Annotated in this window: 55 protein-coding genes and 4 pseudogenes (1 of these 59 cut by a window edge); 35 read left to right on the top strand and 24 right to left on the bottom strand. The window is 58.8% G+C overall.

Translation table 11 applies throughout. From position 1 onward, the window contains the following. The 3 genes from nirB to QPL96_RS14660 all read left to right on the top strand — a co-directional run. Positions 1-1,361, top strand: the 3' portion of a protein-coding gene (gene nirB, locus QPL96_RS14670) for a nitrite reductase large subunit NirB (RefSeq protein ID WP_303288056.1). It extends 1,147 nt beyond the left edge of the window; 1,361 of the gene's 2,508 nt are visible here — the last part of the coding sequence; its start codon lies beyond the left edge, outside the window; its stop codon occupies positions 1,359-1,361. Positions 1,362-1,407: 46 nt separating this feature from the next. After that, complete coding sequence (gene nirD, locus QPL96_RS14665; protein ID WP_303288055.1) at positions 1,408-1,776, top strand: nitrite reductase small subunit NirD; 369 nt, start codon at positions 1,408-1,410, stop codon at positions 1,774-1,776. A gap of 122 nt (positions 1,777-1,898) precedes the next feature. After that, complete coding sequence (locus QPL96_RS14660; RefSeq protein ID WP_303288054.1) at positions 1,899-3,299, top strand: wax ester/triacylglycerol synthase family O-acyltransferase; 1,401 nt, start codon at positions 1,899-1,901, stop codon at positions 3,297-3,299. A gap of 10 nt (positions 3,300-3,309) precedes the next feature. On the opposite strand, the gene QPL96_RS14655 is transcribed toward QPL96_RS14660, so the two are convergent. The 3 genes from QPL96_RS14655 to QPL96_RS14645 form a co-directional block, all read right to left on the bottom strand. Next, the gene (locus QPL96_RS14655; protein WP_088558487.1) at positions 3,310-3,717 is read right to left on the bottom strand and encodes a TM2 domain-containing protein; all 408 of its coding nucleotides are present in this window, start codon (positions 3,715-3,717) and stop codon (positions 3,310-3,312) included. A 469-nt stretch (positions 3,718-4,186) separates the two neighbouring features. Next, complete coding sequence (locus tag QPL96_RS14650; RefSeq protein ID WP_303288053.1) at positions 4,187-4,972, bottom strand: class II glutamine amidotransferase; 786 nt, start codon at positions 4,970-4,972, stop codon at positions 4,187-4,189. Positions 4,973-5,019: 47 nt separating this feature from the next. After that, positions 5,020-6,126, bottom strand: a complete 1,107-nt coding sequence (locus tag QPL96_RS14645; protein ID WP_303288052.1) for a sensor domain-containing diguanylate cyclase — start codon at positions 6,124-6,126, stop codon at positions 5,020-5,022. Between the two features lie 270 nt (positions 6,127-6,396). On the opposite strand from QPL96_RS14645, the gene QPL96_RS14640 reads away from it, so the two are divergent. Then, positions 6,397-6,855 carry a nodulation efficiency, NfeD-like protein gene (locus tag QPL96_RS14640; RefSeq protein ID WP_303288051.1) on the top strand — a complete coding sequence of 153 codons (459 nt, stop codon included), beginning with the start codon at positions 6,397-6,399 and terminating at the stop codon, positions 6,853-6,855. Positions 6,856-6,857: 2 nt separating this feature from the next. Continuing rightward, a complete protein-coding gene (locus tag QPL96_RS14635) occupies positions 6,858-7,892 on the top strand; it encodes an SPFH domain-containing protein (protein WP_303288050.1) in 1,035 nt (344 codons plus the stop codon). A gap of 17 nt (positions 7,893-7,909) precedes the next feature. Here the strand turns inward: QPL96_RS14635 and yfbR are convergent, their stop codons facing one another. Continuing rightward, complete coding sequence (gene yfbR / locus QPL96_RS14630; protein WP_303288049.1) at positions 7,910-8,503, bottom strand: 5'-deoxynucleotidase; 594 nt, start codon at positions 8,501-8,503, stop codon at positions 7,910-7,912. A 141-nt stretch (positions 8,504-8,644) separates the two neighbouring features. On the opposite strand from yfbR, the gene QPL96_RS14625 reads away from it, so the two are divergent. After that, a complete protein-coding gene (locus QPL96_RS14625) occupies positions 8,645-9,436 on the top strand; it encodes an ABC transporter substrate-binding protein (protein ID WP_303288048.1) in 792 nt (263 codons plus the stop codon). A gap of 2 nt (positions 9,437-9,438) precedes the next feature. Here QPL96_RS14625 and QPL96_RS14620 read toward each other — a convergent pair whose 3' ends face one another. Then, positions 9,439-12,270: a DUF748 domain-containing protein gene (locus QPL96_RS14620; protein WP_303288096.1), complete on the bottom strand. Its 2,832-nt coding sequence runs from the start codon at positions 12,268-12,270 to the stop codon at positions 9,439-9,441. A gap of 203 nt (positions 12,271-12,473) precedes the next feature. Between QPL96_RS14620 and pdxH the strand changes: the two genes are divergently transcribed. From pdxH to QPL96_RS14600, 4 genes are all read left to right on the top strand, one after another. Beyond that, positions 12,474-13,109 carry a pyridoxamine 5'-phosphate oxidase gene (pdxH, locus tag QPL96_RS14615; protein WP_303288047.1) on the top strand — a complete coding sequence of 212 codons (636 nt, stop codon included), beginning with the start codon at positions 12,474-12,476 and terminating at the stop codon, positions 13,107-13,109. Continuing rightward, positions 13,078-13,833, top strand: coding sequence for a 4'-phosphopantetheinyl transferase superfamily protein (locus QPL96_RS14610; RefSeq protein WP_303288046.1), 756 nt, complete (start codon positions 13,078-13,080; stop codon positions 13,831-13,833). The genes pdxH and QPL96_RS14610 overlap by 32 nt, the downstream gene beginning before the upstream one ends. A gap of 39 nt (positions 13,834-13,872) precedes the next feature. Then, positions 13,873-14,454, top strand: a complete 582-nt coding sequence (locus tag QPL96_RS14605) for a DNA-3-methyladenine glycosylase I (RefSeq protein WP_303288045.1) — start codon at positions 13,873-13,875, stop codon at positions 14,452-14,454. Between the two features lie 94 nt (positions 14,455-14,548). After that, positions 14,549-15,001: a DUF3429 domain-containing protein gene (locus QPL96_RS14600; RefSeq protein WP_303288044.1), complete on the top strand. Its 453-nt coding sequence runs from the start codon at positions 14,549-14,551 to the stop codon at positions 14,999-15,001. Between the two features lie 13 nt (positions 15,002-15,014). Here QPL96_RS14600 and QPL96_RS14595 read toward each other — a convergent pair whose 3' ends face one another. The 8 genes from QPL96_RS14595 to QPL96_RS14560 all read right to left on the bottom strand — a co-directional run bounded on the left by QPL96_RS14595 (position 15,015) and on the right by QPL96_RS14560 (position 24,417). Continuing rightward, entirely contained in the window at positions 15,015-16,457 is a 1,443-nt protein-coding gene (locus tag QPL96_RS14595) for an aspartate kinase (RefSeq protein ID WP_303288043.1), read from the bottom strand. Positions 16,458-16,508: 51 nt separating this feature from the next. Next, the gene (gene ectB / locus QPL96_RS14590) at positions 16,509-17,777 is read right to left on the bottom strand and encodes a diaminobutyrate--2-oxoglutarate transaminase (RefSeq protein WP_303288042.1); all 1,269 of its coding nucleotides are present in this window, start codon (positions 17,775-17,777) and stop codon (positions 16,509-16,511) included. 207 nt (positions 17,778-17,984) lie between these two features. Next, positions 17,985-18,500 (bottom strand): diaminobutyrate acetyltransferase, encoded by a 516-nt coding sequence (ectA, locus tag QPL96_RS14585; protein WP_303288041.1) that lies wholly within the window; start codon positions 18,498-18,500, stop codon positions 17,985-17,987. Positions 18,501-18,844: 344 nt separating this feature from the next. After that, positions 18,845-20,248 (bottom strand): sodium:solute symporter, encoded by a 1,404-nt coding sequence (locus QPL96_RS14580; RefSeq protein WP_303288040.1) that lies wholly within the window; start codon positions 20,246-20,248, stop codon positions 18,845-18,847. A 300-nt stretch (positions 20,249-20,548) separates the two neighbouring features. Beyond that, the gene (locus tag QPL96_RS14575) at positions 20,549-21,520 is read right to left on the bottom strand and encodes a radical SAM protein (RefSeq protein ID WP_303288039.1); all 972 of its coding nucleotides are present in this window, start codon (positions 21,518-21,520) and stop codon (positions 20,549-20,551) included. After that, positions 21,507-23,696 (bottom strand): FAD-dependent oxidoreductase, encoded by a 2,190-nt coding sequence (locus QPL96_RS14570; RefSeq protein WP_303288038.1) that lies wholly within the window; start codon positions 23,694-23,696, stop codon positions 21,507-21,509. Before QPL96_RS14570 ends, QPL96_RS14575 begins: the two co-directional genes overlap by 14 nt. A gap of 218 nt (positions 23,697-23,914) precedes the next feature. Next, positions 23,915-24,169 (bottom strand): Txe/YoeB family addiction module toxin, encoded by a 255-nt coding sequence (locus tag QPL96_RS14565; protein WP_303288037.1) that lies wholly within the window; start codon positions 24,167-24,169, stop codon positions 23,915-23,917. Then, on the bottom strand, positions 24,166-24,417 hold the full coding sequence (locus QPL96_RS14560) for a type II toxin-antitoxin system Phd/YefM family antitoxin (RefSeq protein ID WP_012137510.1): 252 nt from the start codon (positions 24,415-24,417) through the stop codon (positions 24,166-24,168). The genes QPL96_RS14565 and QPL96_RS14560 overlap by 4 nt, the downstream gene beginning before the upstream one ends. Positions 24,418-24,807: 390 nt before the next feature. Here QPL96_RS14560 and QPL96_RS14555 point away from each other — a divergent pair, with 390 nt between their 5' ends. From QPL96_RS14555 to QPL96_RS14530, 6 genes and pseudogenes are all read left to right on the top strand, one after another. Next, positions 24,808-25,650, top strand: a complete 843-nt coding sequence (locus tag QPL96_RS14555; RefSeq protein WP_303288036.1) for a reverse transcriptase domain-containing protein — start codon at positions 24,808-24,810, stop codon at positions 25,648-25,650. A 189-nt stretch (positions 25,651-25,839) separates the two neighbouring features. Then, positions 25,840-26,646 (top strand): PAAR domain-containing protein, encoded by an 807-nt coding sequence (locus QPL96_RS14550; RefSeq protein WP_303288035.1) that lies wholly within the window; start codon positions 25,840-25,842, stop codon positions 26,644-26,646. An 85-nt stretch (positions 26,647-26,731) separates the two neighbouring features. Further along, positions 26,732-27,175, top strand: a pseudogene (locus QPL96_RS14545) (IS3 family transposase); the annotation flags it as partial. 15 nt (positions 27,176-27,190) lie between these two features. After that, entirely contained in the window at positions 27,191-27,301 is a 111-nt protein-coding gene (locus tag QPL96_RS19500; RefSeq protein ID WP_368388920.1) for a type II toxin-antitoxin system RelE/ParE family toxin, read from the top strand. After that, positions 27,301-27,594: a HigA family addiction module antitoxin gene (locus tag QPL96_RS14535; RefSeq protein ID WP_303288034.1), complete on the top strand. Its 294-nt coding sequence runs from the start codon at positions 27,301-27,303 to the stop codon at positions 27,592-27,594. The genes QPL96_RS19500 and QPL96_RS14535 overlap by 1 nt, the downstream gene beginning before the upstream one ends. Before the next feature lie 258 nt (positions 27,595-27,852). Next, positions 27,853-27,987, top strand: a complete 135-nt coding sequence (locus QPL96_RS14530) for a hypothetical protein (RefSeq protein ID WP_303288098.1) — start codon at positions 27,853-27,855, stop codon at positions 27,985-27,987. A 53-nt stretch (positions 27,988-28,040) separates the two neighbouring features. Here the strand turns inward: QPL96_RS14530 and QPL96_RS14525 are convergent, their stop codons facing one another. Together QPL96_RS14525 and QPL96_RS14520 are read right to left on the bottom strand one after the other, a co-directional pair. After that, on the bottom strand, positions 28,041-28,358 hold the full coding sequence (locus tag QPL96_RS14525) for a CcdB family protein (RefSeq protein WP_303288033.1): 318 nt from the start codon (positions 28,356-28,358) through the stop codon (positions 28,041-28,043). Then, positions 28,358-28,603: a type II toxin-antitoxin system CcdA family antitoxin gene (locus QPL96_RS14520; RefSeq protein WP_303288032.1), complete on the bottom strand. Its 246-nt coding sequence runs from the start codon at positions 28,601-28,603 to the stop codon at positions 28,358-28,360. Before QPL96_RS14520 ends, QPL96_RS14525 begins: the two co-directional genes overlap by 1 nt. Positions 28,604-28,696: 93 nt before the next feature. Between QPL96_RS14520 and QPL96_RS14515 the strand changes: the two are divergent. From QPL96_RS14515 to QPL96_RS14505, 3 genes and pseudogenes are all read left to right on the top strand, one after another. Continuing rightward, a pseudogene (locus tag QPL96_RS14515) lies at positions 28,697-28,969 on the top strand (transposase); the annotation flags it as partial. 94 nt (positions 28,970-29,063) lie between these two features. Beyond that, a pseudogene (locus QPL96_RS14510) lies at positions 29,064-29,192 on the top strand (type II toxin-antitoxin system mRNA interferase toxin, RelE/StbE family); the annotation flags it as partial. A gap of 213 nt (positions 29,193-29,405) precedes the next feature. Further along, positions 29,406-29,687, top strand: coding sequence for a hypothetical protein (locus tag QPL96_RS14505; protein WP_303288031.1), 282 nt, complete (start codon positions 29,406-29,408; stop codon positions 29,685-29,687). A 164-nt stretch (positions 29,688-29,851) separates the two neighbouring features. On the opposite strand, the gene QPL96_RS14500 is transcribed toward QPL96_RS14505, so the two are convergent. From QPL96_RS14500 to QPL96_RS14465, 8 genes are all read right to left on the bottom strand, one after another. Next, entirely contained in the window at positions 29,852-31,600 is a 1,749-nt protein-coding gene (locus QPL96_RS14500) for a glycosyltransferase family 39 protein (protein ID WP_303288030.1), read from the bottom strand. Between the two features lie 8 nt (positions 31,601-31,608). Further along, positions 31,609-32,277 carry a TVP38/TMEM64 family protein gene (locus QPL96_RS14495; protein ID WP_303288029.1) on the bottom strand — a complete coding sequence of 223 codons (669 nt, stop codon included), beginning with the start codon at positions 32,275-32,277 and terminating at the stop codon, positions 31,609-31,611. Between the two features lies 1 nt (position 32,278). Beyond that, complete coding sequence (locus QPL96_RS14490; RefSeq protein WP_303288028.1) at positions 32,279-33,046, bottom strand: glycosyltransferase family 2 protein; 768 nt, start codon at positions 33,044-33,046, stop codon at positions 32,279-32,281. A 93-nt stretch (positions 33,047-33,139) separates the two neighbouring features. After that, positions 33,140-34,552, bottom strand: a complete 1,413-nt coding sequence (locus tag QPL96_RS14485) for an ATP-binding protein (protein ID WP_303288027.1) — start codon at positions 34,550-34,552, stop codon at positions 33,140-33,142. Continuing rightward, positions 34,549-35,232: a response regulator transcription factor gene (locus QPL96_RS14480; RefSeq protein WP_303288026.1), complete on the bottom strand. Its 684-nt coding sequence runs from the start codon at positions 35,230-35,232 to the stop codon at positions 34,549-34,551. Before QPL96_RS14480 ends, QPL96_RS14485 begins: the two co-directional genes overlap by 4 nt. 22 nt (positions 35,233-35,254) lie before the next feature. Next, positions 35,255-36,811, bottom strand: coding sequence for a glycosyltransferase family 39 protein (locus tag QPL96_RS14475; RefSeq protein WP_303288025.1), 1,557 nt, complete (start codon positions 36,809-36,811; stop codon positions 35,255-35,257). Next, positions 36,795-37,802, bottom strand: a complete 1,008-nt coding sequence (locus QPL96_RS14470) for a glycosyltransferase family 2 protein (RefSeq protein ID WP_303288024.1) — start codon at positions 37,800-37,802, stop codon at positions 36,795-36,797. The genes QPL96_RS14475 and QPL96_RS14470 overlap by 17 nt, the downstream gene beginning before the upstream one ends. Beyond that, on the bottom strand, positions 37,774-38,169 hold the full coding sequence (locus QPL96_RS14465) for a GtrA family protein (RefSeq protein ID WP_303288023.1): 396 nt from the start codon (positions 38,167-38,169) through the stop codon (positions 37,774-37,776). The genes QPL96_RS14470 and QPL96_RS14465 overlap by 29 nt, the downstream gene beginning before the upstream one ends. Positions 38,170-38,593: 424 nt before the next feature. Here QPL96_RS14465 and QPL96_RS14460 point away from each other — a divergent pair. From QPL96_RS14460 to QPL96_RS14450, 3 genes and pseudogenes are all read left to right on the top strand, one after another. Continuing rightward, positions 38,594-38,904, top strand: a pseudogene (locus tag QPL96_RS14460) (MBL fold metallo-hydrolase); the annotation flags it as partial. Between the two features lie 61 nt (positions 38,905-38,965). Beyond that, positions 38,966-40,702, top strand: a complete 1,737-nt coding sequence (locus QPL96_RS14455) for a SulP family inorganic anion transporter (RefSeq protein ID WP_303288022.1) — start codon at positions 38,966-38,968, stop codon at positions 40,700-40,702. Between the two features lie 78 nt (positions 40,703-40,780). Further along, on the top strand, positions 40,781-41,440 hold the full coding sequence (locus tag QPL96_RS14450; protein WP_303288021.1) for an energy-coupling factor ABC transporter permease: 660 nt from the start codon (positions 40,781-40,783) through the stop codon (positions 41,438-41,440). 12 nt (positions 41,441-41,452) lie between these two features. Here QPL96_RS14450 and QPL96_RS14445 read toward each other — a convergent pair whose 3' ends face one another. After that, the gene (locus QPL96_RS14445; protein WP_303288020.1) at positions 41,453-43,585 is read right to left on the bottom strand and encodes a GGDEF and EAL domain-containing protein; all 2,133 of its coding nucleotides are present in this window, start codon (positions 43,583-43,585) and stop codon (positions 41,453-41,455) included. Between the two features lie 479 nt (positions 43,586-44,064). Between QPL96_RS14445 and QPL96_RS14440 the strand changes: the two genes are divergently transcribed. From QPL96_RS14440 to QPL96_RS14380, 13 genes are read left to right on the top strand one after another with little or no spacing between them, the layout of a single operon-like run. Then, the gene (locus QPL96_RS14440; protein WP_303288019.1) at positions 44,065-45,513 is read left to right on the top strand and encodes a YfcC family protein; all 1,449 of its coding nucleotides are present in this window, start codon (positions 44,065-44,067) and stop codon (positions 45,511-45,513) included. Between the two features lie 26 nt (positions 45,514-45,539). Beyond that, positions 45,540-46,769, top strand: coding sequence for an arginine deiminase (locus tag QPL96_RS14435; protein ID WP_303288018.1), 1,230 nt, complete (start codon positions 45,540-45,542; stop codon positions 46,767-46,769). Between the two features lie 18 nt (positions 46,770-46,787). Continuing rightward, the gene (locus QPL96_RS14430; RefSeq protein WP_303288017.1) at positions 46,788-47,789 is read left to right on the top strand and encodes an ornithine carbamoyltransferase; all 1,002 of its coding nucleotides are present in this window, start codon (positions 46,788-46,790) and stop codon (positions 47,787-47,789) included. 1 nt (position 47,790) lies between these two features. After that, positions 47,791-48,699, top strand: coding sequence for a carbamate kinase (arcC, locus tag QPL96_RS14425; RefSeq protein ID WP_303288016.1), 909 nt, complete (start codon positions 47,791-47,793; stop codon positions 48,697-48,699). A gap of 12 nt (positions 48,700-48,711) precedes the next feature. Further along, on the top strand, positions 48,712-50,106 hold the full coding sequence (gene atpD, locus QPL96_RS14420; RefSeq protein WP_303288015.1) for a F0F1 ATP synthase subunit beta: 1,395 nt from the start codon (positions 48,712-48,714) through the stop codon (positions 50,104-50,106). Further along, entirely contained in the window at positions 50,103-50,513 is a 411-nt protein-coding gene (locus QPL96_RS14415) for an ATPase (RefSeq protein ID WP_303288014.1), read from the top strand. Before atpD ends, QPL96_RS14415 begins: the two co-directional genes overlap by 4 nt. Further along, on the top strand, positions 50,510-50,818 hold the full coding sequence (locus tag QPL96_RS14410) for an AtpZ/AtpI family protein (protein WP_303288013.1): 309 nt from the start codon (positions 50,510-50,512) through the stop codon (positions 50,816-50,818). Before QPL96_RS14415 ends, QPL96_RS14410 begins: the two co-directional genes overlap by 4 nt. Continuing rightward, positions 50,805-51,101, top strand: a complete 297-nt coding sequence (locus tag QPL96_RS14405) for an ATP synthase subunit I (protein WP_303288012.1) — start codon at positions 50,805-50,807, stop codon at positions 51,099-51,101. The genes QPL96_RS14410 and QPL96_RS14405 overlap by 14 nt, the downstream gene beginning before the upstream one ends. After that, positions 51,101-51,796: a F0F1 ATP synthase subunit A gene (locus QPL96_RS14400; protein WP_303288011.1), complete on the top strand. Its 696-nt coding sequence runs from the start codon at positions 51,101-51,103 to the stop codon at positions 51,794-51,796. Before QPL96_RS14405 ends, QPL96_RS14400 begins: the two co-directional genes overlap by 1 nt. Continuing rightward, on the top strand, positions 51,793-52,080 hold the full coding sequence (locus QPL96_RS14395; protein WP_303288010.1) for a F0F1 ATP synthase subunit C: 288 nt from the start codon (positions 51,793-51,795) through the stop codon (positions 52,078-52,080). The genes QPL96_RS14400 and QPL96_RS14395 overlap by 4 nt, the downstream gene beginning before the upstream one ends. Before the next feature lie 3 nt (positions 52,081-52,083). Next, positions 52,084-52,851, top strand: a complete 768-nt coding sequence (locus QPL96_RS14390) for a F0F1 ATP synthase subunit B (RefSeq protein ID WP_303288009.1) — start codon at positions 52,084-52,086, stop codon at positions 52,849-52,851. Continuing rightward, complete coding sequence (locus QPL96_RS14385; protein WP_303288008.1) at positions 52,844-54,379, top strand: F0F1 ATP synthase subunit alpha; 1,536 nt, start codon at positions 52,844-52,846, stop codon at positions 54,377-54,379. Before QPL96_RS14390 ends, QPL96_RS14385 begins: the two co-directional genes overlap by 8 nt. Further along, entirely contained in the window at positions 54,363-55,253 is an 891-nt protein-coding gene (locus QPL96_RS14380) for a F0F1 ATP synthase subunit gamma (protein WP_303288007.1), read from the top strand. The genes QPL96_RS14385 and QPL96_RS14380 overlap by 17 nt, the downstream gene beginning before the upstream one ends. The last annotated feature ends 173 nt before the right edge of the window (positions 55,254-55,426 follow it).

Below are 55,426 nucleotides of genomic sequence, written 5' to 3'. Positions count from 1 at the left end.
TGCAATACGCCCTCAATGGCATCCCCCTGCCGGACAATCCGGAAACCCTGATCCTGCCGGAAAGCCAGGGCGGTGCGCCTGCGCTGGGTCCGGATGCCCTGCCGGAGACCGCCTCGATCTGCTCCTGCCACAACGTCACCAAGGGCGACATCTGCAGTGCCATTGATGCTGGCTGCACGGATTTTGGCAGCGTGAAAGCCGAGACCAAAGCCAGCTCCGGCTGCGGCGGCTGCACCGCTCTGCTCAAAAACGTGGTGGATTGCGAGTTGGAGAAACGCGGCGTGGAAGTCAGTAAAGACCTCTGCGAACACTTCCCATACAGCCGTCAGGAGCTGTTCCATCTGATCAAGGTCAATGGCATTCGCACCTTCCGTACCCTGATCAAGCAGCATGGGATGGGTCAGGGTTGCGATATCTGCAAACCGGCAGTCGGCTCTATCCTGGCCACCTGCTGGAACGAGCACATTCTGGCCACCGACCATGTGCCCCTGCAGGATACCAACGACACCTTCATGGCCAACATGCAGAAGAACGGCACCTACTCGATCGTACCGCGCATTCCTGGCGGCGAGATAACGCCGGACAAACTGATTGTGCTGGGTGAAGTGGCGAAAGAGTACGATTTGTACACCAAGATCACTGGCGGCCAGCGGGTGGACCTGTTCGGCGCCACCCTGAGCCAGCTTCCGGAGATCTGGGAAAAGCTGATCGCCGCCGGCTTCGAGACCGGCCACGCCTACGGCAAATCCCTGCGTACCGTGAAATCCTGTGTCGGCAGCACCTGGTGTCGCTACGGCGTGCAGGACAGCGTGGGCATGGCGATCCGCCTGGAGGACCGGTACAAGGGCCTGCGGGCGCCCCACAAGGTCAAGATGGCCGTTTCCGGCTGCACCCGGGAGTGTGCCGAGGCCCAGAGTAAAGACTTTGGCGTGATTGCCACGGAGAAGGGCTGGAACCTGTATGTCTGCGGCAACGGCGGCATGCGGCCCCGCCATGCCGATCTGTTTGCCACCGATCTGTCCGATGAGGCGCTGATTCGCACCATTGACCGGGTGGTGATGTTCTACGTGCGCACCGCCGACCGGCTGCAGCGCACCAGCGTCTGGATGGAGAACCTGGAGGGCGGTCTGGAATACCTGAAGCAGGTGGTGCTGGAGGACAGCCTGGGCATCTGCACCGAGCTTGAGGAGCACATGGAGGGTATCGTGAGCACCTACCAGTGCGAGTGGAAAACCGCGGTGGAGGATCCGGAAAAGCGGAAACGCTTCCGGGAGTTTGTAAATGCGCCTTCGCAGACCGATCCGGTTCAGCAGTGGACGGTAGAGCGGGGGCAGCGTCGGCCTGCATTGGAGTCGGCCTAACCTTCCGGTTTCAGTTTTGAGCGACATAACCTATTGGAGACTGACTATGAAAGCACGCACTCGTTGGGATGCGGTATGTACCGTCGATGATCTGGTCCCGGAATCGGGCATTGCAGTCTGGACCGAGGACGGGCCGGTGGCGGTGTTTTATCTGCCGCACCGGCTGCCGGCGCTGTTTGCGATCAGCCACAGTGACCCGTTCAGTGGCGCCAATGTGCTGGCGCGGGGGATTACCGGGGATCTGAAGGGTGAGCCGGTGGTGGCGTCGCCGTTGTACAAGCAGCATTTCAGTCTGCGCACCGGCGCCTGCCTGGAGGATGACACGGTCAGGGTCAAGACCTATCCCGTTCTGGTGGACGGTCATAAGATCCGACTGGCAATCCCCGAACGCCAACACAGGGCCGTGGCTGCGTAGCCCCGTCGTCAAACCGCGACCTGTGGGTGAGCCCTGGTTGGGGGTCGGAACCGAGGTTCTGACCCCGTCTTCAGCCCGGAATCTACCAGAGGTCAATTTTCCACCGGCAAAGCTGAGGTAAGATGAGCGGAAATACCAAAAACAAGGACGCTTCCGTGAAACCCCTCGGCCCTGCTGACCAACTGTTCCTCTGGCTGGAAAAACGGCAACAGCCCATGCACGTGGGCGGTCTTCAGCTGTTCTCCTTTCCCGACGACGCACCGGACGATTATGTTGCGCAGCTGGCTGACCGGTTAAGGCAGTACACGGAAGTAACCCCACCGTTCAACCAGCGCCTGGATTACCGTTTCGGTCAGCCGGTCTGGGTCGAGGATGAGCATCTGGACCTGGAGCATCACTTTCGGTTCGAAGCACTGCCCACACCCGGGCGGGTCAGGGAGCTATTGTCCTTTGTCTCGGCGGAGCATTCCCATTTGATGGACCGGGAGCGTCCGCTGTGGGAATTCCACCTGATTGAAGGGTTGGGCGAGCGGCAGTTCGCGGTTTACATCAAGGTGCATCACGCTTTGGTGGACGGTGTCTCAGCCATGCGCATGGTGACACAGATGCTCTGCCAGGATAGCTGCGCGCGGGACATGCCGCCGATCTGGGCCATGCCACGCCGACCGGCCAGGGAAGGAGATGAAGGCGGACCATCCCTGTGGCGGAGCGTTGGTCATCTGTTGGGAGAATCCGGCAAACAACTGGGCACAGTGCCTACCGTTGCCCGGGAACTGCTTCGGACCATCAACAACGCCCGGAAAGACCCTGCCTACTCGTCCATTTTTCACGCACCCTGCAGCATCCTGAACCAGAAAATCACCGGCTCCCGGCGCTTCGCCGCGCAATCCTATTCCCTTGGCCGGATAAAAGGCGTGTGCAAAGCCTACGGAACAACGGTCAATGACGTGGTGATGGCCATGTGCGCGACCGCCCTGCGAAGCTACCTGATGAACCAGGACGCGCTGCCGGAAAAGCCCCTGATCGCCATGGTGCCGGTGTCCCTGCGCAAGGGTGACACCTCCGGCGGCAACCAGGTCGGCGTTATCCTCGCCTCATTGCACACCGATGTCGCCAGCCCGGCGACACGGCTGATGCAGATCCACGAGGATGTGAAAGCCGCCAAGGACCGCTACGCCCAGATGTCCCCGGAAGAAATCATCAACTACACCGCCCTGACCCTGGCACCCGCGGCGCTCCACCTGCTGACCGGCATGGCTCCGAAGTGGCAGACCTTCAACGTGGTGATCTCGAACATCCCCGGCCCGAGGGAAACCTGCTACTGGAACGGCGCAACGCTCGACGGCATGTACCCTGTGTCCATCGCCATGGACCGCCTGGCCCTGAACATGACCCTGACCAGCTACGGCGACCAGGTGGAATTCGGCCTCATCGGCTGCCGCCGCACGCTACCCAGCCTGCAGCGGATGCTCGACTACCTTGAAGAGGCCCTGGTCGAACTGGAAACCACCGCCGGCCTGTGATCCGAAAGGATCAACCGAAGCGGCGCTCTTCGTTGCGGATGGAAATCTGGTTGTTCAGGGTCCAGAAATCATACAACACACCGATCAGGAACAGGCCGCCGGTAAACAGGTAGATGATGCCCGTGATCCACTTGCCCATGTACATTCGGTGAATGCCGAACACACCCAGGAAGGTGAGCAGGATCCAGCCAATGTTGTAGCTGACCTCACCTTCCCGGAACCGCAGATCCGCCTCCCGGTCCATGGCCGGAATGAGGAACAGGTCAATAATCCAGCCGATAAACAGCAGCCCCAGGGTAAAGAACCAGATGGTGCCGGTAACGGGTTTGCCGTAGTAAAACCGGTGCGAGCCCAGGAATCCGAAGATCCAGAGCAGGTAGCCGATCAGTTTGCTGTGGGTATCTGGCCGTTGTGTCATTTGTTGCTGTGTCCTTTTAACCTGGTGCTGGATTCTGGCACTGTTCACGTACTTCACACCATTGTGGCATGAGCCTGGAAAAACAAACTCAAACAGATAAATAAACCAGGATGCCTGGAGTACTTATGGCCCAACTTCAGGCGGCGAATCCGAGAGTGCCATGGATGGTTAGCCTCAGTTCCCGAGTTAGCAGGAAACCGGCCGTCCTTACCGGCGAGGTTCAGGGCATGCTCGGCCATAACAATAGCACCGGTAACAAACACCCGGAGATGCTGAATGATCCCAAAGATTTTCCCTTAAGGTACTGCCAAGGGCCTATGGTGGATGTGGAGCAAGAACGGCCCCTTCTCGAGCGTGATCCCGGCCTCGCTGGAATACTTCCGGCCCGGGGTCCACCCCGGGACCATAACAACAGCGAGTTGCTTTTTCCCGGAAGAACGACCTCCCTACCTGATTAGCCACTCCCAGGTCAGGCATTCGATTCAGCAACGCCTGAACGTATGACCTCTCCCTTCCGCCAAAGACGCCATTCACCCGGCTGGTAAACATCCCATTTCTCATCCGTAGTCAGCGGTTCGGTGACGATCACGCTGACAATGTCGTTGGGGGTGGTTTCGGATTCAAAATCAACGGTGACATCGGCATCTTTCAACCGAGCGGGCCCAAAAGGTGCCCGGCGGGTGATGCTAGCCATTTTTGTAGTGCAGTAGGTGAACAGCCAGTCGCCGTTGCTAAGGAGCAGGTTGAAAACGCCCTGGCTGGCGTAGGCCCGGCATAGCCAGACTAGGTGATCGACAATCTTATCGGTATTGGTGTTCCGGTCGCAGCGGCTGCGCAGGTGGTTGAGGATATCGCAAAACAGGGCCTCGCTGTCGGTGGTGCCAACCGGCTCATAGAAACCGGGTGACGGCCGGAACCCCGAGAGCTGACCGTTATGGGCAAACACCCAGTATCGGCCCCAGAGTTCGCGCATGAAGGGGTGGGTGTTGGCCAAGCAGATTTCACCGACGTTGGCCTGGCGAATATGGCAGACCGCCACCTCACTTTTGATCGGATGGGTCTGGACCACTTCGGCAATTCGGGAGCTGGCGCTGGCGTCAGCATCATGGAAGGCTCTGATGCCTTTGCCCTCGTAAAACGCGACGCCCCAGCCGTCCCCGTGGGGGCCTGTTTCCCCGCCGCGGCGGGTCAGCCCGGTGAAGCTGAAGCACAGGTCCGTGGGCGTGTTGGCGCTCATGGCCAGCAATTCACACATGGGGGTAGGTTATTCCTCTTAAAGGCACTCCCCCAAGAATACAGGAACTAACCAGCCTCGCCAGTCAGAAATGTCCTGGCGAAGGAAGTTTGCCCGGTTTCGTCCCGGATCACACGGTTCCGGCCCGCCTGCTTTCCGCTGTAGAGATAGCCATCGGCAATACGGAACAGGGTTGCAGCCTGCCGCCCGTGGTCCGGCCACTGGGCAATGCCAAAAGAAGCAGTAACACAAATGCGGGCTTTGCCATACTCAAGTTTCCGATCAGCGATTCGCTGGCGCAGTTCGTCCATCAACTCAAAGGCGGCGTTGGGTTCCACGTCCCGAAGGATCAGCCCAAACTCTTCTCCACCAAGCCGGCCGACAAAGTCCGTGCTCCGCAGCCGCTCGGTCAGACAGCGGGCGATATCTTTCAGTACAAGATCACCGGCTTCGTGACCAAGGGTATCGTTGACCACCTTGAAATGGTCAATATCCATAACCACCAGCGCGAACCCGGAGCCACTTCGCTCGCTTTCCGCGATAGTGCGGTTAACGGTGCCCTGGAAATTGCTGCGATTGGCCAGGCCGGTTAGCGCATCGGTCTGGGCCATGTCCACCAGACGTTGCTCGGCTTCCTCACGACGCATTTCATACAGGTGGATAAACGCCAGCATCAGCATGCCACACAACACCATGTTAAGAAGGTCAATCAGGGCACGGGGATTGCCCACCTGGCCAAGGTAAACGAAGTAAATCACACCTCCCGCCAGCATGAAAGGCACACTGAGAATCATGCCCTCACGCTTTCCCAGCAGTAGATAGGCCAGAACCGGCATCATGAGGACCCAGACAAAGGCAGCAACTGACGCTTCCGGTAACAACATGATAACCAGAAAAAAAACAAACAGAGTGACCAGATAGCCGTAAATCCACTGCTGCAGATAAGGCGTGGCCCTCAGCCGCCACACGCCAAAATACAGTACGACACTGGCCACCAGTTCTCCGGCACCCACCCAGACGTAACCATTAAGGATCTGCAGGATCGCAAAAATCACCAGCGCAGAACCGGTGCTGAAAAAAAGCAGCCGCATCAGTGAACGGCGATGACTATCGCGCAGACCTGAGCGGCTCTGTTCCAGAGTGGCCCCCAGATCTGGATGGTGACGTGAATTCATGCTGACTCTTCCTTGGAGCAGCCTTCGAGTATAGACTCGGATACCTGTTTGTAAAATGTACAGAAAGCCCGGGAGTCACCTGAGCCCACCGCCCATTCAGCCTGCTATCAGAAACAGTTGCCTGATGGCGGGGTATGACTTTAGTGAACTGTGCCTCAAGGCAATCCGGCCACCCTCTGACGTGGCTCCGGGTTTTGGGTACAATCCGATACCACCAGGCGGCTCATCGAACCGGCCTGCATACCTTTCCCCAAATCTGTGGGTTTCTTTATGGAATGGAGTCTTACGCATTTCTGGCTGATCCTGGCCCTGGCGCTCAGCCTCGCCGAACTGGCGTCCGGCGTTCTGTTGCTCCTGGCCTTGGGTATTGCCGCAGCATTGACCGCCCTGCTGGCATTTCTGGGCGTGCCGTTCGAATGGCAACTCGCCGGCATGGGCGTTTTCTCGGGGATTCTGGTACCGGTTGCCATTCGCTGGATCCGTCCTCGTTTTTCGCCCCGTGGCGTGGCCTACGGCACGACAGGAACCGGCGTTGAGCAAGGTCGGCGCTACCAGACCCTGAAGCGGGATTTCGACGGTGCTTCCGGCATCAAGATCAACGGCGACTTTTATCGCTTGCGAGTCAGTGACACCGGAAACACCGACCTTCCGCAAGGAACCGACGTCATTTTCAGGCAATTTGACGGCACGACCGCCGTTGTTGAGACGATCACACACAAGGAGCAGTAAGCATGGAAACCTACCTTTCACCCGGGCTGATCATCAGCCTGATTGTTGTCGCTATCGGTATTTTCATCATTGCCAAGGGCCTGGTGATCGTTCGCCAGTCCGAGGTGATGGTCATTGAGCGCCTGGGCTCATTCAATCGCATCCTTGAGAGCGGCGTTAACATCATTATTCCGTTTATTGAGCGGCCACGACCCATCAGCATGATCCGCTATGTGCGCATGGGTGACGATTATCATCCGGTTACCAGTGACGAGACCCGGATCGACCGCAGGGAGACGGTCATGGACTTTCCGGGCCAGCCAGTGGTCACCACGGACAACGTGACCGTGAAGATCAACGGCGCCCTGTACTACCAGATCATCGACCCACGCCGCGCCGTGTACGAAGTCGCCAACATGAGCCAGGCGGTGGAGGTTCTCGCCAAGACCACCCTGCGGTCGGTGGTGGGCAAGATGGAACTGGACAAGCTGTTTGAGTCACGCAGTGAGGTAAACAATGCCATCCAGGCCGAAATGGAAGACGCAGCCTCCAAGTGGGGCGTAAAGCTTACCCGGGTCGAAGTCCAGGACATCAGCATGCCGGAGGAAGTGGAAGAAGCGATGCGGTTACAGATGGCGGCAGAGCGCAAGCGCCGGGCTACGGTGACCGAAGCCGAGGGTGAAAAGTCGGCCGCGATCGCCATGGCCCAGGGCCAGCGCGAGTCTGCCATTCTCAATGCCCAGGGCGACAAGGAATCCGCCATTCTGCGGGCCCAGGGTGAGCAGGAGTCCATCCGCCTGGTGCTCAGTGCCATGGGGGATTCCGAGGACAACAAACAGACCGTTATCGGTTACCTGCTGGGGCAGAGCTACATCAAGGTTCTGCCCAACATGGCGAAGGACGGGGAGCGGGTGTTTGTGCCCTATGAATCCTCAGCGCTGCTGGGCTCCATGGGCATGTTCCGTGAACTGGCGGGCAGCCCGGAAGACACGGTTCGCCAACACCTCCAGCGAGACGGCCTGCGTGGCGGGCTGGTCGGCGCTGCCGGTAACAGTTAAGGCCTGACAAAAGCCTCTCAACCCAGCAGGTTATCCAGGGGTTGCTCGTAACTGGGCGCGAAGACCTTCAGAAAATAGGAAACCTCTGGCAGCCCGTCTGCGTCCAGCCTCTGGCGAATCTGACGGGCAGCCGGCTCGAACTCCTTGTTGCCGGCCTGGATTTCCGCCCGGCACTTGAGCCACGCGGACAGCCGGTCGGCAGCCTTGATCAGTTCCCGGTCCTCCGTCGGCCACTGAGATTCGCGAAGGTAGGGCGAAAATTCCTCTCTCAGATCTTCCGGAAGCAATGCCAACAGTTCGGCTTCCGCCTTGTGCTCGATATCCCCGAACGCCTCCCGCATAACCCGCGAATGGTATTTCACCGGTGTCGGCATGTCTCCGGTAATCACTTCGGTTGCGTCATGATAGAGCGCCGCTGCCGCAATCCGGTCAACGTTTGCATGGCCACCGAAATGCCGGTTGCGGATTATGGCCAGGGCATGGGCCAGGGTGGCCACTTCCCAGGAATGGGTAGCGACGTTCTCCTCAATGGCATTTCGCATCAACCCCCAGCGCTTGATCCAGCGCAGGCGGGAGACATAGGCAAAAAAATGGCTGACAACACCACCCATCAGTCACAGTCCTGTTTTATAAAAGTTGATAATTTTTTTATTCAAATCCGTGAATTCACCGTGCTACTCTGAATAAGTATTCAATTGTTACATACTGGGGGCATAGCGTTGAATCCAGTGTCCTTCGTCCGGAGCAGTCTGGTGGCGCTTTTCGCCGGCATCATGCTGGCCTGGTCCCCGGTATCCGTCGCCGAAACCAAAATCAAGGTCGGTGTCTATCACTTCCCGCCGGTCGCCAGCGTCGGTCCCGATGGCAAGCCAACCGGTCTCCTCGGCGATCTGCTGGAAGAGCTCGTACAGATCCACGGGGATATCTCTTTCCGGGTTGTCCACACCTCTCCGAAGCGCCGGTTCCTGGATTTCGACGCCAAACTCTATGACGTGATGATCTTTGAATGCCCGGACTGGGACTGGCGCGACAAAGAGGTGAGCATCAGCCGCCCCCTTCTGGTAGACGAAGATTTCTACGTGGCGCTGAGAAAACCGGGCCGGGATCTTTCGTTCTTCGACGACCTTCCCAGCCACACCATCGCAGCGATATCCGGCTACCATTACAGGTTTGCCGGTTATGAAACCGACCATTCAGTCCTTGAGCAAAAGTTTCGTATCGAGTTCTCGGACAACCACAGCCGCAATCTGAAGCTGATCAAGGTGGACAGACCTTCCGTTGCCGAAGTGGCCATCGTCAGTCACTCCTATCTGCAGATGCACCTCGCCGGGCATCCGGAGGATCGCGACACGCTGCTGATTTCGGACAAACCGGATCAACGCTACCAGCTCGCCATTATAGCCCGCAAGGACGGCACCCCGAGTGCCGACGAAATACTGACGCTGTTGTCACCACTGATAAAGAACGGCCGGTACCAGCGTCTCGTTGAAAAGTGGGGCCTGCGGCTGCCGGCCGGCTTCCCGACGGGTGACGAAGCGCCCTGAGCTCAACGAACATCCAGGCTGAACGCAACGACCACGCGTCCATCATCACCAACCTCCGCATTGCGGGAGGGGTCGAGCAGGAATAACTGGCCTGCCGGAACCCCAAGGGTATTCTGCAACAGGTTCCGGAGCGCGACACCGCGAGCCGAGGCGAGGTTACTCAAGGCCTCCGGGGCCAATGCCCGCTCTCCTGCAATGTATGCTTCCCGGGCTGCCTGCCATGCCGCCCCGGACAATTCCTGCCGGCCTCCTTCGGTCAGTTGGTCACGCAGTAACGCCAGGCCATCGGCTTGAGGTGCGACACTGCCACGGATGTTCAGAAGCAGATCCGGCCGTTCCAGCAAGGCGTCCGCCAGCACCGACAGTTTTTCCGCTTCACCCTCTGCCAGCTCAGTACTGCCGGGAACAAAGCCCACCTTGCCAAGCTCTTCGCCACCGAACCCTGCCAGCCCGGCAACGGAGCCCAGCATGCTGAAGGGAGACGTTGCGGCTTTCGCCAGCAGGTTCACGAACGCCCGCATAACAACCTGGCCGACACTGAAGTCTGGACTGGAAAGGTCGCCGCTAATCGGCAGATTCACTTCAATAACGCCCTTCCGGTCTCGCAGCAGGGCCAGGCCCAGCTTGACCGGAGCTTTGACGGCCTGGTCGCTCGGTATCGAAGCGCCCAGTTCAAGCCGGTCCATAATCACCCGGTTGGAGGCCTCGATCCGTGTACCGGAAATCTGATAATCGAGGTTGAGATCAAGCTTGCCACTGTCTACTCCATACCCCAGGTATCGGCCGAAGTAGGGGGAGAGCGTGGGCAGGGAAAGATTTTGCATCATCAGTTGGAGATCACTGACGTCCTCGGTACCGAGAGTGCCGAGGGTGCCTTCGAATCCCAGATCCGCGACGCCGCCGACGCGGCCGTTCATCGACACCTTGCCCTGTTGCGGGGAGATATTGCTAAGTCCGGTGACGCTGCCGTTCAGTTCATCAAACGAGGTTGTGAAGGCCGGCTGCAGGGTGCGATCCGTGTAGGCCAGGGCGCCATCCTCAAGCATCAGCTGCCCGATCCTGAAGATAAACTCCGGCTCCGAATCCCCCGCTTTCTGCTGGTCGGAAGACGGCTCATCCTGGCTGCCAGAGGCAGGCCCTCTGACGATCTGCTCAACGTTATGGACACTGTCCGCATTACGAACCACATTGATGACCGGCTGTGCCAGGGTCACTGTGCCGATTTCCAGACGGGCGGGGTAGACGTTGTATTCGATGGGCGCCAGTCGCAGGGTTTGCCAGGACACCAGCCGCTCGGAACCGCCGGGCAACCGCACACTAAAGCCGGCCACTTCCGCGGTACCACTGAAAGTGCCGGTGAGTGGGTCCTGCTGGCCATCCAGGTCCAGGTTGCCATCGACTCCGAGACTTCCACTGGCTATGGCAAGATTGGCGCCCTCCTGAACATAAGGTTCAAAGGCAGCCAGTTGCACCCCGATCCCGGAAATGGCGGCTTCCAGAGTGAATGGCCAGGGGGTTACCTGGCCCGTCAGTGACAACTGCCCGCCACTGGCCAAGGTGCCCTGCATCTTATAGGTCACCGGTTCTTCCAACCGATGACTGATTGGCCCGGTGGACACCGATAACTGCTCCAGAGCAAGTTCTACAGGGCTCTCCGGTTGGCTGTCCTGCCAGAGAATCCGGCTGCCAGACAGGGTCACGCCCGCCACAGACCACCAGAACGGCTGTCCGGCGTTTACCGGCTCTGCCCCACCGTTCGGTGGCTTGCTGGCTTGGGGGCCTGGAGCCAGTGGCGCCAGCCAGTCAATCTGGCCGGTCTCACTCCGGGCCAGCGCCAGATCCAGGTTCTCCAGGGCAACCTGACCCACGTTGATTTCACGTGCGTTGAGATCAAAGTCGATGGCATCGACAGACAGGGTGCCGTTACTCAACCGGACCTGTCCGCTCTCCTCATTCAGGGCAAGGGCAAGATCCTCGAGGGCCAACTGGCCGTTACTGGTTTCCAGATGGAAGACCTCACCGGCCTGCAGTTCATAGTCGGAACTGAGGGTGACACTTCCGCCTCGCAGGTCATAGGGAAAGTAGGGGCTCAGGAAGTGAGCGATGGTTTCATAGCTGACCGCAGAAATCTTCACGGAACCACTGGAATAGAAAGGCGCGATACTGAGCTCCCCCGCCCACTCGACGGTCTGGCTGTCCAGTGCGGCGTGCAGCGCGTAGTCGCTATTCTGGCCCTCACGGCGCCAGGTGGCGAGGTCGGTCAGAGTCAGATCCAGTGGCGTTATGCGAAACTCGGCCATTTGCTGCTTGCTGAAATCCCGGAACAGCACTTCACCGCCATTGACGGCAATCTGCCGGAAATAAACGCGGGCTGGCTCGGTGCCTTCTTCAGCGACAGGCGGTTCCGCTGCCCCGGCAGGTTCAGGATTGGCACGTTGCCAGTCCCGGGCGAAATTGACACTGTAATCCTTCAGCAGGTCAACCCGGATAAAGGGTTTTTCCAGCTGAATCGCCTCAAAGCCGGCGATGCCACGGATCAGTTGGAAGAAATTCATGTCGACCAGCAACCGATCAAAACCAGCCACCGGCTCGCCGCCACTGTCCCTGGCCGAAAGCCCGAGCACGTCGACCCTCAGCGTGTAAGGGTTGGCGCTGATGTCGGTTACTTCCGCACGCCACCCCATACGCTGGTCCAGCTGTTCGGGTATCGACCGTTCCAGCCACCAGGGGAGTAGCAGGAAGCCTGCAAGGGTATACAGAATCAGAAGGACCAGCAATCCGATCAACAGATTCCTGGGAACACGACTGCGTTGACGGCTCTGGGCCACGGACATCTCCTCATAAGCGGCGGAATCCCGGGGCAATCTTGCCCACCTGCCTGTTCACAAGGATAGTCGGCCCGACGCCGGTTTGTCAGCTGTGCCGGTTACAGCCGGTCAATACTGGCTCCAGTATCGCTGACAGTCAGGCCTGAACCCGATATGCTGCTCAGTCGTATTTATCCCGTGTCAGTTGCGCGCGAGTGAGAGGAAGGTTTATGGACATCAGTGATATGCGTCGTGATTTCGAGAGCGAGGGCCTGGGTCGCGACGCGCTGGACAGCAATCCGGTCGGGCAGTTCCAGAGCTGGTTCGAGGATGCCCGGGAGGCCGGCATTCTGGAGCCCAACGCCATGTCACTGGCCACAGCGGGGCGCGATGGCATGCCAGACCTCCGTACCGTGTTGCTGAAATACTTTGACAAACAGGGCTTTGTTTTCTATACCAACTACCGCAGCCGCAAGGCCCGGGAGATGGATGAAAACCCGCAGGCCGCCCTGCTGTTTCCCTGGATCGGCCTGAACCGCCAGGTCAGGATTCAGGGCCAGGTAGAAAAAGTCAGCAAATCAGAATCGCTGCGCTACTTCGCATCCCGGCCAAGAGGCAGCCAGATTGGCGCCTGGGTCTCCGAGCAGAGCAAGGCCATCACCTCCCGGGGGCTGCTTGAACAGAAGCTTGCCGAGATAAAACGCAAGTTCGCCGAGGGTGAAGTGCCCCTGCCCGGTTTCTGGGGCGGTTACCGGGTGGTTCCCGAGCGCATTGAGTTCTGGCAGGGTCGGCCCAGCCGGCTTCACGACCGCTTTGAGTATGTGAGGGACGGCGATGGCTGGCTCATCCAACGGCTCCAGCCCTGACCCCCGGCCAGCCATTTGGCTGTGCCATCAGACAGATGGAATCGAGGCCCCCCCTCCGGCATGGCTGACCGGGTACGAACAGGATACGGTCAGGAAATTCAGCGGCCCCCGTGAACGGGAATATGTGACCAGCCGCTGGCTGATTCGACAGGCCATTGGTAAATCCGCCAACCTCCCTCCGCACCAGTGTCGCCCTGTGGCCGGTCGCCCCACTGCTTCAGGTCGCCCCGATGGCTGGCAATTATCGCTCAGCCACAGCCACGGTTTGTCTGCCTGCGCCACTCGTGCCAGCTCTCCCATTGGCCTGGATCTGGAACCCTGCCAGCGCCATCCGCAATGGCAGAAGGTGGCCAGGCGCTGGTTCACAGCGGTTGAACAGGAATGGCTGTTCCGGGAGGACGATCCCAATGCTTTCCTGAAGGTCTGGACCCTGAAAGAAGCCTGGCTGAAAGCCACCGGCCGGGGCATTGCCGGCAACCTGCAGACTCTGGAGGTACGCAAGAATTTCGAAATCTACGGAGACCAGCCCGGTGAGGACTGGCAGGCCTCCTGCTGTTATATTGAGGGCTACCTGGTAACCCTGGTATTTCGTGGGAGCCGGCCGCAATGGCCTGATATCACCCTGCTGGAACCGCCGCCCGGGGATTTCAGCCTGGTGGATGCGGTATCGATGGAGGCTTCCTGGGAGCCTCTGTTCCAGCGGACCATCCGCCCGAAATATTAGTGTTCCGAACGAAGCGGAGACAACGGAGGCCACTCTGATATGGATAACCCCGAACGCTGTCCCTGGTGCGGAAATGATCCGCTTTACGTGCACTATCACGACACCGTGTGGGGGCGCCCCGAATACGACGACCTGGCACTGTTCGAAAAACTCTGCCTGGATGGCCAGCAGGCCGGGCTGAGCTGGATCACCATCCTGCGAAAACAGGAGAGTTACCGGGCCGCCTACGATCACTTCAACCCGGAGAAGATCGTTCACTACGATGAGTCCCGGGTTGCGGAACTGCTGACCGATCCGGGCATTATCCGCAATCGCCTGAAGGTGCAGTCGATCATCAGGAACGCCCGGAGTTATCTGAACCTGCAGGATAAAGGGATGGGTTTCGGCGAATTTACCTGGTCCTTTGTCGAAAACCAGCCAATTCAGAACTACTGGCGCTCGCTGGCAGACGTGCCTGCGGCAACCCCTGAATCCGAGGCCATGTCCAAAGCCCTGAAGCAGGCTGGCTTTACCTTTGTCGGCCCTACCATTGTCTATGCCTTTATGCAGGCCACCGGCATGGTCAACGACCACCTGGTGCAGTGCCCGCAACATCTGGAATGCTATTTACTGAGCCAATGATCTCAATGGACTGGAGGGTCGTACGTTCTGGAGTGTTTTAAACCCCGGAGCTTGACCGTGAGAATCACCCTCGACGAACTCAGAAGCAGAAAACGTGATTGCTGTCGCTAGGCTCGCCATTCTCGTTGGCATTGCCGGGCTGATCCCCTTTATCGCGATGATCGCGGGGCTGTTTTTCATGCCCCAACACAGTGTCGCGCTGATGGATTACTTCTACCTTTACAGCGCCGGCATCCTGGCCTTCATGGCAGGGGTTTACTGGCCCATCGCCATGCAGCTTGATAACTGCTGCTATCCGGTGTCGCCACTGGTCACCATGCTGCTCAGCCAGGTGTTCTTTGTGGCCGCCGGTATTGGCCTGCTGTTGCCCATCCCTGGACAGATCCTCCTCTACACCAGTGCTTACCTGGCACTCTACCTGGTGGATGCAGGGTGGATGCGGGTGTACTGGCCGGCTTGGTATCTGCGGCTGCGCCTGGTGCTTACGTCGGTAGTGGTGGTGTGTCAGCTGTCCGCGGCAGCCTGGTTCTTCATTCCAGCCCACTGACCTCCTGTACCGCTCAGGCTGCGACAATGGCGTATTCGTGGTTATGGGGCTCAATGAGTACGCCATGCAAGGCCACGATCGCCCCCTCGTAGTCGTCCTCATCCACCACAAACTGAATATCCACCTGGCGCATGCACTGGTGCAGGGCCAACACACTGATCTCCTCATCCGCCAGGGCCTTCACGGAACGGGCAAGAATACCCGGTACCTTCATGTCGCTGCCGATGGCAGACACCACAGCCACCTTGCGGGTGTTGATCTCGGCATTGGGAAACTCTTCCTCCAGCGCCTTGACCACCCGTTTGACGTGCTTCAGGGTGCTGCCCACGTAATGGGTGATGGTGTTGGCGTTGGTGTCCTTGGACAGGAAGCGCACCTTGAAGCGGCCCAGTACGTCCAGAATACGGCGATCCGAACCCGGCTCGCCCTGCATGTCCTGATCGAACACTTCCACGGCAAACACGCCCTTGGCGCCGGCGATAATCTCCACCTGCGGTTTCTCACTGACGTAGTCGCCGGTGATCAGGGTGCCGGTGTGCTCCGGCTCAAAGGTATTCATCACCCGCAGCGGGATTTCATTCTGGCGCAGCCCCTTACCGGCGCGGGGATGGATAGCCTCCATACCCAGGTTGGCCAACTGGTCGGCAACGTCGTAGTTGGTGCGACCCAGGGGCACCACCTTGTCCGCACCAACGATGTTGGGATCGGCGGAACTCAGGTGGTATTCCTTATGGATAACCGCTTCCCGGGCCTCCGTGATGACAGCCACCCGGCTGAAGGTCATCTCACTGTAGCCCCGGTCGAAGGTGCGCATCAGACCTTCCTTGCACTGGGCGTAGCCGGTAACAATCGGTAGCTCACGACTCAGATCCACTGCGTCGAAAGCCTGTTTCAGCTTCTCGTCCAGCGGCAGCAACTCATTGTCACGCCACCCGGTCAGATCCACAAAGCGGGCATTGATGCCTTCCTGCTGGAGCTTCAGGGCGGTGTTAAAGGCGCTGTGGGCCTCGCCGATGCCGGCCAGCATCTCGCGCACCGTCAGCAGGTGTTCTTCCAGCTGGAACTGGCCGTAGGAGCACAGACGCTGCAGGTCGATCAGGCAGCCCCGCACGCCTTCAACACGATCAGTGATGAACTGGTCCGCCTGTTGCTTCAGCATCGGATCGACAAACAGCTCGCCGTTGATGTCGGTCAGGAACTTCACCAGCTTGGTGAGATCGTCACCCCAGGCCCAGTCCGACTCGGCATCCGCAAACAGGGCATACACGCCCGGCTCGCCGGTTTTCTTGTGTTCCAGCAGTTCATTGGTCACTCCGCCATAGGCGGACACCACAAAGATACGCTGGTACAGGTCGTCCTTGTCGCGATTACCGATAATGATGTTATCGCGGACGGCCTCGTAATTACTCATCGACGTACCGCCGATTTTTTCAACGGTATGTAGTTGGCTGGTCATAGGTTTGCCTTCGCTATCCTTCAGCATGAATGTCCGGAGGTGCGGGGCGCCTTACGACGCCTCGCTGAGCCCTTCCTGCATGATTTCGTCCACACTTTTCGCAAGCAGTGCAGCACCTTTTTTAAGGTCCTCCTCACTGGTTGTCAGCGGCATCAGGCACTTGATGACTTCATCATTCGGACCACTGGTCTCAATGATCAGGCCGTGCTCGAAAGCACGCCTCGTGATCGCGCCTGTAACGTCTGCGTGGGTTGCTTCGATACCACGCATCAAACCGCGCCCCTTCATTTTGAACTGACCAGGGTACTTGTCGCAAATCGCCTGCAGGGCGTCGCCCAGCACCTTGGTCTTGGCCTTTACTTCATTGGCAAAGGCATCGTCTTTCCAGTAAGTCTCGACAGCGGTGCGGGCAGTAATGAACGCCATGTTGTTGCCGCGAAACGTGCCGTTGTGCTCGCCCGGGTCCCAGACGTCCAGTTCCGGCCTGAACAGTACCAGCGCCATCGGCAGACCGTAGCCACTGAGGGACTTGGAAACGGTGACAATGTCCGGCTTGATGCCGGCAAACTCAAAGCTGAAGAACTCACCGGTACGGCCATTGCCCGCCTGGATATCGTCCAGGATCAGCAGGATGTCGTGCTTCTTGCACAGTTCGGACAAACCCCTGAGCCATTCCGCGCGGCAGGCGTTCAGGCCACCTTCGCCCTGAACCGCTTCCACGATCACTGCGGCCGGTAATTCAAAGCCGGAAGAGCCGTCGCTGAGCAGCTTGTCCATGATGGCAAGACTGTCCACGTCGTCGCCCAGGTAGCCGTCGTAGAACATGAAGTCGACGTTACCCAACGGCGTACCGACGCCACCGCGATGGTGTTTGTTACCGGTAGTGGCAACGGCACCCATGGAGACACCGTGGAAACCGTTGGTGAAGGAAATAATGCCACTGCGGCCTTTCACCTTACGGGCCAGCTTAAGAGCCGCTTCCACACAGTTGGTCCCGGTAGGGCCGGTAAACTGCATTTTGTAATCCAGGCCACGGGGATCCAGGATGTACTTCTTGTAGGATTCAATGAAGTCGTGTTTGGCCGTGGTAAACATGTCCAGGCCCTGGCTCACGCCGTCTGTCTCGATGTACTCAAGCAGCGCTTTCTTCAGGATGTCGTTGTTGTGGCCGTAGTTCAGGGAACCGGCACCGGCCAGAAAATCCAGGTACTCCTTGCCATCTTCGGTATAAAGATGCGCGTTCTTGGCGCGGTTGAAGATGACCGGAAACGCACGGCTGTATACACGTACTTCGGATTCAGTCGACTTGAAAATTTCCATGGTCTTGCCTCTTAGCATGTCAGGTTCGAGGTAGATGCGCGGTGGCTTATCAAACAAATGCAGACGCGGTCGCGATAGGCCCACCGTGCGTTGGTTAAAGCCTGGTGGCAGAGCTACCTCAGTGGTCTGCCGGCTAGTCCAATCACAGCTTTACAGTCGTTCATGGCCCAAATTGCAAGTTACAGGGCCGATCCTGGACCGGGGCGTTCAGACCGGCTTCGTGAAGGGCCCGATGCGCAGCAGAAACTCGGAATCGTGCTGCCCGCCAAAGTGGGTCTCTTTCTTGAAGTGCTCGTGATAGGTGAGCTCGGCTCCCATGTCGCGGGCGAATGACCGGAACAGCGCCCATGAGGCCTCGTTGTCTTCGGTGATGGTCGTCTCCATGTGGGTGACGTCCTTACAGGCATCACGACCGACGATATCTTTCAGCATCCGCTTGGCGAGGCCCTGTCCACGACCTTTCTCGTGAACCGCCACCTGCCAGACAAACACGGTCTCGGGCTGTTGGGGAGGGATGTATCCGGAGATAAAGCCGACCAGATCGCCTTCCTTCTCCGCCGCCACGCCGGTTTCGGCGAAGTGGCTGCACTGCAACAGGTTGCAGTAAATCGAGTTGGGGTCCAGCGGTGGACATTCTGCCACCAGCTGGTGGAGCCTGAAGCCATCATCCTTCACCGGTGTGCGAAGCGTGATGGCGGTGGTATTCGATCCTTCTGAGGTCATAGCGTGATCGGTTCGTGTCAAGAAGTTAGTGTTAAATTATATAGACCACAAAATATATTTCAAGTCAGGCTCGAAAGAGACCAAAACAGGGTGATCGCAGCGGTGTAACTTTCTACCACGCAGACTCTCCTGGCTCACTGTTTCAGAATAGAGCAGATTGAATCCTCCGTCAGTGACGAATTGGCTAAATAATGGAAGGGGAAGCCACGCCGTCAGAACTCAGGGGCTGCCATTCAGAATCCTGTTACGGAAGGACAAGGCTCCGGGTAAGCCAGCCCGCCAGGGACTCCGGACCCCATGCACCCCTAAAACCTTTAGGCCTCCAAAGATCAGGTATCGGTACCTCAGGCCTCCCCAGCCGCCAGCGAACGCCCGGCAAGACGCCGGAGCAGCAAGGGAACAAAGAATCCGGCCGCGCAAATGAGGAAGCCATAGGCATTCACGCCCAAGAGCATGGCGTACTTGCCTTCACCAATGGCCCAGCTCGCCGGTATCAACCCGACCGCAAGCAATACTCCGAGCCCCAGACCGGTCCAGAAACTCAGATGGAAACTCCAGGGCGACCATTTGGTGAACCTGTAGAACAGGAACACCGGCGCTAACCCCATCACCATGGTACCGGATATGGTGGTGGCCTTGAGAATATCGGTGCCAGCAAACATCGGCAGGTTGCCCGCGAAGGCGAAGATAACCATCACCACCGCCCCCACACGAATGCCGGGAAGGCGATCCTGCGCCCGCCGCGCGAGCCGCGGCAGATCCACAGCGAGCGATTTCGCCAGCGAGGTAAAGGTGGAATCCAGTGTTGAGCCGGCTGAGGTCATCATTACCACACTCATAAAGAACAGTGCCGCCAGTCCCAGGGACTGCCCCACGGCAGCCGGCGCATTACCCATCGCCTCGATTCCATTCAAACGGGCATGAACACCAACCAGGCTGAAAATAAACACCGCCACAAAGCCCAGCAGCCCCGCGACCACAAAGCTCTTGAGCATGGTTTTTTCCTTGTTTACAAAGCCCCGGTCGGTCAGCACCGGGTCATGAAACGGATAACTGAACATCTGCAGCAGGGCCACCAGCAGCAGATCAAAGCCGGCATCGAGCCTGAACTCGCCATTGCTCAGCAGGGCTCTGGTATCGTTGGCCGGAATAATCAGGAACAGCACCGCCCCGACAAAGAACACAAACACAAAGGCCTGAATCACGTCGGTAAAGATCGAGGATCGCAACCCGCCTTTCAGGCTGTAGGCCAGGGTAAACACCGTGAACACCATCGCCGCTGTGTAGTATTCCCACTTGCCCGGCAATCCGAAATAACCACCGACCACGGCGGTGTTGCTCCACACCTCATTGTATAAACGGATTAAAATCGCAGCGGCAAACGCCAGCGCCGCAAACCGCCCGAACCGGCAGGTCAGGAAATCCTGAAGGCTGCGGGCACCGGTCTGGGTCCGGATCAGGTATATGATGTAACCGGCTATGGGAATCGACAGCCAGTAACTCGCGTAAGCCAGGCCGCCGGTCACGCCATAGGCCGCACCGAGGTTAGCCGCGTTGGTGACCGATTTGGCGAAGATCCAGCTGATAAAAATACTCGCCGTCAGTGACCACTGCCCCACCGGGTTGCCGTTATCGTCCGCGCCCTGGTAAAACGAATTCGCGTTCTTGCTCTTTGGCGACAGCAGGTACATCACCACGCCGTACACCAGCAGGAATCCCCAGAACAGGGAGGCTTCGGTAAAATTCATTGTCTTGTTCCTGGTTCGTTATTCCCGGGGCTCTGCCCGGGGTTTCTGATTTGGGTGGTGACGGCGCTGGCCGGGAAGGGGCTCAAAAAAACGCCCGTGAATACGTCCCTGTAGGGCTCGGTCGCGCCATCCCTGGCGCTCCACGTTTTTTGAGCTCCAACCCGGCCACCCCCTTGTTCAAATCCAATGGTGGGCTCCCCGTCAAAGGATCTGGCTTCCGAAGAAACCCAAAAATGGATTTCTTTTTCTCTTCTCTTTAGCGGATAGCAAAGCGATATCCGCGACCAGTCCTAAAAAAAACTAACCAGGAGCTGAACAACTGGCCCCAAACCGATAACAGGAAAAACACCGGTGATGCCGCAGCATAATGCGCTCATCCATACTCTCGGCCAACGAGCCCCCGAGGTCATACTGCGGATCATCATCCACCAGCGTGCAGGCATACACCCGAACCCGGTCACCCTTCTTCACCAGCATCCGGGTGTAGGTGCACATAAAGTGCGTCCGCGACTCCCTGGTCGGATACTTCTCCATACAGGTCTCGGTAATCTCCGGACTGCCGTCCTCCGAACCCGGTGTGCCAAGGTCGGGAAACGCGGTAAACGCCAGGTTCTCGGGAATATGCCAGTTACGGAAAATTGCCCGGAAAGCCGCTTCCACGTCCGACGGGATTTCCTCGGGATCGGTCTGGCGGGCAATCGACACCTTGAAACCCTGCTCAATCAGCCAGCGGATACCCTCCAGCGCCAGATCAAAGCTGCCTTCACCGCGGTCCTTGTCGTGCCGGGCGCGGTCCGGAAAATCCAGGCTGACCCGGAAGTGGATCGGGTAGGGATTGTCCAGCAACGGCAGCACCTGGTGCCGGCGCTTGCGCAGCGGCTCGGTGGCGTTGGTCAGCACGAAGCAGGGCCGGTGCTGGCTGGCGTAATCCAGGATGTTGACAAAGTCCCGGATCACGAAGGGTTCGCCGCCAGTGAAGGAGAATTGCTCCACACCCATGCCGATGGCTTCGTGGATAAAGGGTTTCACATCGCTGAGCTTCATGCCGGGAATGCGGCCATCACCAGGATGGGAGCCTTCCAGGCAGAACGGGCAGGCCAGGTTGCAGGCGGTGCCGGTATGAATCCACAGCTCCTTCAGCCTGTCCGCATCAATGTAGCCCCGGGGGTCACCGTTGCGGGTGTGGGTCCAGCTGTCGAACGCCCGGGGCTCCAGGACCTCCACGGCTGGAATGCGCCTTCTGCGGGCCGTGGGGGTTTCAGTCAGGGACATAGAGGCTCCTCGGTGCTTTTGTGTCTTTGCCGCGACGCCAGCCGTGCAGCTTTTCCAGCAACTTCAGGATGCCCGCGGGGGCATGGGCGCGCTTCCATTCGCCGGCAGCGTATTTGGCGGATTCGTTCCAGGTCGGGTACGGATGGATAGTACCCAGGATCTTGTTCAGGCCAAGGCCATGTTTCATTGCCAGGGTGAATTCCGCGAGGATTTCACCGCCATGAGAACCCACCACAACCGCTCCAAGGATCTTGTCCTTGCCCGGCGGTGTGAGCACCTTGATAAAGCCATGGTCTTCGCTCTCAGCGATAGCGCGATCCAGGTCATCCAGTCCGTATCGGGTGACCTCATAGGCGATCCCCTTCTCTTTGGCTTCGGCCTCACTAAGCCCGACCCGCGCCACTTCCGGTGAAGTAAACGTCACCCAGGGCATCACCCGGTAATCCACCCGGAAGCGTTTGAACTGTCCAAAGAGGCCATTCACGGCGGCATACCAGGCCTGATGGGCGGCAGCGTGGGTAAACTGATACGGACCAGCCACATCGCCACAGGCAAACACGTTCGGGTAGCGCAGGCTCATGTCTTCTTCCACCGGTACTGTGCCGTTGGGCAAGGTATCGACACCAATCCTGTCCAGCTTCAGGCCGGCGGTGTTTGCCGCGCGGCCAACGGCCACCAGTACCTGATCGAAGGGAATGCGTACCCGCTCACCTTCATGCTCGCAGTAGACGACCTTCTCGTCTTCCTCTGTACGGAACTCCACCGCAGAATGTTTCAAACGGACATCAATACCGTCCGCCTCAAACTGCTTGAGAATCAGCGAAGACACGTCGGTGTCCTCCTTTGCCAGCAGACGCTCCCCCATCTCAACCTGGGTCACCCTGCTGCCCAGCCGGGCGAACGCATGGGCCAGCTCGGAACCGATCGGACCACCGCCCAGTACCAGCAAACGCTCCGGCTGTTCCTCCAGTTCCCAAAGGTTATCGGAGGTCAGCGGCTGCATGTCTGTAAGGCCGGGAATCGGCGGCATGGCCGGTTTTCCACCGGTGGCGACAACAATGCTGCGCGCGGTCAGCCGTTCGGTACGGCCGTCGTTGTGCCTGACTTCCAGCTCCCAGGGCGATACGAAGCTGGCCTCGCCAGAGAGGCAGTCCACACCCAGTTTGCGGTAACGCTCAGGGGAATCGTGAGGCTCCACCCTGGCGATCACGTCCTGGACGCGGTTCATAATGTTCCTGAACGAGCCATTTACCGGCACGGATTCGAGACCATAACGGTTTGCATGGCGCAGGGTGTCTGCCGCCTTGGCGCTGCGGATCAGCGCCTTGGAGGGCACGCAGCCGGTGTTGAGGCAGTCGCCGCCCATTTTGTGCTTTTCAATCAGGGCCACTTTTGCCTTCACCGCCGCTGCGATATAGGCCGAAACCAGGCCGGCGGAGCCGCCGCCAATGACCAGCAGGTTGTAATCGAAGCTTTCGGGCTTCTTCCAGCCGGCATAGACCTTGCGCCGGCGGATAAAACTGACCACAAACCTGGCAATCAGAGGGAAAAGGCCAAGCAATGCAAAGGACAGCAGCAGATCGGCTGAGACAATGTCACTGGTGGATTCGATCTGGCCGAGCTGAGTGCCGGCGTTCACATACACAAAGGTGCCCGGAAGCATGGCGATCCAACTGACCAGGGCGTAAGTGCTCAGCTTCATGGCCGTCAGGCCCATGGCCAGGTTGATCAGAAAAAAGGGGAATACCGGAACCAGGCGCAGGGTTGCGAGGTAGAAGGCACCGTCTTTTTCGATTCCTCGGTCCATTTTCGCCACGGTCTCGGCATAGCGCTGGCGCAAGGTATCGCGTATCAGGAAGCGGGCCACCAGAAACGCCAGAGAGGCGCCGATGGTGGATCCAATCGACACCGCCGCCAGGCCGTACAGGTTGCCGAAAAAAGCACCGCCCGCCAGGGTCATGATCGTCGCTCCGGGCAGTGACAGCGCCGTGGCCACTACATAGATGGCCACAAACCCGAGCACCGCAGCCACCAGGTTCTGCGCAATCCAGCTGTCCAGAAGCTGCTGGTTATCCTTGAGATTCTGCAGCGTCAGCAGTTCATTGCCACCGCTGGCGATAAAACCGGTGATCACCGCCACGATCAACGCAACCAGAATCCATTTTTTCGATGTCATGTCATAATCCTTGTTACCCTTAATGTCGTATCGCAGGGACACAACAGTTGCGGAAGTGTTACATCGGGTTCTTCTGTTTTGCTTTTTCCACAGGTTTAAAGAAGTTGTACGTTGTGCAGACCGGCATTGTGTCAACGATTGCTTATGAATATCTAACAAGTGGCTGCACCGGATTGGCTGACACTGCGCTTTAGCCAACCGATGAGCCAAGCGTTAAATCAGTAGTGATACCGGAGCTGTGCGATAAGCAAAGCGTCATCCGTGACCTTGTAAACGATTCGGTGTTCTTCGCTGATTCGACGGGACCAGTAACCGCCGAGGCCGTGTTTGAGGGGCTCGGGTTTACCGACGCCTCCAAACGGTTCTCGCTTGGTCTCCTTGATAAGCTTGTTGATGCGGTTAAGGATCTTTTTGTCCGTTTTTTGCCAGTACAGATAGTCTTCCCAGGCGTTCTCGGAGAAGATCAGTTTCATTCAAGAAGTTCCTTTTCCTGACCACCGCCTTGCTCCAGCTCGGCGACGGATTCCAGCAAACGACGGGCGTTCTTCGGTGCCCGCAGAAGGTATGCAGTTTCCTGCAGTGCCTCGTAGTCCTCAAGGGAGATCATGACCACGGACTGGGATTTGCTCCGGGTGATGATCACTGGAGAGTGGTCTTCACAGACCTGTTCCATAGTTTTTGCTAGATTGGTTCTAGCGGCTGTGTAGCTAATGGCATCCATAAGGCTGCTCCTGTACAGGATATGGTTCATGTGCAGGATACCGTACAGAAAAAGATTTAACAATCGGCTGCACAGCGACCGGGGTGTGCTTTGTAAATCAGGCGTCCACGCAGCAACAGTTTTGTGTCTTACCCTGGGAGGCCTGTTTGCTGTTCAGGGAGAGAACTGAACGCTGGGCAACCGGCGTTGACCGGCAAGCAGGAATCAGCAGAGGGCATAGTAGGTTCACCCGTGAACTGAAGGCCCGAACAGAGACAGGAGTCGATCATCCGTGCAGATGATCGGGAATGCATCAGACAAGCAGCTATCGCTGTCCCTGTCCCTGGCGTTGCCAGGGGATGAACCCTAGTCTGGAAATCGGACCGCGTCGGACTCCGTTCAACCCTCACCGTGGATGAACTGCCGGATTATCTCCGCCAACAGTGGCCGAATATCAGACAGCAGTTGCTCCGGCAGACCTACCGACCGCAACCGGTTCGGCGGGTCACCATTCCCAAGCCCAACGGCGGTTCTCGTCCACTGGGTATTCCCACCTTGCTGGATCACTTTATCCAGCAGGCCATCGCCCAGGTGGTACAGGAAGATTGGGAGCCCCGGTTTCACCCACACAGCTATGGCTTCCGCCCGGGGCGCTCAGCGCACCAGGCCGTGGGATACGCACAAGGCTGTGCCCGGGCAGGCCATAACTGGGTGGTGGATCTGGACCTCAAAGCCTTCTTTGACCGGGTGAACCATGATCGCTTGATGGCACGGCTGAAACGGCACTGTCCGGACAAACCGCTGCTCAGGCTGAGGAAGCGCAGCTTCCTGGGCTTCACCCACAGCCGGAAAGGGCAAAGATTGAAAGTGGCCAGCAAGGCCATCAACAAGCTGAAAGCTCATATCCGCAGACTGAGCCGCCGCACAGGGGGCCACTCATTAGTTCAGGTGATCGCAGACTTAAAAGACACCTTGCTTGGCTGGAAAGCGTACTTCGACGTTGCCGAAGTACTGAGCCCGCTGCGGGGCCTGGAGAAGTGGATACGGCGGAGAATGCGAAGTTACGTGTGGAAGCAATGGGGTCGAAAAGGCTATCGTGAGCTGAGGAAGCGGGGTGTCTCGGTCAGACTGGCCTGGAACACCGCGAAATCGGCCCATGGTCCGTGGCGCCTGAGCCGGTCACCGGCCTTGGCGCAAGCCTTGCCGGCTCGAATCTTCCGGAGCTATGGACTGCCGGAATTGGCAGTGCGGTAACGGGTTGAATCAAGCCACTGAATCGCCGTGGTACGTGATCCGTATACCCGGTGATGTGGGAGGAGGGGCACCGTGAGGTGCCTCCCTATCCCGATTATGTGGTGCCAACCATGCTAAAATCCCGGATTTTGAGCAATGTTTAATTACATGTAGCCAGGAAGCTACTTTTGGCTGAAAGGAACTCTGACCATGAGTAATCTCATTGCCGCCTGCGTTGGCGACATGCACGTTTGCCCGATCAAAGGGCACGGCTCCTCCCCCATCATGCCCAACGGCTCCAGTATTCTTGTTGAAGGCAAACCCATAGCCCGGGTGGGCGATGTCACCGGCTGTGGTGCGGTTATTACCCAGGGCTACCCGCTGGCGCTGGCCGATGGTATGCCGGTGGCCTACCTTGGCAGCCCCACCAGTCATGGCGGTTCTATTGTCAGCGGTAATTCTCGTGTGATCTTGGGTGTCGCCACCAATACCGCGCCGGTTGTCGATTTTGCCATGGCCGGTGCATTGGATGACAAAGGCCAGCTTACCCCTGCCGCCAAAGAGTTGCTGGACAAAGATCCACAGGAGTTTGTTCGCAAGGCTGCTCAGGAGGGTGCGTTGATTGACGAAGGCTTGTTGGACGAGTCGCCGGATGACTCGCCCGAAGAAGAGGGCCGTCCCAAGGTCCGGGTAGAGGCGGGTATCTTTTTCGATGGCACCGGCAATAACCGCGATAACACCCAGACGTATCGGCAGCATATGGACGAGTGTCTGACGGCCAATGCAGCCGGGGCCATCTCCGAGGATGAGTGCAGTGCCGAACTGTCGCAGATCATGGAGGGCAGTTATCTTAACGCGGAAACCAATGTCTCCAAGCTGGAGCGAATGTATCAGAAGGGCCAATTCCAGAGTGAGGAGTGGAAGCGGGCGCGCAGGACTTCCATTTATGTCGCGGGTGTAGGCACCAAGTCAGGCCAGCCAGACGACGACGTCATGCTCACCCCGTGGCGTGACTAACCCTTCAGGAATCGTTGTTCATCGAACACCCTCTGATGCTTGAGCATAAAGTAGGCAGCGCGCCCCAATTTGGGGGCCAGCGCAGTACCTGGCGGTGTTCATCGACCTGTTCAGCCGACGGGTAGTAGGCTGGAGCATGGGCTCGCGGATGAAAGCCAGGCTAGTGACAGACGCTCTACGCATGGCGATCTGGCAGCGGCAACCGGACGCCCGATTGATCGTCTATTCAGATCGAGGCTCTCAGTACGCCAGCAAAGCTTACCGGCGACTTCTGCAAGCCAACGGCTTTGTTGGCAGTATGAGCCGTAAAGGTGATTGCTGGGACAATGCAGTCGCCGAGAGCTTCTTCGCAAGCTTGAAGAAAGAGCGTGTGCAATGGCGGAACTACCAGACCCGCACTGAGGCGCAGCAGGATATTCTGGATTATATGGTGATGTTTTATAACAGTCGGCGACTGCATTCTACGCTGGGTTACATCAGCCCGAACGATTACGAATCAACCGTTGTTGAATTGAGAAAAGCGGCTTAACTGGGTTGTCACAAAATGCTTGACCACTCCAGGCGTTGGTCGATTTGGGTTAACGGAAATTGGCGCATGACGTTCGAATTTCAGGACGGCAACGCTTATATTCGTGATTACGAGGATTATCACTAATGAATATGCATAATCCGCCGCATCCTGGCGAATTCATTCGGGAGGTGTACCTGGAGCCTTTCGGTATCAGCTCTCGTCAGCTTGCTTCCAGTTTGGGCGTTTCACCTTCCACTTTGTCTCGGCTGCTCAAAGGGGACAGTGGCATTAGCCCTGAAATGTCTCTGCGGCTGTCCAAGGTTCTCGGACGTACTCCTGAGAGCTGGTTGGCGATGCAAGATATGTATGACCTCTGGGTGGCTCGCAGCACAGTCAATCTAGATGGTATTCATCGCCTGGACTTTGAAGCAGCTTAACCAGTGGCTGTTGTCGGACGCGTCTACGCTGCGCTCCGGCATGCCGCAAAGCCAGGCGTTAAAGGCCTGGCTCCAGTGTTCTTGGTTGTTACCTTGTGCTTCTTCCGATACCGGGCTTTAACGCCGGCCTCGCGCCTGGAATCCGGCAGTCTGTCGCGTTGACGTTGGCAATACCGATTAGAACCTCCAGCGGAGAAGGGTATTCTTTGTCACAAGCAATTGAAACAAAATAAAAAACCAGAATCCGAGGAGGTAACAATGCGTCAAAAACGCACCGTCCAGAGCAGTATATTCGATCTTTACGCAGAGCACGAGATCGGGCGCGAACTCGAAGCGATGTCCGACTGGCTGGTCATCCCTGGAGCATTGTGGAATGCTTCAAATCCACCCTGATGCTGATCGAGTCGTTCCTGCAATAAAGCCACGCGGCTGCTTGCGTTGCGGCGTTAAATGCCAGTGATTGCGAGGTCCAGAGCTCCAACAATCTGGTCTCTGAAATGCGATAGGGAGCCAATTGGGTTCTTGAGCTGTTTTTCAGGCACTGAAGAAATTTGAGGTGTCAGCAACAGCAGTTCCTGGTCGGCAAAGGTGATTTCCGGTGTGAGGCCCTGCATGGCTTGACCGCCAAAGGCCGCGTGTTTGGCCAGTGGGATGACGATACGAGTCGCGAGATCTGTTAGTAGAGGGCTTTGAATATCCACCAAGTAAGGGTAATGCGCCTTGCTGGTTTTGCTGGGGTTTGGGTAAACGTCGAACTGAGCCATCAAAACTCCCGAAATTCATCCCCGAAACAGCCATGCTGCTCGACGAACTCGTTGTAGCTTTTGATGGCCGCCCGGTTTTCTTCAATCCATTGGGAAGACTCGCGCTTTGCCAATTCTTCTTTCAATGCCCGCTCAAGGGTCGCGGAGAGATTAATGTTCAGAGCGCGAGTTTTTTTCAGCAAGTCGCTGTTGACTGACAAATTCGCGGCTTTTTTCGGTGCGGTTGTGTTGTATAGATCGGCCACTGTAGCCTCCAGTTGCAGTAACACACTTAGTAATAGGGTATGCGCATGATTGTGCGCATGCAAGTGCATTTAACCAGAGGCTGTTGCCGGACGCGCCTGCGCGACTATGAGGCAGATGTGCTGCGCTTCCTGGACGATCCGGCGATCCCGTATACCAATAACCAGGGTGAACGTGATATCCGCATGCTCAAGGTGCAGCAGAAAATCTCCGGCTGCTTCCGCTCATTCGAGGGGGCCCGGATCTTCTGTCGTGTGCGCAGTCTTCTGTCCACGGCGCGGAAACAGAACCTGGGTGCCTCCGAGGTATTGACGCAGCTGTTTACCGGGCATGAGCCGGCTTTCATGTCGGCCCCGGAAGGGGGTTAACAGGACTTTTTACGGGGAGGCAGCTGAATAGTTACACCAGCCCAGCGGTTGCCCGCTAAGCTGGAAAGTGACCAAGCACTGCAAGGGATTGGCACTGGTTGCAGAAGATTCATACCGTAAGCCGCCGTCGTTTGAAAAGCCCAGCGGTGATCTTGCGGGAGCTTGTTCGCGCCGCATCAATATTCAGCATCGTTTGGTATACCAAGTGCTCGAAGACGAGTGAGTGGTGAAAGTTCTCCGGCTTTGAAGCCACGTCAGAAGATCGGTGCTAAGCTGGCTGGGACAGGTATCGAAATAGTCGCTCACCTGCCGCAGGCCGTGGATGTAAAGGTCAATGGTCCTGGCGCTTTTCCCGCGCAGGGAAGTGCAGATGACTTGGACCTCGGCCGCGTAGCGGCTTCGCCCAACCATCAACATAAGACGAAAGGAGTCAACAATGGCAACGGCAATTATATTTCACGAAGTTCAGGATGGTGCAGTTTGGGCCAAAGCCTGGAAGAAAGGACCAGGGAGCCGCCATGAGATGTTCGGGAAACTTGGCATCAAGTGCCGAAACTTCCGTGACCCTAATAACCCCAATGCGACGGGCGTTATGGCGGAAATTCCTGATATGGCGAAATTTGAGGAGCTGCTGCAGTCTGATGAAGGCAAAAAAGCGATGCGGGAGGATGGCTTGAAGGTCGAGACGATGCGGATGTTGGTCGAGTTCATCCCGTAGATGCAGGCGTACCCTTCAAGTCCATCAACCCGAACCTGGAGGGCATTACGATGTTTGGGTGGACAAATTTTTATTGACTCCTTGTCCGAGAATGTAGGTGGCGTCGCCCTTTTGGGGTCGCTTCTTGTTGCTGGGAAAGTGTTCCGTTACCCGGCGCAACCAGCTTAATCCTGCCAACTACCGGGAGTTGGCGTGGTAAACCGTTTAACCTTGTCTGGCGGTGCGCAGCTGGGCTTCATTTGTTGATCACCCAGTAAAAGATAGTTGTCTCGGTGAGCCGTTCCCAGAGGGATAGCACCTTCTTTGGTAAAGCATTGCAATTCAATCTGATCTGCGACGATGAGATAGCTATCTGCGGTTTCGTTCATCCACAGCCATGCGTTGCGACTTTCCTGCTCAAGGTCGGTGAAAAAGCTGAAGTGGGTGAAATCGCGCCTGGAGAACAGGATAAATTGTTCCCGGAAATCGATCATGCCGAGTTGTGCATCGGCCGGCATGCTCCGTTCCGCAGCCGCGAGAATATCACGAGGTGTGCGTAAAGGTTCCAGAACCCGGTAACCCCAGGTTGTGTATAGCAGCCAACTGACCATCATGGCCACGAACAGCCGCCCCAGCGCATTAGAGCGCCAGAACACCGCAAGGCTGACCAACCATACCAGGCCAACGCTGAAAACCAGTGTTCCGGCCTCATGCAGCCGCGCCGGGTCTCGGCTGTAGTCCGCCACTTTTTCGACCAGCCTGGGATGATCATTCCAGGCCATGACTCCAACGACCAACAGGGCCGTGGCCAACAGAAAATGCAGTCCCGTGAGAACGGCCGGGAACCAGCGGGCAGGTTGCTGAGTGCTCAACACCGGCGCAAGACTCAGGACGAACATGGGCAATGCCGGCAGAATATAGACCCCGCGCTTGCCGGGGCTGATGCTGAAAAACACCACAACCAGTGCGATCCAGACCAGCAGAACGGGAATGACCGGGTTTCGCCGGATGGCTCCCGCAAGGGGGCGTACTAATGCAAGCAAGAGTAACGGCAGCGGAAACCAGAGCGAGGGGATAGCATTGGTCAGGTAGTAATACCAAGGCTGGATATGACCCCAGGAGTCGGCATATCGTTCGCCGGTTTGCCTGAACAGAATGTTGTTCCTGTAGGCAAGGGCTTCTTCCGTGCCCAGGTTGTTCACGTAGAGCACCATTGGGATCAGCCAGGCTGCAACGACGGCTATCATGGCCAGCGGGCCGAGCGCACAGCGCCAGGTAAGGGTGCCGGAAAAAAGCTGGCGATTCCGGAGCCCGAGTATCAGGATCGGGATAAACATGAATGCGGGCAGAAAGCCGACACCTTTGGTAATAATTCCAAGGCCCATGAATGCCCAGGCCACGAAGTACCAGCCCCAGGCCGGTCCGGTGAAAAAATGCCGGATCAGACCATAGCAGGCGACGGTAATCCAGGCTGCAACCATGGCATCTATCTGGGCCTTCTGTGCCTGAATCAGGAACTGCGGCGCAAGCAACAACAGCAACACGGCTATCGTGCCGGTGCGCTGGTTCCATAGCCGCGTGCCCAGATCAAAAACCAGTCCCAGGGTCAGCAGGCTGCTAAGCGCATTTGGCAGCAGGAAGGCGACTTTCAGGCTGCCAGTTAACCAATAGAACAGGGCAATGCTCCACATGAAGACCGGAGGCTTGTCCGGATAGAGCTCGCCACCTCTCATGGGAATCAGCCACTGTCCGGAAGCCACCATTTCCCGGGCAACTTCGGCAAAGCGGGGCTCGTCGGCCGGCCACGGGGATCGCAGGCCGATACCGGAGAAGATGATCGCTGCGGCAAATGCCAGCAGCACGAGCAGTAGCCGGTTCCGCGAGAGGTTGAAAAGGTACTCGGGGAGAGGGCGAACGAAAGGCGATGCGGGCATGGTCGGTCTCAGGAATGATCGGAAAGGGAATTGGCCAGGGTTCTGGCTCTTTGATTGTGGTAGAGCAGCGCGCCAATCATGGAGGCCAGAATGAACAGGGCAACGCTCAGGATCAGTTGATATTCGTCAGCAGTGCCAATGCCGGCGCCGGCCAGAGCAAACACCAGCATTTGCGGAAGGTATCCGAGCACGCTGCCGGCCAGGAAGGGCAGAAAACGGATGCCGGAACAACCTGCAACGAGGTTGGTGACCAGGTTACTGCCGACAGGCAGCAGGCGAACCATGAGTACCTTCAGCAGGGTCTGTTCCTGAAACAGTTCGTCAAACTGGCGCATGCGCCGGTTGAACCGGCGGGCCAGGGATGTTCGCAGCAGCCATCTTGCGGTGAAGAAGCACCCTGAGGCGCCAATAGTGGCTGCCAGTGTTGATACCAGGGTGCCGTTGATGCCCCCGAGGGCAAAACCAAGCACAAAGGCAAGCAGTTGGCGGGGGGCGCCGATGCCGGTGAAGATCGCGCCTGCCAGGGTGATAGCCAGCAGGCCTTCAATTCCGTGGCTGTGCAGGTAACTGGCTACCTGGGCCCTGTCCGCTATAAAATCGAACCAGCCATTCCGGATTGCCAGATAGCCGACCAGCGCCAGCACAGCAAAGACCAACCAGCGGGACCCGTTGAACATGTCAGGACTGCTCCGTTACCGATACCGGGGTGTCGGAATTGACGGGGTTGGCAATGACAGGAGTACGGGTCCGGTGTAGTAGCCATAAAACGCCGAACAGGTCGAGTATGCCGGCCCAGGTCCGATTCCAGGCGTTGTATTTGGAAGTGCCCGCGGCACGTGGCCGGTGGTTTACTTCCACGACCACAATCTCACCACCAATACCCCGCACCAGCGCCGGAATGAAACGGTGTGCGTGGTCAAACCAGGGCAGTTTAAGAAACGTGGAGCGAGGGAACAGCTTGAGGCCACACCCGGTGTCTGGCACACCGTCATGCAGCAGTGCGTCGCGCACGCGATTGGCCAGTCGCGACTGAAATCGCTTCCAGGCGGTGTCTTTGCGGTTCTTTCGATAGCCCGCGATACAGAAATCCGATGCCCGGATTGTGTTTGCTTTTTGCAGCAGTGCCGGAATGTCAGCGGGATCATTCTGGCCGTCACCATCCATCGTCACGATAAGACGACTTCGGGCGTGCCTGATGCCCGTAGCCAGTGCACCGCTCTGGCCGATGCTCTGCTCATGACGAACCGTGACGAGTCGGCCGCCAAGGGACTGGGCTGTCCGGGTAGCGGTGTCCAGTGTCTGGTCGTGGCTGCCATCGTCCACCAGAACGACTTCGAAGCCGGGGTAATCCCGCATCACACCCAAGGCTTCGGTCAGCAGGGTGGCGATGTTTGCCTCTTCATTCAAGGCCGGGATAACCAGCGACAGAGTTTTTTCCTGACCCATGTAACGATATCCTCGAAAACGGAACATCAACCGGACCTTGTGACGGCCTTGCTCAACAGGGCCGAAGTATCCTCCTCAAACCTTAAATTAACCTTAAGTCTGGCTGCGCCGTGAAGCGGGACGAGCCGGAAGCCAGATGCCGACACAGAGGCCGGATTGGCCATCCGGCCGCTCGCCCAGGGTAAGCTGACCACCATGGAGCTCGGCGATGCGCCGGGAAATGGCGAGCCCGAGCCCGGCGCCGCCGCCGAGTCGCTGATCAAGCCTGACAAAACGGCTTAGAGCCCGCTCCCGCTCTTCGGTTGGGATGCCGGGGCCCTGATCACAGACGGTAATGTGGTAACCGTCGCCGGAAGGCGTGAGGTGGGTAGTAATCATGGTATGTTCGGGGCTGTACTGAATGGCATTGGCAAGCAGGGAGCGCATCAGTGTATTGATCAGCGCGCTGTGGCAGCACACCAGGGCCTGGCCTGCATCGTCTTCCAGTACCGGTTCAATATTCTTCTTCAGGGCCAGGGGTGCCACATCGGCAATGCTCTGCTCCAGAGTCGCAGACAAATTGTGGTATTCCGGTGTGAAATCGACACCGGAATCAACGCGGTTCAGCAGTAACATCTGCTCCACCAGGTGCACCATGCGATCCACGGATTGGATCAGGTCCTCGTACTGATCCGGGATGTCCTCACAGGCTTTTTCCAGGTTCAGTCGGAGCGCCGTCAGTGGTGTTCGAAGCTCATGGGCGGCATCCGCAGAGAAACGTCGTTCCCGTTCCAGGGCTTGATGGAGACGTCTCAGCAAACCATTCACCGCCTGCACCAGTCCGGCGACCTCCTTTGGTGCCCGGCGGTCGTCCAGGGGGTGGATACTTTCGGGGGCCATGTTGCGGACGGGTCTCTCAAGTCTCCGGAGTGGCTCGAGGCCCACCTGGATTGATAGAAGCACGGCCAGCGCCAGCAAAGGAAGAGCGATCAGGAAGGGCAGTGCGTTGCCCAGGGCGATTTTCTGGCTGAGTTCGGCTCTGACATCCTCACGCTGGGCAGTACGGATCCAGAAATCGGTCGCCGGATCCTCAAGGGTAAAGGTCCGCCACTGGTAATTCATGGCCTCCTGCCAGGCAAAGCCAGGCTTCAGGCCCTGGGGGTCGTTGGCCCGGAGGGTGTCGAGGATCGGTTCCCTGTCCGGCGACCAGATCTCAAAGGCAATTTTGCGTTCGTATTTGTGGCCCAAACCGTCAGGCAGGATGTTATCTTCGTCTTCCTCTCCCTGGTAGGCAGTCGCCGGCAGTTGGAGCGCTTTTGCCAGGTCTCGGGAGAGCTGGTCGTTGGGTTGGGTAGAGGAGAGATGCTCAACCAGCCCCTGGACGATGCGGGTGCTCCGGGCGAGCTCGGCATCGAACAGTTCTTCCAACACGTGGTGGCTGGCGTAGTAGCCCCAGCCGGCGGCAATTAATGTGATGATGAAAACGGTACTTGTTACCAGCAGGGTGAGCTTGCGGGTCAGGCTCATTCCGGGGGCGCCTCTGCAGCAGCTTTGCTGTCAAGCAGGTAACCAACGCCGCGAACCGTGCGGATGGTTTGTTTGCCGGCACGCCGCCGCAAATGATGGACATGCACTTCGAGCGTATTGCTTTCGGCACCCTGTTCCCAGCCGTAAAGCTGCTCCTCCAGCCGGCGCCGTGTGGCGACCTGGTCCGGATGGCGCATCAGGTAGTGCAGAATCTGGAATTCACTGCGCGGCAGGGCCACTGTCTCGGCACCAATTTGGAGCTGGCCTGAGTCAGGATCCAGGGTCAGCCGGCCAATGTTCAGGCGGCCGGCCCGGACCTCCGGGCCGCGCCGGGTAACTGCCCGGATTCGAGCCTTCAGTTCTGCCATCGCGAAGGGTTTGGTCAGGTAGTCGTCGGCACCGGCATCCAGGCCCCGCAGTTTTTCATCCAGATCGCTGCGGGCGGTGAGGATAATTACCGGTGTTTCGATGCCTTTGTTGCGGACCTTTCTAATGACATCAAGACCATCCATGCGCGGCAGGGTCAGATCCAGAATGGCCAGATCGAAACGGTCGTCGAGTAGTGCGCGCAGTGCCTGATGGCCATCATCCAGCCAGTCGACGGTATTCTGGTCGTCGCGCAGCATCCTGAGCATGGTCTTGGCCAGCAGGTGGTCGTCTTCAATAAGCAGTATGCGCATGCCGCGGGAATCCGGTTGGTACTCAGCTCAGCGGTTGGTCGTTGGTTACAGTGTAATCGATACCGCCGGTTTTGCTTTCCCGATTGGCGCCACCGGCTGTGCTTCCGGGCCGGGGTTCGAGCAGGAAAAGGCGGTAGCGTCGGTTCTCGTGGATGGGGTCGGCGAGGCCTTTGAGTCGTTGCAGCATCGCTTTATCGCCTTTCGCTACCGCCAGAGCCATGGGCTCCGTCAGGGCTCCCTTCTCCAGCCGGCGGATGACCAGATTCGCATCGATAGTGCGTGCCTCTCCCTGGCTGTAGAAACGTGCCGAGAATGGGGTCTTGTCGAGATAAGCCAGACTGTCCGCAGCCATACCGGGGATGCGGTTAACCCTGGCCACCAGTTCCCGCTCGGTTTTCAGTTGCTCCGGGTGAATGGCAAGCCAGCCACCGGCGACTGTGCCAATCACCGGTATCAGAAAAACAGTAGCCAGAGCCGCAGGGTGCATTGGTCTGGCAAGCCCCTTTGACCAAATAGACCAAAGGTTTGATGTCAGCACCGCGAGAAAGGGCAATCCCGGAAGAACGTAGGTCCAGAGGATATTGCCGGACAAGGTGAAAAAGATGGCCGGGCTCAGGGCGGACGCCAGTATCAGACCGCCAACTCCCTTTTCACGGGGCTGCCATTGATGCCCTGGCGGTTGGCCGCGCCAGAGGTTGAGTCCGAAGGCGACAATAGCGATCAGACTCCAGGGAAAACCGGCCGCGATCAGGTACAGCCAGATGGTGCCTCGGGTAAACTCGTGGGCGTTGCCATACAGGTCACCCTGCCAGCCACTGACCAGGAACCGATTGAAGTGTTCTCCCACAATAAAGTAATCAAGGAAGCCGGGTGTCTTGAGCTCAGCCAGGATATACCAGGGCATCGCGATGGTCAGCATCAGTATGGCGCCGCGAATCCAGGGGAGGCACTGCCAGAGGGTACGCCAGCGCCGGGTAACGGCGACCCACAGAAATACCGGCAGACCGGTCAGAACCAGAATCAGCGGGCCCTTGGCAAGCAAGCCGATAGCGAGACCGAGGAAGAACAGCCAGCCCCAGACCTCTGTGCCGCCCTGAAGACGGATGATCAGGCTGGTCAGTACCAGGGTAGAACCGAGGGCAAGGAAGGAATCGGTCATCACCGTGCCCGCTGTCAGGAACCCGAGTGCGGTAGTGGCATAAATCAGAGCCGCCCAGAGACCGGACCGTCTGGCCGCTTCACTGGTGTGGTCGGGATGCAGGCGTCGGCGCAGGGTGAAGATTAGGTAGACAATGACAGCATTGGCCAGCCAGGAGGGCAGTCTGCCCGAAAACTCACTTACGCCAAGCAATTTGAACGACAGTGCCTGTGCCCAGAAAGACAGCGGCGGTTTGCCCCAGAAGGGCACTCCATAATCAAACCAGGGTGTGATCCAGTCGCCGGTCTCAGCCATGATGCGGGCAATCTCCGCGTAGCGGGGTTCGGTGGTGTCGGCCAGGGGAAGTATGGCCGCCAGGCCCAGGCGCAGGGCCAGGACCGAGAACAACAGCCAGAGCAGGGTGTTAATGTTTCTGGTCATTGCCGGCCACTCGCAGTTGGGGCAGAGCCGGTCGGGCGACGTCTTCGCTGTCTTCGGCAACGATGAAAACCGGGCGCTGTTTGGTTTCCATGTAGATGCGCCCCACGTACTCCCCCAGCAGGCCGACGCAGAGCAGCTGGACGCCCGACAGGAAAGTGATTATTGCAATCAAGGAGGCGTAGCCCGGAGTAGAGACGCCGAAAACCAGGGTCCGGAGGACTTCCCAGGCGCCAAACAGGCCGCCGGCGCCGGCGGCGAGCAGGCCGAGCACCAGTGCAATACGCAGGGGGCGGGTCGAGAAAGATGTGATTCCCTCCATCGCCAGATGGATGAGCTTCAGGTAATTCCACTTGGTTTTGCCTGCTGCCCGCGGGTCACGATCAAATTCCAGGGTGACGGTAGGCATGCCAACCCAGGCGAACATTCCTTTCAGGTAGCGGTTGCGTTCGGGTAACCGGTTCAGGGCATCCACCGTGCGCCGGCTCATCAGCCGGAAATCTCCGGTATCGACCGGTATCGAGGCGTCGCTGATGCGGTTGATCAATCGGTAGAAGATGCTGGCTGTTGTCCGTTTCAGCCAGCTCTCGCCGGCCCGGGTCCGTCGCTTCATCAACACCACATCCGCGCCCTTGCGCCATTCGGCAACCATGCTGGGAATCAGCTCGGGCGGGTCCTGTAGATCGGCATCCATCAGCACCACCGCATCGCCCCGGGCGTGCTCCAGGCCCGCGGTCACCGCCGCCTCCTTGCCAAAATTCCGTGACAGCTGCACTACCCGTATGGCGGGCTGGCGATGCCGGGCCTGCATCAGCAAGGCGACGGAATTGTCCTGGCTGCCATCGTCCACGAACAGCAGCTCCACGGCATCCTCCAGTTGCCGGCTCACCAGGTCCAGGCGTGCCAGAAGATCCGGAATGACCTCCGCCTCGTTGTGAACCGGAACGACGATGCTGAGCATCGGGTCAGTGAAGATTGATGGTTGTTTTTTCATGAAAAACAAACCTCTTGGCAAAGAGATAATTGGCGAATGCCACCAGTCCGGTGGCAACAAGCTGTGAGAGGGCAACCGTGGTTCCTGCTGCCATAAGCAATGAAAAGCTGAGCAGGTTGAGGCCCCAGCCCAGTCCCGCTCCGGTGAGATAACGGGGGAAGGCCACCCGGTGCGGCAGGGCAGAGCAAAAAGCGTAACGATGCTGAAGCGCGTAGTTGGCGAGAAGCCCCATGGTTGCGCCGATGGAGGTCGCTGACACCGCACCCACACCGAACCGGATGAGTACCAGCATGATCAGCCAGTGGAGCAGGGTGGCGAACCCTCCGGCCAGCAGGAAGCGGGGCAGCCTGCCTGATCGGTTTGTCATTAAATCCGGAAGTCTCATACAGCCTCACTCCAGAAATCGGGGGTGCCCGGCAATAACCGGGCGTGTCCGGAGGAATCCGGATAATGGCACGTTAGATTACTGGCTCAACCTTAAATAAACCTGAAAAACTCACTTACAAAGCCTTAATGCGACCTTAAGCCTCTGGTGGTGAACCCTTGACCTGCTAAAGCCAGGCCCTCTGTTCTGCCAGCCGTGACGGAAGTGGCAACGAAGCCGCGTAGCGGGAGAATGGCCATGCCACGCCGGGTCGCGGATCTTGAGACTGAACCGGTGGGTAGTGGCTGCCTTGTTGATCCATCAGGGACATTGCGCATATAAAGAAAGGTCATTTCACCTCATATTACCAGATAGTATATCTTTATAATTAAATCTCTAGATATCAGCTCCGATAGAGGTGACAGTCATGAGCAACCCGATCATTCAGCATTTTTTTGATGAACCCACCAGCACCTTCGGTTATGTGGTGCGGGACCCGGAAAGCCACGTGCACGCGGACCACTTGTCTGCCGCGCCCTACCTGCAAGAGGAGCTGGGTGGCAAAATGGGCATTGGCGCGCACATCCGTGACGTCCAGGAGATTTTCGGCAAGGTGTTCAATGCCGGTACTGAATTCCAGTGCGACGGCAGCCAGTTTGACCAGCTTTTCCACGAAGGGGCACCATGGCCATTGGCGGCCTTGAAGGGCGGGTATTGCATACACCAGGGCATTACCCCCTGCCGAAGACAATGGGCAGGTTTACCTGAAAGTACCGGTTGATCTGTTCTGAGATTCACGATGAATCTTAAACGCTACCTGCCCATTCTTGACTGGGCGCCACAGTACAGGCGCAATCAGGCCACCCGTGATCTGGTGGCCGCGGTCATCGTGACCGTGATGCTGATTCCCCAGTCTCTGGCTTACGCCTTGCTGGCAGGCCTGCCTGCCCAGGTGGGGCTGTACGCCAGTATCCTGCCGCTGGTGATCTATGCCGTGTTCGGCACCAGCCGCACCTTGTCCGTAGGACCGGTGGCGGTGGTGTCCCTGATGACCGCGGCCGCGCTGGCGCCGCTGGCGGAAGCCGGCACTCCGGAATACGTTTCCGGAGCGATTCTGCTGGCGGTGATGTCAGGCCTGATACTGACCCTAATGGGTATTTTCAGGCTGGGCTTCCTCGTCAATTTCCTCAGTCACCCGGTGGTTTCTGGCTTTGTTACTGCCTCCGGTATTGTTATTGCGGCCAGCCAGCTCAAGCATATTTTCGGGATTCAGGCTTCTGGCCATAATCTGCTGGAGATCGGCCAGTCGCTGCTGCTGACAATAGACGACACCAACCTGGCAACACTGGCCATTGGCATCGGGGTGCTGCTGTTCCTGATGCTCGCCCGTAAGCACCTGAAACCGTTTCTGATGGCTGTGGGGCTGGCGCCAAGATCGGCGGACATCCTGGCCAAGAGCGCACCGATTGTGGCGATTCTGGCCACCACCCTGGTGGCCTGGCAGTTCCAGTTGGATGACCGGGGCGTGCGACTGGTGGGCAATGTTCCCCGGGGGTTGCCGGAGCTGGCCTTGCCCAGTCTGGACATGGGGCTGTGGCAGCAGTTGGCGGTCAGTGCCCTGCTGATCAGTGTGGTCGGTTTCGTGGAATCGGTATCCGTCGGTCAGACTTTGGCCGCCAAGCGCCGCCAGAGAATCGATCCGGACCAGGAGCTGATTGGCCTGGGTACTGCCAACCTGGGTGCCGGCTTTTCCGGCGGCATGCCGGTAACCGGCGGTTTCTCCCGCTCGGTGGTCAACTTTGATGCCGGTGCCGAAACTCCGGCCGCGGGCGCCTATGCGGCGGTGGGCATTGCCCTGGCAACGCTGTTACTGACGCCGGCGATTGCGTATCTGCCCCAGGCGACCCTGGCGGCAACCATTATTGTGGCTGTCGCCACTCTGATCGACTTTCCGGCCCTGGGCCGCACCTGGCGTTATTCCCGTACGGATTTCGGTGCCATGCTTGCCACTATCGTACTGACACTGGTGCACAGTGTGGAGGCGGGCCTCATCGCGGGTGTGGCCCTGTCCATCGGGTTGTTCCTGTATCGCACCAGCCGTCCTCACAGCGCGGTGGTTGGCCGGGTGCCCGGTACCGAGCACTTTCGCAATGTGCTCCGCCACGACGTGGAGCTGTGCCCCAAGGTCACCTTCCTGAGAGTGGATGAGAGCCTCTACTTCGCCAACGCCCGTTTCCTGGAGGAAACCGTGATGGATATGTTGACCCGGGAACCGGAACTGAAAGACCTGGTGCTGGTGTGTCCGGCGGTTAACCTGGTGGATGCCTCGGCGCTGGAAAGCCTTGAAACCATCAATGAGCGCCTGAAGGATGCCGGGGTCCGGTTGCATCTCTCCGAGGTGAAAGGGCCGGTGATGGACAGGCTGAAGGGAACGGAGCTGCTTTCCCACCTGGGCGGCGAGGTGTACCTGAGCACCTTTGAGGCCTGGCAGCGCCTGACCGACCCTGGCAAGCTTGAAAAACCGGTCGCCTGGTGAATCAAGGTCCGCTTGCGCCGGGGGTGGGGCGGGCCGTTATGATGTCATTTCCGACCTGGTTTCTGCGGTATTTTCGCCATGGGCATGACTGAAAACCTGCTAACGACCAGCCAGTGGGTCGTCACCCTTCTGCTTTTCCTGATGATTCTGGTCCAGGCAGCACGTTCGATTGACTGGCAGGCGTTCCGAAAGGATAGTGCGCTCCAGCATTCGTTTTTCGGGGCAGCCGTGGTGCTGGGGTTTGTCTGGCAACTGCGGGCGGGGATTTCTCCGGGCCTGGCCATCCATATTTTCGGTATCACCGCTTTAACGTTGATGCTGGGGTGGGCTCTGGCGGTTCTTTCGGGGCTGCTGGCCCTGGTGATCACCGTGATTACCGGCCGCGAGCCGTTGCTGATGTTCGCCGCCAACGGCCTGGTTACGGTGATGGTGCCGGCGCTTGTCAGCCACTGGATCATGCGCTGGGAGCGTCGGCGGGATTTCCGGAACTTCTTCGCCTACCTCTTTTTCTGCGGCTTTTTCGGTGCCGGCATTTCGGTGGCGGCTGCCGGTATTGTCATGTGCCTGATGCTATGGACCAGCGGCGTCTATGCCTTTGATGAGCTGGTGCATGAATACCTGCGCTATCTGCCTCTGTTCATGATTCCGGAGGGCTTTGTGAATGGCACTGTGGTGACCGGGCTGATGGTGTTTCACCCGGACCGGCTGACAACACTGGATCAGAGACGTTACCGATAAGGCCGTTCCGGTTCAGAGGTCTTTGCCGGAAGCCAGAACCGGATTGAGCGCACCCCCGTGGTTGCCAGACTTCACCCGTTCCTGCCACTGGCGTGCCCAGCCCAGAACCTCCCCTGCGGGCATCGGGCGGGCGATACCATAGCCCTGAACAAAGTTACAACCCATCTGCTGCAGTGCCCGGGCGTGTTCCACGGTTTCCGCGCCTTCAGCGAGTACCGGGTGGGCAAACCGCTGGGCCAGGAATATCACGCTCTCCACAATGGCGTGGTCGCTGGCATCCTCAAGCATGTTCCGCACAAAACTCTGATCAATCTTGATAACGTCCACCGGCAGCGTACGCAGGTAGGTGAGCGATGAAAATCCGGTGCCGAAGTCGTCCAGGGCCACCCGCAGGCCGAGTTTCCGGCACCGAGTGAGGACATTGCTGGCCCGTTTGGTATCCTCAAGGGCCGTTGTTTCCAGTACTTCCAGGGTAATCTGTGCCGGATCGAGGTCAGGGTGGCTGTGAAGGTAGCTTTCCAGATAGTCGACAAAGCTCCTGTCCATCAGGTGCGCTGCGCTGATGTTGATGCTGATGGCGAGGTTCTCACCGGCCTCCCTCCAGACGTTCATCCGGTGGATGGCCTCTTTCAGCACCCACTGGCCCAAGGGGGGGTCCAGGTGGCTGTTTTCCACAACGGGAAGAAACTCACCCGGAAAAACCAGGCCCTTTTCCGGGTGGTTCCAGCGGATCAGCGCCTCGAAGCCAAGCAACTGGCAGTCGGTAACCCGGACCTGGGGCTGGAAAAAGAGCTCAAATTCCTCATTTTCGAGCGCCCGGCTGATTTCCATCAGCTGATCCCGGCGATTCCGGCGATGCTCATCAAGGCCGGGGTCGAAAAAGTGGTACTGGTTACGGCCCTTTTCTTTCGCTGAGTACATAGCCTGGTCGGCATGGCGGATCAGACCTTCGGCGTCTGCCCCGTCTTCCGGGTAGCGGGTAATGCCGAGGCTTGCCGTCAGGGTAACGCTCTGGTCGCCCACTGGCACAGGCTCGCCAACGGTGGCAAGAAGGCGCTGATAGACCGCGTCGTGGTCGTCATCACCCTGTAGCAGGAGGGCAAATTCGTCGCCACCGATCCTGGCCACCGTGTCGCCACTGCGCAATGATCGTGTCAGCCGCTCGGAAAGGGTTCGTAAGGTCTGATCGCCCGCCCGTTGCCCCAGCCTGTCATTGATGGCCTTGAAGCCGTCCAGATCGAGGTAGCATACCGACAGGCTGCGGTGTTGCCGGTCAGCGTGATCCCGGGCGGTACGCAGCCGCTCCTCAAGCAGCTGGCGGTTCGGCAAGCCGGTCAGGTCGTCGTAGTTGGCCGCCCGGATCAGTTCCCTGGCGTGATTCTTGATCGCGGTGATGTCTGAAAACGCCGCGACATGGTAGTGCAGCGCGGGTTCTTCCAGATGTACGCGGCTGATGGCGAGCAGTTCAATGTATTCTTCCCCGTTTTTCCGGCGGTTCCAGATTTCACCACACCAGTGACCGGTTTTCTCGATTGATCGCCACATGGACTGGTAGTAGAGCGCCGAATGGCGCCCCGAACTGAGAATGGCGGGGTTGAGTCCCAGAACCTCGTTGCGGCTGTAGCCCGTGATCCGGGAAAATGCGGGATTCACATCCAGAATCCGGTTCGACTGATCGGTAATCAGAATGGCTTCGTGGCTGTGGTCAAAAACGCTGGCCGCAATACGCAGACTGCGTTCACTGTGTTTGCGGTCTGAAATATTGTTGTGGATGGCGATAAAGCCTTGGCCAACGTCCTGATCGGCACTGATTGGAACGCAATAGATATGAACCCAGTAAGGCTCACCGGTCTTGGTGTAGTGAAGGATATCCTCTTCAATAACCTCCGCCTGGCGCAGCTTCTGGTTGATGCGTTTCGCGGCCTTCGGGTCTGTGCCGGGCCCGTGCAGCACGTCTCCCGGGAAGCGCCCCTTAACCTCATCAAGGCGGTAACCCGTGTGCTTTTCAAAGCTGGGATTGACCCACTCGATACGCCCCGCGTTGTCCAGCATGACCAGAAGATTGGGCGTTATTGAGGCAATCAGGGCAAGCCGGCCGGGGTCGATATCTGGGTGCGGAGCGGTCGTAGTGGGGCGTCTGGCCATAAGAGCGGGTTCCGGGTTTTCGGCTGGTCAATGTTACGAACTCCCCTGCCTTTGAGACACTGTTGTAAGTGTAGCAGCTGAGCAAACATTTACTATTCGTAATATATTGCAGCCGCTCGTTGGCCGGGGCCGCCCGTGCCCGAATTCTCCGATCAGGTTTAATGGTCGGCGACAAGGCTACCGGAATAGCGCCGGAAAATCATTGATGAAGTGGGCGGTCAGAATTGACGCAGGTCAGTTTTCGATCAACGGCTTGTTCCTGAATATTCATGCAGTGTTTCCACGGTAACGTGCGGTGAGTCGGTTTTGGGTCCATTAAAATTTGCCCTGCCTCAATTTCCGATTTGACTTCATGAACTATGCTGTTGTGGTGCGGATCTGAACCCGTGGCGTGCAGCCGCATAAGGATGCGTTCAGCCCCCTCAAGGTTCCCGGAAGGGACCTGTCTGCATAATGCGATTAAGGACAGGAGACGCATCGTGACCGAAGACGAAAAGCCGCCAGAAAATCCCGAAAACGATCTTGCTTCGCGGTTTCCGACCGCTTATACCATTCTGTTTATCCTGATTATTTTTGTCGCCGCTTTGACCTGGATGATCCCGGCCGGACAGTATGATCGCGCCATGAATGAAGACGTCGGCCGCGAGGTGGCGGTGCCTGGCACCTACCAGACCGTTGACCCCAATCCCCAGGGCTTTGTTGATGTCATGCTGGCGCCGACGGCCGGTTTCTACGACCCCGACAGCTACGCGGCCAACGCCATCGATGTAGCCCTGTTCGTGCTGTTCCTGGGCGGTTTCCTGGGGGTAATGAACGCCACCGGCGCCATTGATACCGGCATTCGCAGTGCCATGCGTCATCTCGAGGGTCATGAGATCTGGATGGTTCCGATTCTGATGACCCTGTTTGCCGCTGGCGGTACCACCTATGGCATGGCCGAGGAGACCCTGGCGTTCTATGCCATTCTCATCCCGGTGATGATTGCCGCCGGCTATGACGCGGTCACCGGGGTGGCGATCATCCTGGTCGGCGCCGGGATTGGTGTGCTCGGCTCCACCATCAACCCGTTTGCCACGGTGATTGCCGCCAACGCCGCCGACATCCCCTTTACCGAGGGCATCGTCCTGCGCTTCGTGCTGCTGATCGGTGGCCTGCTGATCTGCTCGGCCTACGTCATGCGCTACGCCATGCGCGTCAAGGCCGACCCGTCCCGCTCGGTGGTGGCGAAACAGCGGGAGGCCCACCGCAAGCTGTTCCTGCAGGGGCATGAGGAAGAATTCAAGGATGCCACCCTGAACACTACCCAGATGATCGCCCTGGTGATCTTCGCGCTGACCTTTGTGGTGATGATCTGGGGTGTCGCTTCCCAGGGCTGGTGGATGGCCCGCATGGGCTCGCTGTTCTTTGGCTCGGCGATTCTGATCGGTCTCATTGCCCGTCTCGGCGAGAAGAAACTGACCGGCAGCTTTGTGGACGGCGCCCGCGACCTGCTGGGTGTCGCCCTGGTGGTCGGTCTGGCCCGGGGCATCGTGGTCATTATGGAGCAGGGCATGATTGCCGACACCATCCTCCACAGTGCCGAGAACTCCCTGGGTGGGCTACCGGAGCTGGCCTTTATCAACCTGATGTTCTGGATCGAAGTGGGCATGAGTTTCTTTGTGCCCTCATCCTCTGGCCTGGCGGTGCTGTCGATGCCGATTCTCGCGCCGCTGGCGGACTTTGCCAATGTCGGACGTGACCTGGTGGTCACCGCCTATCAGTCCGCCAATGGCCTGGTCAACCTGATTAACCCGACCTTCGCGGTGGTGGTTGGCGGGCTGGCCATCGGCCGGGTCTCCTATGACCGGTGGATCGCCTTTATCTGGCCGTTGCTGCTGATCCTGACGGTGTTCATCACCGTGGTCATCAGCGCCGCCACCCTCTTTTAATGCACTGGGCAGAGAAGGACTGAACCATGGCTGAACCAACACTGGGCGTGCATTCCGAAACCGGCACCCTGCGCCAGGTGATTGTCTGTCGCCCCGGGCTTGCCCATCGACGGCTGACCCCGTCCAACTGCGATGCGCTGTTGTTTGATGATGTGTTCTGGGTCAAACAGGCCCAGAAGGACCACGATGTGTTCTCCGGCCTGATGCGCGCCCGCGGCGTCGAGGTGCTGGATGTCAATGAACTGCTGGCGGAAACACTGGATATTGCCGAGGGCCGGGCCTGGATCCTGGATCATCGCATCAACTGGAATCAGATCGGTGTCGGCATGGTCTCCGACCTGCGTGCCTGGATGGATCAGTTGCCGGGGACGACACTGGCGGAATTCCTGATCGGCGGGCTGGAGGTGGGCGATCTGCCGTTCGATCCGGTGGGGCTGTTCGGCAACCACCTCGGGCGCTATGGCTTTGTGCTGCCGCCGTTACCGAACTTCCTGTTCACCCGGGACAACAGCGCCTGGATCTATGGTGGCGTGACCCTGAACCCCATGTACTGGCCGGCGCGCAAGCCGGAAACCCTGCTGATGGCGGGTATCTACCAATTCCACCCCAAATTCGCCGGCAAGGTCAACGTGCACTGGGGCGATCCGCTGCAGGATCACGGCCTGGCCACACTGGAGGGCGGGGATGTGATGCCGGTGGGCAATGGGGCCGTGCTGGTGGGTATGGGCGAGCGTTCGTCCCCCCAGGCCGTCGGTCAGCTGGCGAAGGCGCTGTTTGACAGCGGCACGGCCGATCAGGTGATCGCCTGCCAGATTCCCAAGACCCGCTCGGCGATGCACCTGGACACGGTGTTCACCTTCTGTGGCGGCAATGTGGTCACCACCTTCAAGGACGTGGCGGATGAAATGGTCTGTTACGACCTGCGCCCCGGGGAGGGCAAGAAGAACCTCGCCTTCCGCCAGGACCCCCGCCCGCTGTTCGAGGTAGTGGCCGATGTGCTGGGCTATCAGCGGCTGGAGATCGTGCCCACCGGCGGTGACAGCCCGGCGGAGCGGGAGCGCGAGCAGTGGAACGATGGCAACAACGTATTGGCGCTGAGCCCGGGGGTGGTCATTGGCTACGACCGCAACGACGATACCAACGCCGCCCTGGAGGCCGCCGGCATAGAGGTGCTGTCGATACCGGGGGCCGAGCTTGGCCGTGGCCGCGGTGGTGGCCGTTGTATGAGCTGCCCGACGATGCGCGACTCTGTTTAACCGGAAAGGACAACCGTTATGGCGTTTAACCTGAAAAACCGTCACTTCCTGACCCTGCGTGATTACACTCCGCGCGAAATCGGCTTTTTGCTCAAACTGGCGGCGGACCTGAAAACCGCGAAGTACGCCGGTACCGAGGTGCCGAGGCTGCAGGGCAAGGACATTGCCCTGATCTTCGAAAAAAACTCCACCCGTACCCGGGTTGGCTTCGAGGTGGCGGCCTTCGACCAGGGCGCCCGGGTCACCTATCTCGGGCCGACCGGCACCCACATCGGCCACAAGGAATCGGTCAAGGATACCGCGCGGGTGCTGGGCCGGGTTTACGATGCCATCGAGTACCGTGGCTTCGGCCAGGCGGTGGTGGAGGAGCTGGCGCAGTATGCCGGTGTACCGGTCTATAACGGCCTCACCAACGAGTTTCACCCCACCCAGATTCTTGCCGACTTCCTGACCATGCTGGAAAACGTCGAGAAACCGCTCCACGACGTGTCTTATGTTTTTCTCGGCGATGCCGCCAATAACATGGGCGACAGCCTGCTGATCGGCGGCGCCAAGATGGGGATGGACGTTCGCCTGTGCGCCCCGCAGGCCTGCTGGCCGAATCAGGCGGTGCAGGATGAGGCCAGGGCGCTGGCGGCAGAAACCGGAGCCCGTATCACGATCACGGAGGATATTGATGCCGCCGTTGCCGGTGTCGATTTCGTGTATACCGATGTCTGGGTCTCGATGGGTGAGCCAAAGGAAAAGTGGGCCGAGCGCATCAAGCTGCTGATGCGCTATCAGGTTAATGCAACCCTGATGGCAAAAACTGGCAATCCCCGGGTGCGGTTCATGCACTGTCTGCCGGCCTTTCACAACACCGAGACCGTGGTGGGCAAAGAGATTCAGGAAACCTATGGCATTGACGCCATGGAGGTGACCGAAGAAGTGTTTGAAAGCCCTGCCTCCATTGTTTTTGACCAGGCCGAGAACCGCATGCACACCATCAAGGCCGTCCTCGTGGCGACTCTGGGAGGCTGACATGCTGGTTGTGGCAGCACTGGGTGGCAACGCCCTTTTGAAACGCGGCGAGCCGCTGACCGCGGATATCCAGCGCAACAATGTGAGAACTGTGGCGCAGTCGCTGGCGGGCATCGTCCGGGCCGGACACGATTTGGTCATCACCCATGGCAATGGTCCACAGGTCGGGTTGCTGGCACTTCAGGGGGCGTCCTACAAGCCGGATGAGGCTTACCCGCTGGACGTTCTGGGCGCGGAAACCGAGGGTATGATCGGCTACATGATCGAACAGGAACTGGAGAATGCCCTGGGGCACGACCGGCCGGTCGCGACTCTGCTGACTCAAGTGGTGGTGGACCCGAAAGATCCGGCCTTTGCCAAACCGACCAAGTTTGTCGGGCCGGTGTATGAACGCTCTGAGGCCGAGCGCCGGGCAGCGGGCGCGGGCTGGAGTATTGCGCCGGACGGTGACCAGTGGCGACGGGTGGTGCCCTCCCCCAAACCCCTGGAAATACCGGATTTGCGAGTGTTGCAGCTGTTGCTGGAGCAGGGCGTGGTCGTGGTCTGCACCGGTGGCGGCGGAATACCGGTGCTGCGCCGGGAAGACGGCAGCATGATGGGCATTGAAGCGGTCATCGACAAGGACGCCGCCAGCGCGCTGCTGGCCAGACAACTGGGCGCGGATGCGCTGCTTCTGCTGACCGATGTGGATGCCGTCTACCGGGATTTTGGCACCGATCAGGCTGCGCCGGTTTCCGAACTGACGGTGGCCGAGGCGCGGGCATTGACTATGCCCGCCGGCTCCATGGGCCCCAAGCTCCTCGCCGCCTGCGAATTTGCGGAAACCGGAGGGCTCAGCGGCATTGGCCGGCTGCAGGATGCCGTTGCCATACTTGAAGGATCGGCAGGCACTCGCGTGTCTGCCGGCTAACCGGTTCCTGTTATGAGTCAGGACAAGCGGGAGGCGTTGCCGGGGCCGGGGCCTGTCACCGGTACCGTTGTTGCCATTCGGGGCGGTGTGGTAAGCGTCCGGTTTCCGGAGCCGGTACCCCACATTCGCGAGCTCCTGTATGCCGGCAGGATTGCTCTTGAGGTGGCCGCGCTCGAGGACAAGGGCGTGGTCCGTTGCATGGCACTGGCCCCGGTGAAGGGGCTGGGCCTGGGGATGCCGGTTCGGGCGACTGGTTCGTCGATCACCGTGCCGGTGGGTGATGCCATACTGGGTCGTATGCTGAATGTGTTTGGTGCGCCCGTGGATAACAAACCGGTCCCAGCCACCAGTGAGCGCCGCGCTATCCATCAGCCCCCGCCATTGCTCGAAGATCGTGTGGTCCGGAGCCAGATTCTGGAAACCGGCATCAAAGCCATTGATCTACTCTCCCCCATTGAGCGGGGCGGAAAAACCGGCCTGTTCGGCGGCGCCGGTGTGGGAAAGACGGTGCTGATTACCGAACTGATCCATAACACGGTTCAGCAACACAAGGGTGTCAGCCTGTTTTGCGGTATTGGCGAACGTTCCCGGGAGGCGGAAGAGCTCTACCGGGAAATGGGCGAGGCAGGTGTGCTTGATAAAACGGTCATGCTGTTCGGGCAGATGAACGAGGCTCCGGGTGTCCGGTATCTGATCGGCAAGACCGCGCTGACCATGGCGGAATATTTCCGTGACGAACAGCACCGGGATGTGCTGCTGCTGATCGACAACATTTTCCGCTTTGTCCAGGCGGGCTCGGAAGTCTCCGGGCTGCTGGGGCGGATGCCTTCGCGGGTTGGCTATCAACCGACACTGGCGACTGAGTTGGCCGAACTGGAGGAACGAATCACCTCGACCCACAGTGCCGCGATCACGTCGGTTCAGGCCGTTTATGTGCCGGCTGACGATTTTACCGACCCTGCTGCCGCCCATATTTTCTCTCATTTGTCCGGTTCCGTGGTGCTGTCACGAAAACGTGCCAGCGAAGGTTTGTACCCGGCAATAGATCCACTGGCCTCATCGTCGGTCATGCTCACGCCCTCTGTGGTGGGGCAAAGGCATTACGATATCGCCCGGGCGGTACGTCGCACCCTTGCCGAATACGAGGAACTGCGGGACATCATCGCCATGCTGGGCATTGAGGAGCTGTCGGCGGCGGATCGATCCACCGTTGCCCGTGCCCGCCGGCTGGAACGATTTCTGACCCAGCCGTTTTTCACCACGGCGGCGTTTACCGGCACCGAAGGCAAGCGTGTGACCATCGCCGAGACGCTCGAGGGCTGTGAAACCCTCCTGGAGCAGACGGACTTCGAGCAGAGCGAAAGTGAGTACTACATGATTGGCGCACTGCCTGAGGTGAAGGCATGACAATGGCGACGGAGATGGAAGTGTGCCTCAGGCTGCCGACCCGGGTCCTTTATCAGGGCCTGGCCCAAAAGCTGTTCGCCGTGGCGGAAAACGGAGCCTTCGGAATGCTGCCCAATCACATTGATTTTGTCACCTCACTGGTGCCGTCGGTGCTGATCCTGACCCTGGCGAATGGCAGTGAGCAGATTTTCGGCATCGACGAGGGCATTCTGGTGAAACACGGCCACCAGGTCGATATCGCGATCCGGCGGGGTGTCCCGGGTGAGGATCTGGACTCGTTGCAGGAGAGCGTCCGGAAGAACTTTATTGAGGTGGACGAAGACGAACGTGTTGCCCGATCCGCGCTGTCCCGGCTGGAGGCCGGCATGGTGCGCCGGTTTGCCGATCTCCAGCGGCCCAAGCCATGAGCCAGCGGCGCGGATCTCCGGAGGACGATATTGGCCGCCGGGCGCAGCGCATGAAACAAGCCCGTGAGAGGCCTGGCCTGAGCCCCCTGCGCGGTTTGGGCGCCTTCGGCATGATCGGTTGGTCGATTTCGGTTCCGACCGTTGGCGGCGCCTTTCTGGGGCTCTGGCTGGATCGCAACCTGCCCCAGGGTTTTTCCTGGGTCATTGCCCTGATTCTGGGGGGCGTCGTCCTGGGTGGTTTTATTGCCTGGGCCTGGATCAGTAGAGAAAGCAGGGAAGAGGAGGATGACAATGGTGACCATTGACTGGCCAGGTGCGCTGATGGGCTTTGGTGTCGGTGTGGCGATGAGCGCTCTGTATTTTGGGGGCCTGGCGGTGACTGTGCGTGTGGCGCTGCGTTCATCCCGTCCCAATGCCATGCTTCTGCCCAGCGCCCTCGCCCGCATCGCACTGCTGCTGGCTGTTGGGTGGCTGGTTTCCGGCGGGGCGACTCGGGTCTGGGCCTTTGCCGGCTATGGGTTGGCCTTTTTCCTGGTGCGCTTCCTGGCCACCATGCTTGCGCGCGCGCCGCGCCCGGAGGATGTCTGATGGAACTGACCCCTGATGAAACAACACTGTTCACGGTCTGGGGCATTGGTATCAATGAGACCATTACCAATACCTGGATCGTCATGATCGTGCTGACAGTCGTTTCCATTCTGGTTACCCGGAAATTGCGGCCGGATGTCCCGCCCAATCGCTGGCGGACCGCCCTCGAAGTGATTGTGACAGCGATCCAGAGCCAGATTGAGGAAATCTCACCACGCGCCTCGCGCCACGTGCTTTATTTTTCCGGAACACTGTTTCTGTTTATCGCATTGTCAAATCTGCTGCTGGTTGTGCCGGGCTTCACGCCGCCCACTTCCTCGCTCTCCACCACCGCTGCCCTGGCTTTCTCGGTACTGATTGCAGTGCCGCTGTTCGGGATTACCCGGCAGGGGATCGGTGGTTATCTGAAAACCTACGTTCAGCCATCCGTTGTTATGTTGCCATTCAATATCATCAGCGAGTTCTCGCGCGGTATCTCCCTGGCCATCCGTCTGTATGGCAACGTTATGAGCGGTGCGGTTATCGCAGGCATTCTGCTGGGTGTTGCGCCGTTCTTTTTTCCCGTGGTCATGGACGTGCTCGGGTTGCTGACGGGCCTTATCCAGGCCTATATATTTGCCATTCTGGCGACGGTTTATATCTCATCGGCGACAGCTACCGCTGGAAAGCCCCTGAGCAAGGAGAAAGACAAATGACTGATTTTGCGCTTATTGCCGCGGTCTCGATTCTGACCGCTGGCCTGTCCGTGTCTTTTGGTGCAGTAGGCCCGGCTCTCGGGGAAGGCAGGGCCGCAGCCGCGGCCCTTGCCGCCATTGCCCAGCAGCCGGATTCGGCATCGACACTTTCGCGGACCCTGTTTGTCAGCCTGGCCATGATCGAGTCCACGGCAATCTACTGTTTCGTTGTGGCGATGATCGTTCTGTTTGCCAATCCCTTCTGGGATCAGGCTCTGCAGGCCGCCCAGTCGGCCGCGGGTTGAACCATGTCGGTTGACTGGGTCACCGTCGCTGCCCAGATTGGCAACTTTCTGGTGCTGGTCTGGCTGCTCAAACGCTTTCTGTACAAGCCCATTCTGAACGGTATTGATGCCCGTGAGGCTGAAATCGCAACGCGCATGGGTGAGGCGGAGGTTGCCCAGAAGAAGGCCACCGCAGCCGAAGCCGCGTTTATTGAGCAGAAGCAGAAATTACTGGCCGATAACTCCGTTCATGCGGAGCGGATTCGCGAGCAGGCGGAACACGAGAAAGACGCCCTGCTGGCCGACACTCGCAAGAACCTGGAACGCGAAAAACAGGATTGGCAGGCGCATCTGGAGGCGGAACAGGAAAGGTTCACCAGAGAGCTGCATCTCGCCAGCGCCGAAGTTCTCTATCAGTTGGTTCGGCGGGCACTGCGCGATCTGGCGGATGAGGACCTGGAGGAGCACATTGCCCTCAATGTGATCAGCAAACTTGAGCCCTTGGCGCAGGAGCTTGCCTCCGCCGCCGACCATTCTGAACAGGCCATTGCCACAACCCATTCTCCGCTTCCGGAGCATACGCAGAAAAAAATGAAGGCGGCGTTGGAACGATTGGCCCCCGGTCTTGCCCTGAGTTTTGCCACGGATGCCCGTCAGGCGCCAGGCCTGATTCTGCGTATTGGCAGTGTTCAGGTAGCCTGGACGATCGACAGTTACACCGATGAGCTGATTGGTCTGCTGACAGACCGGCTGGCTGCAGGTGGGTCCGGCAGGGTAAACAATCATGGCTGAAGAACCGGAGCAAAACCCGGCGAAGATGTTTATTGATGCCCTGCTGGACACCCCGACTCCGTCACCGTCGTTGACGGAAGTAGGCACCGTTACCGAGGTGGGTGATGGCGTTGCGGTGGTCTCTGGCCTGGCCCGGGTCCTGGCGGATGAGTTACTGGTGTTTGCGTCCGGTGTCCGGGGTGTTGTGCTGGATCTGGAGCCAGACCGGCTGGGCGTCATCCTGCTCGGTCCCTCGGAGCAGGTTACCTTCGGGGAGGATGTCTGGCGTACTCATAAAGTGTTTGGTGTGCCGGTCGGACCGGGCCTGATCGGTCGTATTGTCGACGCCACCGGAGAACCCCGGGACGGAAAAGGCGCGGTGGCATCGACCGCGGAAAGGCCGGTGGAGGCCAACGCGCCGGGCATACTGAGTCGTGCCCCGGTCACCCGGCCCCTGGCCACCGGCATCAAGGCCATTGATGGCGCGGTGCCTGTTGGGCTGGGCCAGCGGGAGTTGATCATCGGTGACCGACAGACCGGCAAAACGTCCATTGCTGTCGATACCATTCTTAACCAGGCCCGCACCAACGTTCTCAGCATCTATTGCGCCATCGGCCAGCGCGGAGATGCCGTTGCCAGGGTCATTGAAACCCTGCGGCAAAGCGGTCAGATCGCGAACACCATCGTGGTTTCTGCCGGCGATGAGGACACGCCGGGCCTCGCCTACATCGCGCCGTATGCGGCGATGACCATGGCTGAATACTTTTCAAATCAGGGGCGGGATGTGCTGGTTGTTCTCGACGACCTGACGCACCATGCCCGCTCCTATCGCGAGCTGTCCCTGCTACTGCGCCGCCCGCCGGGTCGGGAAGCCTTTCCGGGTGACATATTCTATGTCCACGCCAGGCTGCTCGAACGGGCCGGCCAGTTCACGCCGGAAGCCGGGGGTGGCTCCATCACGGCGCTGCCCATTGTCGAAACCCAGGCGGAAAATCTGTCTGCTTACATTCCGACCAATCTTATTTCGATTACCGACGGACAGATCTATCTCTCGCCGCGGCTGGTGCGAAAAAACCAGTTTCCCGCGGTGGATATCGGGTTATCGGTATCGCGGGTAGGGGGTAAGGCCCAGCACCGGGCATTCCGGGATGTGGCGGGCAACCTGCGCGTCACCCTGTCCCAGTTTGAGGAACTGGAGGATTTTGCCCGTTTTGGTACGCGCCTGGATGATAACACCCGGGCCCGCCTGAGCCGGGGGGCCGCCGTGCGTGCCGCATTGCGCCAGCCGGAACAGGACCCGGTTCCCGCCGCCGAGCAGCTTCTGGTGCTGATGGCCGCGATGGAAGGACTGCTCGACGGACTGCCCGAAGCCGCCATTGCCGAGGCCATGACCAGGGTGCGCAAAGGCGTTGGAGACGCCCTGGAAGACGTTGCCAAGAGTATCAGGCAAAACCGCCCTCTGGGCGGCGATGGAAAGGCAACCCTCCTGCGGGTGGCCCGAACGGTCATGAAGTTGCCTGGAGGCGATGGCCATGGCGCAGACGCTTGAAGCCCTGTCCCGGCGCACGGAAACGCTGACCAGTATTCGCGGCATTGTTCACACCATGAAAACCATGTCGGCGATCAACGCGGTGCCCTATGAACATGCCGCCCGATCCATCGAGTCCTATCACCAGACCGTGCTCAGCGGTCTCCGGGCATTTGTTGCCAAAACCGGACCCATTTCGATGCCTGTCGTCGTGCAGCCTGAACAGATTCTGGTGGTGTTCGGCTCTGATCATGGCCTGTGTGGCAATTACAACGAGGTGCTTGCCGAGCTGGCAAGGAGCGAGTCTTCGAAGGTGGATGGCCGTGCCCGGGTGTTGTGCGTTGGCGCCCGCATGAGTGATGCCCTCAGCGATCAGGGGCTCGGCCCGGAAGTGACCTTCCTGCCGCCAGCTTCGGCCGATGGCATCGGGCGCCTGGCAAGCGACATAGTGACCCGACTGGACGACATCGGCGCCGGTGACGTGCATAACCGGATTGCCGTGAACCTGGCGTTCACCCGGCGGGCAGGCAAGGGGCAGCACGAACCGGTCGTAAGCCCGTTGTTGCCCTTGCCACTTTCGCTGCTGTCGGATCCCGGCAGGGCTGGCTGGCAATCCCGGTCCCTCCCCGACTACACGATGCCGGCGATGCCGCTGCTTGCCGCGCTGCTTCGTAACCATATCTTTGCCAGCGTTTTTCAGGCATCGGCGGAAGCGATGGTCACCGAGAACGCGGCCAGGCTGGCACTGATGCAGCAGGCGGAACAGGCGGTCGATGATCGCCTTGAGGAGGTTGGAGGGCAATTCAGGCGGGTGCGCCAGGATGAGATTACCAACGAACTCATGGACATCATCATTGGTTTTGAGGCGCTGAAAAAGAAACCATCAGCGTTATGAGCAGCCTGTGCATGTTTTCAGGGAAGAATTGCTGATAGCCTTGGCTTATTAACTAGTTTCCGTCCATAAACGGCGTGTTTTCAAGGTGACCCACCCAGCCAGGTGAGTCAATTTGTCTATTTTCGCCGACTTTATGCCGACTGCATCGCAGTTTGCAGGCCTGCGTCACCCTT

This window comes from Marinobacter sp. SS8-8 (assembly GCF_030540945.1).
Taxonomy (GTDB): Bacteria; Pseudomonadota; Gammaproteobacteria; order Pseudomonadales; family Oleiphilaceae; genus Marinobacter.
The sequence above is the reverse complement of the archived record's forward strand: the minus strand, read 5'-3'. Positions and strand labels throughout refer to the sequence as shown.

What these genes read in the sequence shown, in the direction of transcription:
- QPL96_RS14530 (WP_303288098.1), top strand. Translation starts at nt 27,853, where the DNA reads ATGCGTCAAAAACGCACCGTCCAGAGCAGTATATTCGATCTTTACGCA.
- QPL96_RS14595 (WP_303288043.1), bottom strand. Translation starts at nt 16,457, where the DNA reads ATGACCAGCCAACTACATACCGTTGAAAAAATCGGCGGTACGTCGATG.
- QPL96_RS14620 (WP_303288096.1), bottom strand. Translation starts at nt 12,270, where the DNA reads ATGTCCGTGGCCCAGAGCCGTCAACGCAGTCGTGTTCCCAGGAATCTG.
- yfbR (WP_303288049.1), bottom strand. Translation starts at nt 8,503, where the DNA reads ATGGGTGGTGTTGTCAGCCATTTTTTTGCCTATGTCTCCCGCCTGCGC.
- QPL96_RS14415 (WP_303288014.1), top strand. Translation starts at nt 50,103, where the DNA reads ATGACAATGGCGACGGAGATGGAAGTGTGCCTCAGGCTGCCGACCCGG.
- QPL96_RS14400 (WP_303288011.1), top strand. Translation starts at nt 51,101, where the DNA reads ATGGAACTGACCCCTGATGAAACAACACTGTTCACGGTCTGGGGCATT.
- QPL96_RS14450 (WP_303288021.1), top strand. Translation starts at nt 40,781, where the DNA reads ATGGGCATGACTGAAAACCTGCTAACGACCAGCCAGTGGGTCGTCACC.
- QPL96_RS14610 (WP_303288046.1), top strand. Translation starts at nt 13,078, where the DNA reads ATGGCTGGCTCATCCAACGGCTCCAGCCCTGACCCCCGGCCAGCCATT.
- QPL96_RS14580 (WP_303288040.1), bottom strand. Translation starts at nt 20,248, where the DNA reads ATGAATTTTACCGAAGCCTCCCTGTTCTGGGGATTCCTGCTGGTGTAC.
- QPL96_RS14565 (WP_303288037.1), bottom strand. Translation starts at nt 24,169, where the DNA reads ATGAAACTGATCTTCTCCGAGAACGCCTGGGAAGACTATCTGTACTGG.
- QPL96_RS14380 (WP_303288007.1), top strand. Translation starts at nt 54,363, where the DNA reads ATGGCGCAGACGCTTGAAGCCCTGTCCCGGCGCACGGAAACGCTGACC.
- QPL96_RS14645 (WP_303288052.1), bottom strand. Translation starts at nt 6,126, where the DNA reads ATGAATTCACGTCACCATCCAGATCTGGGGGCCACTCTGGAACAGAGC.
- QPL96_RS14570 (WP_303288038.1), bottom strand. Translation starts at nt 23,696, where the DNA reads ATGACATCGAAAAAATGGATTCTGGTTGCGTTGATCGTGGCGGTGATC.
- QPL96_RS14495 (WP_303288029.1), bottom strand. Translation starts at nt 32,277, where the DNA reads ATGTTCAACGGGTCCCGCTGGTTGGTCTTTGCTGTGCTGGCGCTGGTC.
- QPL96_RS14550 (WP_303288035.1), top strand. Translation starts at nt 25,840, where the DNA reads ATGAGTAATCTCATTGCCGCCTGCGTTGGCGACATGCACGTTTGCCCG.
- QPL96_RS14395 (WP_303288010.1), top strand. Translation starts at nt 51,793, where the DNA reads ATGACTGATTTTGCGCTTATTGCCGCGGTCTCGATTCTGACCGCTGGC.
- QPL96_RS14505 (WP_303288031.1), top strand. Translation starts at nt 29,406, where the DNA reads ATGGCAACGGCAATTATATTTCACGAAGTTCAGGATGGTGCAGTTTGG.
- QPL96_RS14525 (WP_303288033.1), bottom strand. Translation starts at nt 28,358, where the DNA reads ATGGCTCAGTTCGACGTTTACCCAAACCCCAGCAAAACCAGCAAGGCG.
- ectA (WP_303288041.1), bottom strand. Translation starts at nt 18,500, where the DNA reads ATGACCTCAGAAGGATCGAATACCACCGCCATCACGCTTCGCACACCG.
- QPL96_RS14635 (WP_303288050.1), top strand. Translation starts at nt 6,858, where the DNA reads ATGGAAACCTACCTTTCACCCGGGCTGATCATCAGCCTGATTGTTGTC.
- nirD (WP_303288055.1), top strand. Translation starts at nt 1,408, where the DNA reads ATGAAAGCACGCACTCGTTGGGATGCGGTATGTACCGTCGATGATCTG.
- QPL96_RS14455 (WP_303288022.1), top strand. Translation starts at nt 38,966, where the DNA reads ATGAATCTTAAACGCTACCTGCCCATTCTTGACTGGGCGCCACAGTAC.
- QPL96_RS14475 (WP_303288025.1), bottom strand. Translation starts at nt 36,811, where the DNA reads ATGACCAGAAACATTAACACCCTGCTCTGGCTGTTGTTCTCGGTCCTG.
- QPL96_RS14445 (WP_303288020.1), bottom strand. Translation starts at nt 43,585, where the DNA reads ATGGCCAGACGCCCCACTACGACCGCTCCGCACCCAGATATCGACCCC.
- atpD (WP_303288015.1), top strand. Translation starts at nt 48,712, where the DNA reads ATGAGTCAGGACAAGCGGGAGGCGTTGCCGGGGCCGGGGCCTGTCACC.
- QPL96_RS14560 (WP_012137510.1), bottom strand. Translation starts at nt 24,417, where the DNA reads ATGGATGCCATTAGCTACACAGCCGCTAGAACCAATCTAGCAAAAACT.
- QPL96_RS14390 (WP_303288009.1), top strand. Translation starts at nt 52,084, where the DNA reads ATGTCGGTTGACTGGGTCACCGTCGCTGCCCAGATTGGCAACTTTCTG.
- QPL96_RS14605 (WP_303288045.1), top strand. Translation starts at nt 13,873, where the DNA reads ATGGATAACCCCGAACGCTGTCCCTGGTGCGGAAATGATCCGCTTTAC.
- QPL96_RS14490 (WP_303288028.1), bottom strand. Translation starts at nt 33,046, where the DNA reads ATGGGTCAGGAAAAAACTCTGTCGCTGGTTATCCCGGCCTTGAATGAA.
- QPL96_RS14410 (WP_303288013.1), top strand. Translation starts at nt 50,510, where the DNA reads ATGAGCCAGCGGCGCGGATCTCCGGAGGACGATATTGGCCGCCGGGCG.
- QPL96_RS14435 (WP_303288018.1), top strand. Translation starts at nt 45,540, where the DNA reads ATGGCTGAACCAACACTGGGCGTGCATTCCGAAACCGGCACCCTGCGC.
- QPL96_RS14485 (WP_303288027.1), bottom strand. Translation starts at nt 34,552, where the DNA reads ATGAGCCTGACCCGCAAGCTCACCCTGCTGGTAACAAGTACCGTTTTC.
- QPL96_RS14650 (WP_303288053.1), bottom strand. Translation starts at nt 4,972, where the DNA reads ATGTGTGAATTGCTGGCCATGAGCGCCAACACGCCCACGGACCTGTGC.
- QPL96_RS14500 (WP_303288030.1), bottom strand. Translation starts at nt 31,600, where the DNA reads ATGCCCGCATCGCCTTTCGTTCGCCCTCTCCCCGAGTACCTTTTCAAC.
- pdxH (WP_303288047.1), top strand. Translation starts at nt 12,474, where the DNA reads ATGGACATCAGTGATATGCGTCGTGATTTCGAGAGCGAGGGCCTGGGT.
- QPL96_RS14535 (WP_303288034.1), top strand. Translation starts at nt 27,301, where the DNA reads ATGAATATGCATAATCCGCCGCATCCTGGCGAATTCATTCGGGAGGTG.
- QPL96_RS19500 (WP_368388920.1), top strand. Translation starts at nt 27,191, where the DNA reads ATGCTTGACCACTCCAGGCGTTGGTCGATTTGGGTTAACGGAAATTGG.
- arcC (WP_303288016.1), top strand. Translation starts at nt 47,791, where the DNA reads ATGCTGGTTGTGGCAGCACTGGGTGGCAACGCCCTTTTGAAACGCGGC.
- QPL96_RS14660 (WP_303288054.1), top strand. Translation starts at nt 1,899, where the DNA reads ATGAGCGGAAATACCAAAAACAAGGACGCTTCCGTGAAACCCCTCGGC.
- QPL96_RS14655 (WP_088558487.1), bottom strand. Translation starts at nt 3,717, where the DNA reads ATGACACAACGGCCAGATACCCACAGCAAACTGATCGGCTACCTGCTC.
- QPL96_RS14480 (WP_303288026.1), bottom strand. Translation starts at nt 35,232, where the DNA reads ATGCGCATACTGCTTATTGAAGACGACCACCTGCTGGCCAAGACCATG.
- QPL96_RS14385 (WP_303288008.1), top strand. Translation starts at nt 52,844, where the DNA reads ATGGCTGAAGAACCGGAGCAAAACCCGGCGAAGATGTTTATTGATGCC.
- QPL96_RS14405 (WP_303288012.1), top strand. Translation starts at nt 50,805, where the DNA reads ATGGTGACCATTGACTGGCCAGGTGCGCTGATGGGCTTTGGTGTCGGT.
- QPL96_RS14575 (WP_303288039.1), bottom strand. Translation starts at nt 21,520, where the DNA reads ATGTCCCTGACTGAAACCCCCACGGCCCGCAGAAGGCGCATTCCAGCC.
- QPL96_RS14430 (WP_303288017.1), top strand. Translation starts at nt 46,788, where the DNA reads ATGGCGTTTAACCTGAAAAACCGTCACTTCCTGACCCTGCGTGATTAC.
- ectB (WP_303288042.1), bottom strand. Translation starts at nt 17,777, where the DNA reads ATGGAAATTTTCAAGTCGACTGAATCCGAAGTACGTGTATACAGCCGT.
- QPL96_RS14640 (WP_303288051.1), top strand. Translation starts at nt 6,397, where the DNA reads ATGGAATGGAGTCTTACGCATTTCTGGCTGATCCTGGCCCTGGCGCTC.
- QPL96_RS14470 (WP_303288024.1), bottom strand. Translation starts at nt 37,802, where the DNA reads ATGAAAAAACAACCATCAATCTTCACTGACCCGATGCTCAGCATCGTC.
- QPL96_RS14465 (WP_303288023.1), bottom strand. Translation starts at nt 38,169, where the DNA reads ATGACAAACCGATCAGGCAGGCTGCCCCGCTTCCTGCTGGCCGGAGGG.